Below are 57,671 nucleotides of genomic sequence, written 5' to 3'. Positions count from 1 at the left end.
TCATAGCTGACCCCACCAGAAAAGAATACTGGCGTCTAGTAAACGACATAAAGGGTAGGGAGTGGTGGAGGCCTCTAGCACCCTCTTTGCTAGATGAAGAGAAGGGGAACTACTTCTATGACCCCACGTCCCACGAGTTTATGATCTTGATGCATAGGTATAAGGACGAGGAGACGTGCAAGAGGGTCCCAGTGACTTGCCACGTCGACATGACAGCTAGGCCCCAGACTGTAACTAGGGATGCGAACAAGACCTGGTATGATTTAATTAAAGCCTTCATGGACTTGAAGGGTGAGGGGGTGGTCATGAACACCTCTTTCAACTTAGCTGGTGAACCACTAGTTGAGACCCCTCAAGATGCGATTAGGAGTTTTGCATTAGGAGGTTTTGATGCAATGTACATGCAGGGCTGGGTGATATATAAGAGGTAACAGGAGAAAAGAGTTTTAATTAATTATCAATCCTATCTCACCTTAAATGCGTAAATCAGTTTATACTCCTCGTGAGATACTGAAGGGATAGATGCTCTTCTCCCTTTTAAGAAAACTCTAGTAGCATGAAAGTTAGTTTTTATCTCCGCGTCAAGAAGGCTGGGGAGGTGGAGTATGGAGTTCTTTACCGCGTTCTTCAGAAGGTCTCTGTAAGTTATCTCCCTCACTTCAAAGCCTATCTCCCTTAAGTAACGTGGAATGAACTCAACGTTCTCCATTCCGTGGAGCTCCATAACTATCTCCCTGGCGTTTTTAACAACGTCGCTCTTTATAGCATATTTTTCAGCTCCCTCTATATCCATCTTTATTACGTCAGCGTGAGAGGCTAGAGAGTCTAAAGGTTTAACCTCGACTTCTATGCCTTCTCCAGATAAAGACGATGCGACACCGTTTAACCTAAATTTCATCCTTCCTTCAATGTCGCCAACTGCAAAGGGCAATACTTCAATGTTACTTACGTTGTTCAGTTCTAAGTTCCTCTTCAGGAATTCTAAGTAGCTAGGGTTTGGCTCTATCGCTATAACCCTTTTAGCCTTTCTTGAAGCTAGAATTGTGAAGTCCCCTATTGAGGCACCAATGTCTAAAACTACATCATCCCTTCTTATCTTTAAAAATGAGTACTCTCCCACAATAAATGTCGCATAATAAATAAACGCTTCCTCTCTGTGGACAAGTAACTTTAAGTCGCCATACTTGAGTAAGATTTCCATATGTGAATCATACATTTAAGATCTTTAATTTTATGATCCGTATCACTCATCATAACATTCCAACGTTCTCCAGCTCCTCCCTTATCTTCCTAGCGTGGTTATCCCATGAGAGCTCGTGTGCTAAGGTCTTCAGCTCCTCCCTCATCCCGTCCAGCGTGTCTGGGCTCTTAAACAGATAGTTTATCTTTTCCGCTGCCTCCTCGTAGCCTTTTACGTTAACGTGGATTGAAATGAGCTCTACTTGTGACATAAGTTACCTCACGCTCAATACAGCGACACCAAAAAAGTCCCCACCAGTATGGGCTCTTGGCTTGTTTCCGATATAAATGAAGTAATGTCAGACGGGAAGAAATGGTCTACTTTGACGCTACTGGAGGGTCGACAAAAGTACCCCACTGTGAATATCCAGCTTGGGCGAAGACACTAGATAAGGTGAAAGAGCTCATTTAGCTAAACTGGCCTGCGTCACTCTCTCCACGCGTGTAAAAACCCCAGTGTATTGTAGAGGGCGTATTCGTTCATGACTTTATACCCATTTCTCCTCAGTTGGTAGACTAAGTCATTGTATGTGTAATCCCACTCTATTAGTAGTTCCGGTATTTCCTTGACGTACTTGATTAACGCCCTCTCGCACCCGTCACAATCAATTTTAGCGACATCAAATGGCCCGTAATCCTTAACTAGCGTGAAATAACTTACCTGGTTTTCGGTGTCCGACGTCCCTACTCCTTTATCGATGACCATTACGTTGTTTATGCCGTTTATCCTCAAGTTCTCTCTCATCAGCTCCACCCGCTTCTTGTCAACCTCTACAGCAACTATCTCCTTTGCCCCAGCCAATGAAAAATAAATGGGAGAGTCACCTATTGATGCTCCAACGTCTAAGACCCTCTTATCGTTAACGTTCAGTCTTACGTAATCACTAAATGAGTCCCCAGGGTAGCCATATTTCCACCCTTTTATAATCATTCTCCTACCCTTATAGTTAAAGATGAGAGTATCGATGTCTAGGCTTATTACGTTAAGTCCTGCCAGAAGCACCGCCTCTTTAGGATCTAATGTTATACGTTGTCCATTGTTTAAAACACAACTGATTTGTGCTCTATTAATAAAGATTGAGAACATTACATCATACCAGTTTCTATAGGTTATTCTATACTGCCTAATTAGCTCTAGAAATCTTTTGGGCGGTGGTATATTCATTCTCACAGTATAAAACGTGTATTAAGACTTAAAAATCCTAGGGGTATAGCGGATTTTAAGACCTCTTAACCATGATACTATGGGAAAAATTAAGCGATCCGTGGAATTTGATAGAATTCTTAGATTTTATTTGTTAAATCCAAAACAAGATATTATAAACACCCTCTATAGGGTTCAGTCTCTGCTCTAAAAGGCTTATATTAATTATAGTTTCTCGTTACTTCTAATCTCCTCATAAGCAGTCCAAGATTAAGTCAAGATTGACGTTATAAATTACTTACTTTATACTACTCCTAAGTCTACGTATAGAAGGATTCAAGAGATATGCATATACATCAGACGTATTTATATAATCCTTATGAAGTATAATAAGATTAAGGATCCAATAGAGGAATTTTACGCTAGCCAGAACGCTAAGCTCTCAGAACTCACTGAGCACTATAAGAGAAGATTAGACTTAACATATTAGACCTTAAGGAGATACGTATCGGAACCGGTTTCAGTGTTAGAAATAGACTGTAGTACTGGGAAAAATTTACTTTTTATTAAGGAGAACTTTAAGCTATCTGAGTTAATATCTACAGAAATTTCTGAAGAAACCATTCGGAAAGCAAACTCAAGTGGGATAAGAGGAATTAAAGCAGACGTTAACAAGGATAAAATTCCAATATAATCTGATAGCGCCGACATAGTTATCATGGAAGAGGTAATAGAGCACCTTTATGACTTTGACTCCGTTTTAAGCGAGATATGTAGGGTTCTGAAAAGGGACAGGGTGCTGATCCTTAGTACGCAAATTTAGCGTCATTGGGTAAACAGATTAGTGTTGCTTTTAGGTTATCAGCCGTTTTCCCACGATTTGTCTTTCACAAGAGGTTTCGGGAGGTTTAAGTTTCAGGACCAGACAAACGGACACATTAAGTCGTTCACTCTTAAGGCAATGTTAGAATACCTTGATTACTTCGGGTTTAGGATCATCGAAGTTAAAGGGATTGAAGGTGATGGTACTGTAGGTGCCATCAAAAGGATAGATAGACTAATTTCTAATGTTTTCCCTAGCCTTGCTTCTCATATGTTCATTATTGCTAGAAAAGCTCTTCACTGACTCTTTATAATAAACCAGCCCTCTCCAACTCTTGCTTTATTTTCTTGGCATGGTTGTCCCAAGACAGCTCCCTCGATAAGCTGGCTAACTCATCTCTCATTCTGATTAGCTTATCTGGGCTCTCAAATAAGTAGTTTATCTTCTCTGCAGCCTCCTCATAGTCCTTAACTACGTAACCGTTGACGTCGTTCACGATAAGCTCTTTAGAGCCTAAGCCCTCATTTACGATAGGGATCAAACCATTACATATCCCCTCTATGATCCCCATTCCTTGACCTAACTCGTCGAAGCCGAAACGTAAGACAATAGAGGCCATGTCGTAAAGTTCCTGGAGCTTTTCCTCGCTTAACCTCCATGTCACTACCACCTCAGGGTACTCCTTTTTGAACTTCTCCATCTCCTCCTTTACAGCCCAAGAGCCTGTCATGACGACTTCCCACTCTTCAACCTTTTGTCTATCTCGTCGTACCACTCTGGAAACCTTCCCTTATCTCACATTGACACTGTTCAGCCAACACCAGCGTCTGTCAAGGTTACCTTGTCTTCCATGCCGGCTAGCTTAACATTCTGCAATGAGACGTTATACAAAGGGGGCAAGGGCTCAGATCCTACAACTTTCTTCGCTCGTTTCACTGCAAAGTACATTGTGAATCTTCTATGTTACTACTTACATTTATAATTTCCCTACCCATAACACCTGCTTTGTACTACTGTATGACCGTTTCAAATAAAGGTAACTCGTCTGTTTTCAAGAACTTTATGTTGAACTTTGGATAAATATCAATAGTCGTCTTTCCTAATCTACCCACCAACGGTGAGTATCATATATTCGTATAAGTTTATGTCTATTTTGTAAAATATCTATTTTATCAGATTAATAATAAACTTAGCTATTTTGAATGTGAAATTTATGTGAAATAAAACGATCTGGATCTAACCACACTAAATTGACCAATGACATGATGCAATCGATGCTACAAATCCCAGAGCTACTGATCCTAAGTTTGACATGAATTTCCTGCTAACTTTTCTCACTCGCCGAATCATGCCAAACTAGTTTTTGTATACTCCCTGATAAACGCGAACTCTGGTAAGAGTGAGCATTGCTTGATGAAATAATCCCAATAATAATTAACTCATGTGCTCAGCTAAAACTTTCATCAAATACTTTAGTTAAGACTTCGAAGTTTATGCGACATAGGCATGAAATTTTAGGGAAGAGAACGCTTAAAGTTCTAACTGAATTTAGTATAAGCTATGCCTTGCCGACTTGCGCTAAACTTACGCTGGACGATACTTTTTCTCAACTAATAGTTTACGCGATTAAATAGTAAATCTAGTGCTTAGAATTAGCTTGTACTAACCCATATCGTATCTGTAAAATCATTAATCTAATACATTACAAAAATTTTAAGACATTTTAAAGATGAATTGATGAATATATTTATCTTACGAATTTTCTACTAAAACTCATTATAACAAATAATTAAAATTAAATGTAGATAAAGTCGTTTCAAATAAGCTTATATTAGATAGAGACTTAAATTTGATTCGATGAAAATACTGATATTACTGAGGATCCTTTGGACAGCCGGTGCTCAGCGTATAGCCATTAACGAATATAAAACGCTTAAGGAGTTGGGTCATGAAGTTAAAATCGTATTTCTAAGAAACTCTAAGACGAAAGGTTATGAAGAGCTCTTAAAGGGTGTTGATTATACTGTTATTCGCAACGGTTCTGGTTTACTGACACCTTTCTTTTTCCTTGCTACGAAGTTATTTGCTCCTGATAGAGGTTCAGAGAGTGTAGTAGACTTAGATCTTATTAGAATGGTTCCAAAGATTGTAAAAAAGGAAGGAGCAGACTATCTTATATGTCATGATCAATGGGCTGGTCTCGGTTGTTACTACGCGAAACGGGAATTAGGGATCCCATACTCTGTTTTCATTCACGAAAAGCTTTCTAATTATAATATACCGATCCTAGGAAAATTAGCAAATAATTTAGAAAAAGACGCCTTGTACAATGCTGATAAAGTTCTAGCTGTAACAGAGAAAGTCGCTAATTCAGTTAAAGAAAAATATAGTTTAAATGTGGAAGTGAATTATCCAGGTATGGAACTCCTAGATTGTGAGCCTCTTTCGAGAAGGGAGAATATAATTTTGTCCGTGAGCTTTTGGGATAGTGGAAGGAAGCCTGAACTTTACCTGAATATTGCAGAGAGATTTGAGAAATACAAGTTAGTATTAGCGGGTAATTGGAGGATTTCAAGTTTAAAGCAGGATATTATTAACGAAATAAAACGGCGTGGCCTCACAGATAGAGTATTCTTGAGAGATAATTTAAAAGAAAGTGAACTCGCCGAGCTTTATCGTAAGAGTAAGTTTTTCTTAAGATTTGGATTCGGAGAATATGGTCTTGCAACGGGCGTAATTGAGGCATTAGGGCACTGCTTACCTGTGATAATTAATGACCAACTAGGCACCGCTTATATGGTTAGGGAGAATAATATTGGTAAAGTATTATCTAATATTGATGCAGATGAGATCAAGGCTTTTGTGGAAAATATGAAAGAGAATGAATACACCGAACTTCAGAGCAACATTAGAGAAGTAATTCTTAAATATAGCTGGGAGTCCCATGTTAAGAAACTTCTTCCCTAAATATGGACTATACGAAAACTCTTGTACTTCTTGTATGCAAGGAAGACCTAGCCACTTATTTAATACCTAGTTTCATGAACCACGTGCAAAAATAGTTTACCATTCTATTTAGTCACCATTAACCAGCTAGTAAAATGATTTGCCTTAGTGTTGGTAATTATAGCATTTTTCTTCTTTAATGAACGGGAGGAAGTTAAAAATAGATCTTTCAAGAGTTTTAGATGAGAGACATCAAGTACCTTAAATCAGTTTCTCTCAGTTTTCATCTCAACAGTTAACTCTAAGGTTAAGATATTGGTCATCTAAAAAATTCAAATCAAAATAATATATATTACTCTTGGGTAAAATGACAAGTAGTCTCAATAATGTATTCCATAGAGATTCCGGTAATTCACGGTAAGTATTTAAGGGAGGTCTTTGAGAGCTTAAGACAGCAGACGTTTCAAGACTATGAAGTTATAGTAGTGAACTCCGGAAGCGACGAAATTTCCGACGTTATTAAGGAGTACGGGTTTAAGGAAATCAAGGAGAGGGTAAAGCTCTTAAAGGCTAGGCACTTGGCTCACGTAAATTCAAGGGGCGATAGAGCTCTTCTGTTAGACGAGACTAGAGTTTTGAGGAGAGACGCCCTAGAGATGACAGATAAGGATAGAAGCGATATGATAATAGTTGGAGAAAGGGAAGTTGGCGACTCCTTCTGGATAAAATTGGCTCAGCTAGACAAGGACAACATAATGTATTGTAACGAACCTAACTCTATAAAGGGATTCGCTCTGCCTAGATTAATTTCTTCACCCCTTCTCTCAAAGACCTTTGAAATCCTAAGGAGAGATCTAGGGGAGAAGTTCGACCAATTGATTTTTCCTGACCACGAACTGATATACTATGTGGCATCTTCACTGTCAAATAGCGTAAACGTAATTAGGGAAGAGTTGATCTATCATTATGGTGATAGGACGCTTTTAGAGATAGTTAAAAAGTACTACAGATACGGGAAGAGCACCAAAGTATTAAAGAGTACCAAGTACGAGTATTTTCTGAACATCTCAAGAAAAAAGAGAAAGATATGCAAGGAAAGTAAGCTATTGATTTATTTACTTTATATAGTAAGGGGGAGCTCATTCTTAATAGGAAGAATGTTATGGGATTTGAGTATATTCACTGACTGATACAATAAATTTTATATAGTCATTATTAAATGAGAATTTTTTAATTTCCTAATTATTATCTGGATTTTTGCATAAGCTTTATGTTAACACTAGAGAATAACTTACGCGATAGTGCTTAAATATCCCGATAATTGTTAATAACGTAATGATTAGGAGTCTGCAGGAGAGATCAATGCTTTTAACCAGAAAAAGCATTCCCTATGAATATTTTGTCCTACTAGGGTATATCATTCTTCAGACCGTTATTTGGTTAAAATTAAATGCATGGTACTGGGGGGATCAAAACTTCGCTCTGGCTCCAGATTTCTCGACGACAATATACCGCAACTACATTTTTTATGGTCTTGATAATTATCCTTTTCTTGCAGGGCCCACACTAGCTATACCGCAACTATGGTATTATGGCCTTATATTGCTAACTTATCAACTACCCTTTCCCTTTTCTCAATACGTACTAGTAATTTTTATCTTCTACATAGGGGCATCATATATTTTAAAAATAATAAAAAATATTATAGTAGGATCTAGCAATTTTGAAGAGAATGCATTCCGTAGAGTAATATTTACTCTCGTGATTGGAGTAGCCTATATGACTAACTGGGACGTGTATTACAGTAATGGACCTGGATTGTATGAGCAATTATTCGTATACTGCTTAATGCCTCCACTTATGTATTATATTATAAAACTACTAAAGAACGAGGAAGTCTTAAGGAAATTATCATATCTCGGAGTTATAATTTTATTATCCAGTGTAATTGGAGGAATCGCGACCACTTATTTAATAGGTGAGACATTTGGTCTTATAATTCTGTTAACCATAGGCTACTATTTTTTGTATAGAAATAAAATTAATATAATATTTACAGTAGCCGTACCTATCCTCTTTTTACTTAGCAACGTGTATTGGATCAACATATCCTTACCTGTCATAATCTCTACGGTTAATCAACAATCTTTTTTAAAGGTATCTTATCAATTTTTCGTAGGGAATGCTAGACCTTGGGTTTACGTATTTTTAGGACTTTATAGCTATTCTAGTAAATATATCATAAATATGATTATCCTCGTTATCTTGATCTCGATACCTTTTCTCCTAATGAATATTAAAGGCCAAGATGGAAAAAGACACTTAATCCCATGGGCTATCCTATATTTTATAGTTTCTACATTTTACGCAGGCATTGATTCACCATTTGGCAGTGTTTACAATTATCTTTTCTTAAATGTTCCTTATTTTGTAGAATTTAGAACATTGACTGTGGCCTTTGGTTGGATTCAAGGGTTAATATTCTCAGTATTGATACCAGTTAGTATAATAACTCTGTCAAGTTATATAAAAAGAGCTCATCTCAAAGAAGTATTACTACTCGTATTTTTGTCATTGATATTATTATCGAGCTATCAAATTGTGGAGGGAACCGTATGGTCTACGATAACTGTTCCTCATTATTTTACGAAGACTATTACTTATCTCAATTCTATAGAAGGAAACTTTAACGTTTTAGCAATTCCTGAGACTCACTTATGGATGTATACTAAATGGTATACTGGTGTAAATCTCTTGGTCTGGGGCTCAAATAAGCCAGTCTTTGAAGGAGGCGGATATGATTATGCAAATCCTGAACTTAATGAAATATACCATGAATTGTCTAACTATCTTTATAGTTATAATAGATCAGCTGAACTACCCTTATACAACCTTCTATACTTGACCAATATAAGATATATTGTTTTGCAGGGAGATGCACTAAATTATAATATAACAAACTATATTCACACTCTTCAGCAGTATCAAAAAGATGGTCTTTTAAGACTAGTTGCAAATTTCTCTCCATATTACATATATGAAGTGAACAATATGAATTCCTCGCTATTTCTAGGGACTAACTATAACCTTTCTAACCTAAATGTATATACACAAAACGTATCTGAACTCCTTAAACCTATCTCCTACAAGGAAATAAATCCTTCGATTTATGAGTTAGCTAACGTAAAATATAGATATATAGTTCTCACTTACGCATATAACCCTAGTTGGATAGCGGATAATATGACGTCTCACCTCCAATTTCTCTATGCTAACGCTTTTGAAACAAAATCTAATTACATTAAAATCACTAACTCAGCCTACTACTACCAGCTTGAGGGGTATGTGTTATTGGCAACAACATTGCTTATAGCCGTGATCATGATACTAATCCCAATACTTGCAAGAGCAATAAAAAGACTCCTCACCATATAAATATTTGAAGCCTAGGTCAGAGAAGGATATCTCTCCATATATTTATCATATATACTTTAGCTCATTACCGTCTAAAATTCCATCAATATAACCTTGAAGAACTGCTTTTATACACTTCTCACACTTAAGTTTTGTAGCAATGTAGAGATAATAACCAAGATACGCTGACGTGGATAAGTAAAAGGTTAACTTTTGTAAGTCCTCATCTAGATCTTTGTGAAAAACTATCTTAGACCTTATCGCATAGTAGAGTCTCATTCTATTATATCTCTTAATACCTTCTGATATCGGAACGTCATGATATACTCTCGCAGATCCTAGTGTTACATTTCTATAACCTAGCTTCTTGATTTTGTAGTGTAGATATCCGTCCTCACCGTTCCAGGGGATTCTTTTCCAGGGGATCAGACCAGCTTTGTTTATCGCTTCTCTCCTTATAGCATAACTGTTAGCGAAAATATCTGCCTCTATGACTTTTACCTCAAGTTCTTTACAAGGTCTCCCCGAAAACAGTGGTATTGTTCTCCTTGTAAACTTAGATAGTATGGCACCTGCATACATAATTTTGTCAGGGTAGGTGTACCAACATGTAACTGGCGCCACAACACCTACATCTTCGTGGTTATCTAAGAATTCAACTAGCTTTTCAATTGTTGTCCCTTCAACAACGTTATCATCATCAATGAAGAAGATATATTCTCCTTTACTAGCTTCTATTGCGTCATTTCTAGATTTAGCAACTAAAGTAGGCTTTTCATGCCTAATGTACCTTACATCGGGGAATTCCTCTCTTATCATCTTATCAGTTCCATCGCTTGACGCATCATCTACAATTATAACCTCAAAATCCCTAAAATTAGATTCTTCCAGAGAGAGAAGTAGCTTTTTCAACTTTTCTTTTCTATTATATGTCGGTATTGCAACTGTAACTTTCATCTCAATCCTAACCCTGATTACGTTGCAAGTGATAATAAAGGTTTAATATTTCCTTTTCTTAGTAACGGTAAAGAATACGAAGGACAGATTGACTATTATAATAACTGCCCATCAAAGAAAAAAGTTCATCTTAGACGCTATAGATTCACTTCTAAGATCCTCGGAGCCACCGGACGAGATAACAGTGGTTAAGGATTATTAAGATGATCGAATAGATAAGAAGATTAAAGAAATTGGAGGTACTGGAATAGTAGAATCCTCTCCCTCCTTAGGTTTTAAGCACCTCAAGGGAATTATACATGCAAACGATGATGTAATTTCCTTTCTAGAAGATGACGATCTATTTCTACGAGAGAAGCCGGAAATCCCTAGAGAAGTTTTTTCTAGGAACGACATGGATTTCTTCCATAACGGATTTTCACTTATAGACGAAGAAGGAAGAGATATAACGCCGAGGAAGAGAGTAACCCGTAGTATAAACTATTTCAGTAGAGATAAATATTTAAAATACAAATATTTAAAATACATTTTAAAAAATTTCCACCCTGACATGTATAATAGCTGTACAGCAATATCTAAGAGACTAGCCCTTGATTGTATCAGCGTTTTGGAGTGCGCGGGCATCAACGTAGAAATATATTGGTTTCCCTGCGCCTTGGAGAAGGCTAGAGTTATAACCGTGACTAACGATTTACTAGTGCTTTATAGAATCCATAACGATTCTGCTTTAAAAACCATGATTACTCACAGTGATAAGGGTACTGAATTAATGTTAGCGTATATAAATTCGTATAGGGAGCTGATGACGTATTTTACAAAAACAAGTTTTAAATTTGCTTAAGTAATATAAATCGCTTCATGTTGCTTACCTCAATCTTTTCCATAGATATAGAGGTGAAAAGTGGTGGCGAACACTAGTAGATCTTCTCATTAACACGTTTAAGCCATACAGTACGCATAGGAGATACTTGTTACTTCTTTTCCTCTCTATAATGACTGATTATCTTAGAGAAGGATATGGTAGAGATCTATACCATAACCTAATGAAAACACCCATATTTTAATCCACTAATTATAACCATAAACAATTTGAGTATACTAATGAATCTATAGCCCTAACCTTAACTTCAAAATTAGTAAAGTGTTATAAATCGATATATAATTCCATCCAAAAGGACAACTCGGCTTTCAATGTCTTGTTCCATAGAGTTAGACATTTTATTCATTATACTTCACTGTTTATATGACTTTAACATTATTCAGACGGAAATTCATCTTATATTGGCTGGATAGACTACTAAACGTGCACTTAAAGAAGGATTTGAAATTATAATTCATTTAGCAGAGCTAAAAATTTTACAGAGATGGATGAGATTGTTGTTCACACATGTTACAGCTATACTGACTATAAGTGAGATCAGAATAGACACAAGTAAACTTTTTATACATAACTATTTTTGATCTCAAACTCTGACCATAACATATTATTTCCTTCATCCAGTTCACCACTTAATCCATACTTAAAAGATCTCATAACCAAAATTAGATTCTTCCTAAAACGTAATACTTCACAAAGCAAAAGTATATTCCCTATGACTATTCTAGGATTTGATAACAAAAAGCGAAATTTATATTCCATATAAAATAAATATCGTTTCTAAGCACAAGGGAATAACGTAGAAAATTTGAGTAATATAGATAATATTAGTATTTTTCTTTATCTGGTTCAGAACGGTGTAGTAAGCGCAAGGCTAAGTATAATGTTTTACCACATTTCGAAGAGAGCTCTTTTCTCCTTTCTCCCGGAGAATGATCTATATTTCCATCTTTATACACTAAGATCTTATGCCCTAAAATAGAAGCCCTATGACAAAACTCAGTGTCGAACCAATCTAAAAATAGAGGCTCAAGGAAGGGCCGAGATAGCCCATGGCTTGTCTCTACGATCATTCCGCCGTTAACTACAGCCTTAGTTATGAAAAAAATTGGTGGAGTCTAGTTTACCTTTAATTGAAGTGTTAGACAAATTGACGCTTAGAATTGGTGCCCTAATTCCTAGGATTTTTTCCGGCCTCTTTATATTCCTTGATCACCTTAGATGGCCTAAAGTTGTCTAAGATCTTACTATTTTAATCTAGGAGCATGACGTACTCAATCCCCATCTCTTTAGCCATCTTTACGGCGTAATTATACGCTCCACCTAGTGCGTAGTTCTTATCGAACTGTGTAAAATAATCAGCTAGCTTACGTAATAGGGTTAGTTGTATCTTTAAAAGCTTTGATGGTATTTACAATATCTTGAGTGTCCTATGAGGCTTGAGTAATCTAATAGTCTGAAGAAAGCGTTGCCAGTAGATAAAGCAATGAGTCTAACATAGATGAGAGAGTTTCTGATTCGCTCCATTAACTCGTCTTGCATAGATAGGGATTAGCTTAGCTCCAGTTCCATGATTAAAGAGAGAAAGTGAAGAAGAAATCCACTTAGCTAAAATTTCATTTTGCCAAGAAAGATGAAACGTTTTAGATGAAGCATTAGGGACTACCTCTCTCCCTAACATCTACAACCCATTTTGGTATTTTCCATTGTATTCTGATCTTAGGTTAATTAAGTAATTCTTCACGAAGTCATGAAGGAATAAATTCAAGAGAGATGCAGATACATATTTGTTTGACTTACTAGGCAAGACAGGGTTTCTCAGCATCCTCAAACCTTCCGCTAAAACCTCAAACCTTTTATCCCGACAAAGAATATCGTAATTCCATTTGTGTCAATAAAATAAAGGTAATAAAACGCGTAAGGGAATTCCTTATTGTCCTTGCTCCGCTCATAAATTTTAGACAAATTATCTACTTCTCTCTTTCTATATTTACATTCTGTGGATAAGTCCTTAAAACCAAAGGAAGCGTTACTACCGTGTACTCTTTAGTAAGTGAGTGGAGTGTGGTCTGAAAGGATAAGTTTACGGTTAATCATACGCTAGAGAGTAGATAAAGGTCAACCAATAGGTTCATTTGCCCTAATTGACTTAATACAATGTCGTCCTTTCTGACACAAATGAAGCCATTGTTAGACCAAGTAATTCTCTTTATCAAGCTAGCATAGGCTTTCTCGTTATAGCTAGAGGTGTACTCTTCCTCTCAAACCTCTGGAGTGAGCAAGACCTTTCCCTCATCATATATCACAACCCTGTTGTTGTGGTAGAAAGTTAAGTCCTTATACCTAGTGAAGGAGTGGCACACATTCCTTAACTTCTCCTCGTGGAACTTATCGTCGTCATCAAGGAGGCAGACTATGCTTCCTTTTGATTCCTCAGCTCCTACCTTTTGCACGCCTCCTGACTTTTCCTCCTCAGTATATAAGGACTTGACGTTTTTCTCCTCTATGAAACTGTCTATTTCTTGGTCCTCAAAGTTCTTCACCACGATTACCTCGTGCTTACTCCTGTCAAATTCCTGATTTAGTGCAGAAGTTATTGCTTCCTTCAAGAATTTCCTCCTGTTATGAGCAGTGATTATAACTGAAATTACAACATCATCTTTTTTTATTTCCACATTAAAAGTAGAAGATATAAGTTTTTAAGTTTTCTAGTAAACTTTATTAGACTCAAGTCCGTCTAATTATGGATAGTTTTTTAACTTACAAATGTAAACTTTGAATTGGCAAGAACTTTAAGCTTTCTCTCGTTTAAGATTTTATACTGATGTCATATGAATTTTAAACTTCGTATTAAAGTATTTGAGGAAACATTTTAACTAGTTACATCAGTTAATAGCAATGGGGCAATTTCAGCAAGCACTAGGTCTTCTCAACCGCGTTAGAACCTATCAAATGGTATGTAAAAACTGGCTCAGCGTGCTTCAGCAAGTGAGAAAAGGTAGTAAGCAAATTTACGTAGAGCTTAAGGACGGTAGCTCAGGAATTTGTAGTTTAGAGTACGTCAAAAGATTAGTTAATTTAGTGCAGGTCGATCCAGTTCGTTTTAATTCATACATGTTTTACATTCAAGGTGATGAAGTATATTACGGATCTGATAATATAGATACTAGCTCAATCGGTAATACACTACTCATCACTAGTGGTTAGATTGAGAAGAACAACTGTTGGTACTACCCAAAATACGACGTAAAGTTCCTGAAAGGACATGAAGTTGCTTTATTTGCGATATTAGTACAAGAACAATCCAACGTGGACGTTAAAGGCATGGAAGTAGTGGACGTAGGTGCTTACATAGGTGATACAGCTGTATTTTTTGCGGTGAAGGATGCAAAGAGGGTTATAGGGTTTGAGCTTCTCCCCTCTGTGTATAAGGTAGCACTAGAGAACGTTGAGCTGAACGGGCTAGAGGACAGGGTCGCACTAATTAATGCAGACGTAGGGTCAAAAGACGGTACAATAAAAGTACCTTCAGTCATTGATTTAGACAAAAGCGGAGTTTTTCATGTTACTGATGAGGGTGACATAGAGGAACCATTATACCCCCTAAAGAGGGTGAGGGAGCTTGTTAAAGACCCCTATTTGCTGAAGATGGACTGCGAGGGGTGGAGGTTGACGTCATAATGAACAGCGATGAAATAGGGTTTGAGAAAATAATCTTTGAACACCACGCCTTCATGACGGGAGTTTCGTACAAGAAGTTGATTAAAAGGCTAAGGGAGGAAGGTTATAAGTGTACGGTTAGGGAGACTGAAAGAACGGCTGGCGTAAGTTATTTAGGAATTTTTACACATAAGAAAAGCAATAGCCTCATCGTTTTATCTCTCATTCTATCTCTTTAAGCATTTCCACCCAGTTATCAACTATTATCTCCTAGTCGTGCATTTTAGCGGTCTCAAAGCCGTTCCTTACAAGTCCTTCTCTTAGATTCTCGTTCTTTATTACCTTCTGTATCAGTTCTGCCAGCCTCCAGGAGACTGTGTATCATCTATTAAAGCATTGTATCCATTGACTGCGTAAGCCCTGCTGCCCGCGTTATCTGTTATCGCTACTGGAGTTCCACAAGCCATAGCTTCAAGTGGAGTTAGAGTATAGTCCTCTAACTTAGAGGTGAACAGAAATACTGAGGCACTATTGTATAGTTAGACCAATTTCTCCTGGCTTACAAGTTTATACGCTTCGTACTTAAAGCGGATCACGCTTCTGAACTTCTCTAACGCTTCGTAATCTATTAAGATCGGAGTAAAATCTAGATACTTAGACAAAAGGTTTAGTGTGCTTATTGCCACTTCAGCTCTTTAGTGGGATCTAGTCTCAGGATTGCCATGACCTTCACGTCGTCATTATCCCTTCTTCTTGGTTTGAAAAGCTGAGTATCTATACCTGCCCTGACTATGAATAACTTCATTTTCCTTTTTACGGTCTACTTAACTAGGTTTGCCTCTATTTCCGATAGCGCAATGTAGTAATCATAAGGCGTAAAAAAGATAAAGATACCACCTTATGTTTTTACTATACAAGTAAGTGTACTCTGGCCAGTATGAGGATGGCATACTTCTTGTACTTCTTTGACGTAAAACTCCAGATGTAAGCCTTGGGAGTACCAGTTATTGTTAAATCTGACTCCGGGATTATCTTGCTCATGTCTTCGTCTGCGTTAATTTCTACTCTTTTGCCAACTACTTTACTAAAAAATGTCGAAGGTATAAGATAGTAGTCAAACCCTTTATCATGTTTTATTTGCTTATATTTTAACTGCAGAAACTTTGAAACAATCTTAAGGAATTTAGGTTCACTAGACTATAATATCTCTACTTTTTTTGGATAGAACCAGACTTCTTGACCTGACGTTACAATCTTTACGTTATATCCTTTTCTTGCTAACTTATTTGAGATCTCTAGAATGCAATAGTTCCCACCCGTAAGAGGAATACCGCCCATCCAAACGTTATTTCCATCTTCAAGTAAAGACGAAAATTTAGTATTTATGTCTTCCTTCTTATTATCAATGACACAACAGTTAACACTACGGATGAGAGCAACAACGTCATGGGCAAAATAGGATAGCTTACTTTAACGTTTCCTTGACTAGAGCTAATCGTAATAATCTTATACTCATGAGCCATAGGAAATGTTATGTTGATAACTTCATGAAGTGAGGAGACCTTCAATGATATACTGCCTTGACTTAAATTATTTGTATAGCCTGAATTGTATTCTTTACCGTTAACGTAAACTACGTAGGGCTGATGTGACAAGGGAGAAGATAGAGTAAATCCTAAAGGCATTATCAAGGTGTTAGGCGTGTCCGTCCTTATTCCTACATAAGAGAAGCTCCAAGGTACAGTGGTCAAGTAGTTTATTACAAATTCCTTACCATTTATAAACATATCTTTTACAAATGTGTAGCCATTATGTTCCTCAGAAATTACTGTATAGTTTACTAGGGTACTAACGTTAAGCCAATTGTCTATAAGTGTACCGTAATAAGGCAAAGAAGATAAAGGGTAATACCAGCTCCCATTAATATGATAAGATAACTTCCCAGCAAAGGTAATAAGTACTGAACTAAAGTTACTTTGATCTCCATCAGGTAAGGGTGGTTTAAAATTACCTCCATAAAGTACAATCCCTGGATCATTCCCATAGTTAGTATGGTACTCACCAACAAACGTTACGATTAGTTCTGTTGTATTCCTAGATATGTTAGCTGGAAACAACAAATAGCCACCATAGGGAGAAGCCCCAGTGTAAGCATCTTCACTACCGTTGTGAATGACCTCTACGCCAGAGGAAATTATTGGAAAGTCCGTGGAGTTGATGCGATTGTTCAAGAGCTGGAAGTGTATGGTGATCTCTTGCCCTAAATATGCGCTACTGGGGTAATTAACTACTACAGTAGAGGACAGCGTAGTTATACTGCCAACAACAAGCAGTAAGAGGAGAAAGGGTAAGATAAGCCTCATTTTAGATAAACTGACTAATGAGATTATTAAAGTTTTACTATAAAAAGGACAACAAATTTAACGAGAAGATAGCTTTAGTCAAAATCCCCGTTTTGCGTAAGCTAAAACAAATGACAAAGGAAGGACAAACCTCGCAGGACTGGGAGGAGGTCAGATAGCACTTTAGAGGGTGAGGAATAGCTATGTGTGAAACACAGCTTTAGTAATGGAAAGCCTTAAAATCACTGAAATAGAATACGGCGAGCGAATGAACCCGGTAAAGAACTGGCTTAAGTCCTTGAGCGTGACCACGGTCAACGTGATAGTGGCACTGGTCTTCTTCGTCATTACAGCCAGGATTACTAACCCACAGTTCTTTGGTAAAGTGGCAATCATACAGCTACTGGAGGTCATCGTCTTCACGGTCTTCTTCTTCATCCCTAATGCCATGGTCACTAGGGAAGTGGCGTACGCTTACGCTAAAAATGAACATAAGGCCTACGTTGCGAAGTTCCTAGCTATACCCTTCCTAGCTATACCCTTCCTCCTCGTCTTACTCCTGTTCCCGACTTACGTGGGGTTGGCCATCCCTTACCTTTTCCTTTACTTGTTTGGAGCTGTCCAGTCATCAATAATGCTGGGTATGGACATGTTCACTGAGAACGCCATAACGGGAATCACATTCCTCATCATTAGGTGGGGAGTAGCAATAATAGCAGTACTACTACACGATATCTACATGTTTATAGGTATATGGACTGTAGGCGGAGTGGTCTCAGTCTCCCTCAACTACATCTTCTTGACGAGGAGGTTAGGGGGGCCTATCGCCCCTCACTTCGACTTCTACTTCTTGGGGAGAGCGTTTAGGGGGGGGCTACCCTTGTTCCTCTCCAGTTCCGCTTCATTCTTGTCCTCACAGGGGGACAGGGTTACTACTGCTTACCTCTTGGGCTCTTATTACTTAGGGGTCTATCAGTTCTCTGCTTTGGTCGCCTCAGTGCCCTTAACGTTCTTAAGCTCCCTGTCTAACGTCATTTTGCCCGCTGCGTCCTTCTACAAGGCCCTAGGTAAGGACGAGAGGAGGATGAGCTCTATATCATTTAGGGTTATATCTTTCCTTACTTTGCTTGTAATTGTGTTGTCTGTACCTTTAGGTGAGATAATGATTTCACATCTCTTTCCGGAATACGCTCCTGGTATCCCAGCCTTCGTCCTATTGTTCGTAGCCTCTGTTTTGGCTTTCCCAATTGGCTCTTTAACTAACTTCATTATAGCCTTCAAGAGGGACTTACGACCGTTCCTCGTCCTCATCCTTTTAAATGCCTCAACGGTCTTGTTCACTTCATTTTTGCTCATTCCTAGGATTGGGATAATTGGTGGGGCTATCTCTCAAGTTATTGTGGCGATAGTGAGCTCTCTCTTTACTATTTTTTACGCTTTAAGGACTAAGGTCTTCTTTCCGACTCTCAAGGACTACGTGGTCCTATCTCTCTTACCTTTAGTCGGGGTTTACGAGGTCTTTATAGACCCTAAGTGGTTAGATGTAGTGCTCTTCTTGGCCTTGCCTGTCATTTTCAAGTTTTTGGGAATAATCGAGAGGAGCGACGTAGAGTTAATAAGGGGTTTCCTACCTAGAAGGTTAATGTTTATATATCAAGTTTTGAGAATTTTGAGCTAGAGTAGGACTAGGTGGTCTCGTCCGGGACGTCCGTGGTTCCACCCTGCTAACTGTGGCACTACAGTACGGAGCTTAAATTGTTAAAGATTTTATCTAAAGATGAAAATAATAGTCCTTTGTTTTTTCTTTTCCCTTTTCATCTTTATTTTCTTATTTAATTCAAAGTTCTCTTCATGACGGCTCTGGTATTGAGCAGTTCCATTGGCATCTAGGTCCAGTGTTATGTTTAAAGTTACAAAGTAGGGAAAGCCTCACAGGGCGGGGATGAGAAAGGGTATAAATCTTTTTATACTCTATTTATTGAAGAAGGGCTAAAAAGAGTGGGAACGCCAGAGCTACAGTCAATGAGATCTAACACCGCCCCTTTGCTCAGCATAATTGAAAGGAATGAAAAACGCTTACGTTTCGTTCTCTCTTGGTTGAGAGATACGCGAAAGATGTTCTTGAAAGACACACAAAGGTACTTACGAAACACCAAGGTGGTCTGGTCTACCGTCTAAAGTCGCTCAAGACTGCTATAGGGATGCGATCGCAAAGTATAAGTCCTGGTTAAACAGCCCATGTGGTAGGTACTCGAGTGACGCAACGTCTCTGTTTCGTTGACCCCAACCCTATCGTTTTCAAATGAATTCGACAAGATGAGCGTAAGGGTAGCAGGAGTTGGCGAACTGTCAATAGAAGGCTACCCGAGAAACCTGTCAGGATACAATGACTGGGAAGTGAGGGAGGCTAGGTTGTCGCTGAGGGATGGAAAATGGTACTTGAAGGTCCCCTTCCTCAAGGACTGGAAAGGACCAGGAGTTAAGGACGGCGTCGTAGACAACATCATAGCTGAACTCGTACTAGATAAAGGGGGCGAAAAGTACGTCAGGGTACCGACCAGACTAGAGGACGCCCACTACTATAAATGATTAGTTGAGTCGCTACAGAAGTACGAGAAGAGGTGGAAAGAGGACAGAATCCTTAACAAGATAAGGTAGTGCCACAGGAAGGTTAGGGACACCTTAGAGGATCCCTTAAGAAAAGTTGGGGAGCGGTCGAAGTTCCTAACTCATAGGACGTCTCGTATCTTCCTTGAGACCTCAACGACCTCATCAGAAATGTGAAAGATACACCCTGGGTCCAGGGACAAGCTTTACCCTATGCAGTACCGTAGACTGTAGTAGGATTGAACGGTAGTTTAAAGACACGGGTTCAAGGTAGTCTACGTTGACCCCAGCTACCCCTTACATCTTGTCCTAAGTGCGGTCACAAAATGGAAGAAGCCTCCTTCATGGCGGGGAGGAAGTCAGGAAATAAAAAAAGAAGGATATAGGTACTTCCGCTGTCCATGTGGTTATGAGGACCATGACGTCATCCCAATAGTGAGCTTTGGGTTCCCTTCCCTCATCACGCCCCACACAAGAGATGTATACCCTAACTGATGGGGGATCACGTATAGTAGGGAGCTAGAAAAAGAATGACAAGTCTAGTTCTCTTTATAAAGGAGAGCAGTCGTTACTGTCCATGGTTTTCGCCTTTCTTATTATCGCTCTGCTGTAAGCTAAAATTTTATTAGTTAAACTGTTAGCATGATGCCGTGAGAGAAAAACATGGTCTGATAGAGCTTTTGGCTGTTTCGTTGTTCGGTATCTCCTTACTGCACTTTGAATATTTTCTCCCTCTCTCTTTAATACTTGGGGGCTTCCTCGTACTAAAGAAAGAATGGAAGGTTCTTCCTGTCGTGTCGGGATTAGCTTTTCTCGTCTCTTTCCTGTTCCCCTTCGTAAGGGAAAACGCTGTGTTTTTAACTTTTCTCTTCCCTTTGACGCTTTTGTCAAAATATGACAAGGCTATAGCTTCGGCCCTGTTTTCTCTGAGCGTGGCCTTCCTCCCTTTTGGACAGTTTGATTACTATGTCCTTTCCTTGGTCTCAATACTCCTCATAGGGTTGGACTATAGGGGGACCATAGTCTCTGGGGTCTTGCTTCTCCTCATCTCAGCCCTTGGGGTGGACTACGGGGACCTTGCGTATTTCTACTTGTTGTTTGGTGTAGTCAGTGCCCTCCTTGAGCCCAGGGTTAAGATAAGGAGGGAGCACTACCTCTCCTTGGGCTCCGTAGTTTTCCCCTTGGTACACTTAACCCTACCTTCAGTCTTGCTCTCTATAGGTCTCGGTATGTTCTTCCCGTTCTCAATAGTGGTCTCAGGGTTGATGTTCTACACTGAGGGGGTAAAGTACGGCCTGTACTTAATCCCAGTGGCCGTTGTCCCGTACCTGTTGAGGAGGAAGGGGGTCCTGTCATCCACGAGGGTTCTGACATCTTCTTTGTTAGCTATGGGGGTAAGTTCGTTCTCTTACTTTTTCCCTCCGGCCTTTGTATTCCTCTTCCCCCTCTACAAGGTGGAGAAGAGGGCGCTTTTAGTCTCTTCAGTGACCTTTCTGTTCCTATCAATTTACTTGTTCGTGAACGGTATTTATGATGTTTTATTTGTTTCAGTAATATCTTCAATAGTGTCTTCAATAGTTTTTCTTTCCTCTAGGTACGTCTTCAGAGTTATCCCGTTCATTACGAGGGACTATATGCGGTTAGCGACCTACGCCGTAGTGGGGGTCACTGTAGTGTCTACAGTGTTGGTACTGTTTTATTATTACTACACCTTAGCCTACATAGCCTTTGCGCTGTCCTTGGCCCTGTTCACCCTCTTGAACTACAGGGAGGATTACCTCCGTTTCCTTTTCCTTGTCCTGCTCTCCCTCCTCCTGAGGTACCCCTACATACCCATCAGTGGGTACAAGTTAGTCAGTAGGCTAAACATCCTGGTCGTCTTAGTACCTATTCTGGTCGCCGCACTCCACCCGACCCTAGAGCTTTCCGTGACCTCCCTCTCCTCTGCAATAGCCTACTTTCTCCAGAGGTTCAAGGTACCGACCATATTCTCCTACGTGCCCCCAGCGACTGTCCTGTACCCTTACGCCCTTCTAGGTGTGGAGGTATACGGTGTCCACGTCCCCTTAGGGGTGCTCTTGCCGATATCCGTCTTTGTTGTCGGGTACCTGCTGGGGAGGAGGCAAGAGTTCCTGGGACTGATGTATGAAATTAGTCTAGCCCTGTCCATAGCCTTCGTCCTAGGTTTAGCAAAAACTTGATAAAAGACAAGGAAAACCCCGCATGGTGGGGAGGCCAGTCATGGTCTTAAGGTCCTTGACCTGATGGCAAAGCGACGGGGAACGCGACGGGAAACCGAAAAGCATTTTTATTTTCTACAGATATCAAACGACATGAAGACCCTGATACTGGGCGCCTCTGGGCAGCTGGGCATCGAGCTCTCCAGCCTCTTCCCAGAAGCCATAAGGACTTACTCTTCCTCCGAAGTCCCAGGCGGGGTCAAACTAGACGTCACTGACTTCCAGGTACTTGAGGACTTTATACTCAAGGTGAGGCCGGACGTAGTGGTGAACGCCACAGCCTACACGGACGTGGACGGCTGCGAGAGGGACAGGGAGAGGGCTATGAAGGTCAACTCTGAGGCGGTGAGGCACGTGGTCAGGGCCTCCAGGGTCGTGGAGGCTTACCTCCTTCACGTGAGTACGGACTACGTCTTTGACGGTGGGAAGGGGATGTATGCCGAGACCGACCTCCCCGACCCGGTGAACTACTACGGCCTCTCCAAACTGGTGGGGGAGGCCTACGCCCTCTCCTACGACGACTCGCTCGTCGTGAGGACCTCTGGGGTGTTCAGGCACAAGGGCTTCCCCGTGTACGCCTACAACACACTTAGGAAAGGTGGCGAAGTCCTGGCCTTCAAGGGGTACTACTCCCCAATCTCAGGCAAGTTGCTGGCTGAGGCCATAAAGGAACTGGTGGAGACCAGGAGGACGGGCGTCATACACGTCGCTGGAGAGAGGGTCTCGCGTTACGAGCTCGCCCTAAGGGTAGCTGAGGCTTACGACCTGCCTAAGAACGTGAAGGAGGTGGACGAGGTGAGGGGTTGGGTGGCGAAGAGGCCCTTCGACTCCTCCCTGGACGTGAGTAGGGCGAGGAAGTTGGTATCAGTGGACTTCTACTCCCTAGAGGAGAACCTGAAGCACATGGTGGTAGCATGAAGGCTGTTATCCTACACGGGGGGCAGGGTACTAGGCTCAGGCCCTTGACCCACACGGGCCCTAAGCAGTTGATAAAGGTAGCTGGGAAGCCTATCTCCCAGTGGGCCCTGGAGCAGGTAAGGGACGCTGGGGTAAAGGACGTCATCCTCATCCTGGGCGACAACGTGCCCAACAAGGTCGTGGAGTACTACGGCGACGGTAGCCGCTTCGGGGTCAGGATAACCTACGTCTACCAAGGGAAGGCCAGGGGGCTAGCCGACGCGGTCTACAGGGTCAGGGGACTGGTGAAGGGGGAGAGGTTCCTGGTCTACCTAGGGGACAACGTGGTGAACTACGACTTGGGGAAGTTCGCCTCCTCCGGGTCTAACGCGTCCATCCTCTTGGCGAAGGTCCAGGACCCCTCCCGCTTTGGGGTCGCTGTGATAAGGGAGGGTAAGCTCGTCAAGTTGGTGGAGAAGCCAAAGGAGAGGATATCCGACCTAGCCCTAGTGGGGGTCTACAGCTTCGATGACAACGTGTTCGACGTGATAGAGGGGCTGAGGCCGAGCTGGAGGGGGGAACTGGAGATAACCGACGCGATCCAGGGCCTGGTCGACAGGGGGCTCGAGGTGAGCTACGACGTAGCCGACGGGTGGTGGAAAGACACGGGGACGCCCAAGGACATACTGGAGGCCAACGCGTTCCTGCTCGACGCCAAGGTCTCGAGGAGGGTGGAGGAAAACGTGAGACTAGTCAACTCCAGCGTGGAGGGGAGGGTCTACCTAGGTAGGAACGCCCTCGTCCAGAACTCGGTGGTCAGGGGACCAGCGTACGTGGGCGAGAACACCGTGGTCAAGGACTCATATGTGGGGCCCTACACCTCAATAGGGGACAACTGCGTGGTGGAGGGGAGCGAAGTGGAGCACAGCGTGATCCTAGACAACGTGAAGGTGGAAGGAGGGGTCTTCTTGATGGACTCGCTGATCGGTAACAACGCGGTGATAAGGAAGGGGAACAGGTGGCACAAGCTGGTCGTAGGTGAGAACTCATGGATAACCTTGTAGTCCTTGGAGGGGCTGGCTTCATAGGCTCAGCCTTCGTGAGGGAGGTGAACAGGAGGGGGGTCACCCCGACAGTGTTTGACGCGTTGACCTATGCGGGTAGGACGGAGAACTTGGTGGGGACTGGACACGCGTTAGTGAGGGGGGACGTGAGGGACCCCCAGGCGCTGGACAAGGTGCTCTCCGGGAACGTGGACGTGGTGGTGAACTTCGCCGCTGAGACGCACGTGGACAGGTCGATCTACTCCCCCAGGGGGTTCGTGGAGACCAACGTCTTAGGCGTGTTGAACGTGCTGGAGGCCTCAAGGAAGTACGACTTCAAGTACGTCCACGTGTCCACGGACGAGGTCTACGGGGATGGAAGGTGCGCAGACGAGGACGCGGCACTGAACCCCTCCTCGCCCTACAGCGCCTCAAAGGCGTCAGCGGACCTCTTTGTCAAGGCCTACGTAAGGACTTACGGGGTGAAGGCGATTGTGGTGAGGCCCTCCAACAACTACGGCCCCAGGCAGTACCCTGAGAAGATGATTCCGAAGGTGATAATCAGGACGCTTTCGGGGCTCCCGGTCCCAATTTACGGCGACGGGAGGCAGGAGAGGGACTGGATCTACGTCGAGGACACGGTCAGGACCATGGCTGACGTGATGGAGGGGTCAGCCAGATGGGGAGGTGAGGTGTACAACTTACCCGGGGGACAGCCCGTCACGAACCTGGAGCTGGTGAGGACCATAGGGGAGGTGATGGGTAGAGAGGTGAAGGTGAAGTTCGTGGAGGACAGGCCCGGCCACGACAGGAGGTACTGCATGGAGCCTTCCTTGGAGTACAAGGTCATGCCCTTGAGGGAGGGGCTCTCAAGGACTGTGGAGTGGTACCTACAGAACAGGTGGTGGTGGGAGCCACTGCTGGACGACAAGTTCTTCAGGGATGAGGCACCCTGGAGATGAGGGAGGGGTGAGGTCATGCCGTTCACGTTCAAGCGCTTGGAGGTCCCGGAGGTCGTCCTGGTAGAGGCGAGGCAGTTTTCGGATGAGAGGGGGCACTTCGAGGAGCTCTACAAGAGGAGCGACTTCAGGGGGTACGTCCCCTGCGACTTCGTCCAGGTGAACCACTCCTTCTCTAGGAGAGGGGTACTGAGGGGGCTCCACTTCCAGCTGAAACCAGTACCACAGGGGAAGCTGGTCTCTGTAGTCTCTGGGAGGATATATGACGTGGCTGTTGACCTTAGGAGGGGGTCGCCTAGTTACAAGAGGTGGGTCTCCGCTGAGCTGACCCCTGGAAAGCTCTTGTGGGTACCCGCTGGTTTCGCCCACGGCTTCCTGGCCTTGGAGGACTCGCACGTGGTCTACTTCGTCACAAGGGAGTTCTCCAAGGAGCACGACTCGGGCATACGCTACGACGACCCAGAAGTAGGGGTGGAGTGGCCTAGGGTCGAGGGGCTGGTCCTCTCGGAGAAGGACAGGGGACTGCCACTCTTGAGGGACTCCAAGGCGAACTTCGAGTACGGAGACGGGCTCTGTTGAGGGATCACGTCCTTCCCGAAATGTGACCCTTTCCCCATAGCTGAGTGCATGTGATTTCCTAGTCCGCGCACGAAGGTGAAAGATATACGATATTGGGATCTGGGCATCCTTGACCGGTAGATACCCTGCCCCTCTCGACCTCAGACTTCTGTATGGTAAAGGGACGGCAAACCTTGCAGGAAGGGGAGGAGGCCAGATTCATGCATTGGAAGTTGGTTGTAGAACGACTACTTTGACCAAAAGAAGTTCCTTATACCTAGGAAAGACTATAGGGCTCTGCTGGGGCTGATTTGGGGTGAGGTAAGGGTAGTCAAGACTTAGGACGGTGCCCACATGACACCCTACACGAGGTAGGAACGGTCGTGAAAGTAGGGAAACTGACGAAGTTAGGGCAGCAGCTTACCTTCGGTCTACGTCATCATAACAATTGAGAGACAGAACCAGGCCCGGTACTTAGCAACCTGCCTAGCCAAGAGTATACGGCTGAGCTAAGAGACGTGTCGAGCGGTCTAGATTGATGAAGGGGTTAGTCTACTTTCGGTAAAGTCTCTGTATAGTGTAATACGAAATTAAGCGCATAAAAGCATTCTGTGCCCAATATTTATTTCATGATAACGTTCGAGAGGTTTAGGATCACGAGCCTGATAAATTGTTTAAAAAAGGAGTATCCTGAAGAGGTGGCCCACGCTTTAGCTTTTATAATTACGGCACAGAGAGGAGAAGACATAAGTGGTTTTGAGCCGACTAATGACGGTGTACACTACGTGGACTACATAAGAAATTTTGACCATTCCAGTCGAGATCAATGTGTTAACGTTAATGCGGATCCAACATTTATCGAGAATACAGCTAGGAGTACAGCTAGGAAACTTTGGTATAAATTAGCAGGTGATAAAGTTGATTTTAATCGTGATGAGGAAGATCTTATAAAGATCTTAGAAAAATATAAGTGAAAAATGATGAGTATTATAGTATGTCAGTAGGCAAGCACATAAGAGACCCCATTTATGGGTATGTAAAAGTCGAAGCCAGCGATTTAAACTTAGTAGATAGTCCCCTTTTTCAGAGGCTGAGATACATTAGACAAAACGGTCTTGCATATTTAGTCTTCCCATCAGCGACTCACTCAAGATTTGAGCATAGTTTAGGTGCACATCACGTTGCTAAACTCATGTTGGAGAAATTGAGAAAGAACGGTTTCGTAAACGATGATCAACTGAATGAAATTAGCAGGTTAGCTTTAGTTCACGATATAGGTCATTTGCCCTTCTCTCATACCTTTGAGCACTCTCTAAAATTCCTTCAATATATTGATGAAAGAATGTATAGAGACTTTATTGGAAATCAAGTTAATGCTAAATTTCACGAATTAATAGGAGTTAATGTCCTTAGAAATTGCGTTGGGGAGGAAGGACTGGCTAAGCTAATGGAGGAGATTTACGTTAAAAAAGAAGCATCTAAACAGTTGGTAAAGGCTGTAATCAGCTCTACCTTGGACGCGGACAGGCTGGATTATTTGCAAAGGGACTCTTATTATTTTGGCGTCAAATACGGAGAGATCTCTCTAGATAGAATTATTGAAGTTATGGAAATCGATAGAAATGGGAATTACGTGTTCCGGACAAAGGGGAGAGACGACCTGGAGCACCTCTTAATGGCGAGGTATCACATGTACAGCGCTGTATATAACCATCCGGTCAAGGGCATTTTTGACACAGCTCTTGCCTATACTTTAGCGAATATGATTGAAGATCAGACAATACCTGTTGAAGGCGTGAAGGACTGTGAAAAATTTTTTAATTTAACTGACGATTACGTCCTAAGTAAGCTGAGAGAGAAAAAAGACCAAGATGGAATTTATAAGAATTTTTATGATATATTACTGAAGAGGAAAAAATATAAGAAATTCATCCTTGAAGACACCCATGCCGATACATTTGCTAGTACTATGGAGAATAAAGAGGAGGAAGAGAAGTTGTACAATTTTATAATCACTTTAAAAGGCAACTTATTGGTCTACATAGCGGACGTTGATATGCCCATAGATAAAGTTAAACTTTCGATCGGTAACGGAGAGATCAATTTAAGTAATACCAATGCCAGTAAATACGTTAACGTGCCATCACTGAGACGTAGGATAATTATCGGTTATACAAAGGATGACTATTTCAATGATTTTGAAAAAAAGTTTTTGAAAAAATAAAGTGTTACTCAGATAAACGGGCTCTATATTTCAAAATCTCTACTCCATATATGAAATATCTTTATTAACTCTAACCAGTCCTATAGGTCTGGGGTATCGGTCGAGGACTTATCAGACGAGATAACTAAAATAACTCCGAAGATGGTATGTTAAAAACCACTCCTACGATCAATACTTTTCCACTTGAGCAAAAGCGGTCCACACTAACGCCCTCCCATACCCGTTATAGCCTCGACATCATCAGGGTGATTGTACGACAGTACCTTCTCCTTTTTTCGTGATGATTATAAATGGAAAAGGAAAAACCCGCGTTTTAAGGCTTGGTAAGGTTTTTAACTCCTTTTTCCGTGGCACTGACTTATGGTCAACCCCAAGAATATGAGGAGCTGGAGCCGATCTCTTCCGCGATACTTGAAGGGAGTCTCCACGCTGTAACTGTCTGGTCTTCCCCTAGATGGGCACAGCTGAGGAAACTGAGGAATTTAGGAGACGCCTCATCTAGACTATACAACGGGGTAAACTACGAGAGGGGACAACAGTCCTTCCAACAGATGGGAGTAGAATTGAAGGGTACATGGGAGAAATACACGGGGATACAATAGTGTCTCGGGCTCTGCCAACACACAAGCCGTACTGCAGGAGTACAATGAGGCTCGGTCTTCCCTCCTCTTGTCGTCGAAGAATAAAGACAGTCTACTGCCCTTCATCGATCACGTATCGCTACCGGGTCACTGGGAAGACAGGGGAAGAGGAAGTTAATCTCGTAGCTAGCCAGGACCGCCACGGAGTAGACTAGGAAAGACACTTGCCCGTTCTGAAGGACTGGAAGATGGAGACGCCTTTTACAGGGAGGTTAAGGTCTGCCACTCAAGGTAGGCTAGAGGTACACATGGACCACAAGCCCTACTCACATATACCAGTCGACCTAGGGTCAAAACAAAGAAGTCTGGTAAGCCCACGACGGAGTCCCTCATAGTCCACGGTGAGAGGGACGGATAAAATAGCCTCGCCTAAAGGTAACAACGTAGCCTCAATTGAGCTAGGTGTAAACATGTTGGGTACAGTTACCTTGAATGACGGTACCGTGGTGCCCTACCTGGCTCTACCGTAAAGGCGGACTTCTACTTCCAAAAGGAGGTTGCTGAGTTAGATTGGTTAAGGGCTGAAGCAGAGAAAGTCAAGAAACGGAGCTAGGGAAGTGCCAGGAAGAAGGGAAAGAGGCTATAAGGGACTAAAGGCCCCTTCACTACTACAGGACTTTGGCCTCAGCTCGCTAAATCGTTATCCCGCACAGGACTTAGTCATGAAGGAGGAAACTGACTCAACTTCACTCGTCCAGGGTCTGACGGAAGGTGTTCCGATGAGGCGAGAATAAGTAGGATATAGGACTTTAGAGGTCTAAGGTAGCCTACACTGACTCCACCACGTCACCATCATGGGCAGGGAAAAAGTCCTCCGCGGACACTGTTAGTGAAGTACGGAACTCCAGAGTGAAGGGCGTTACTCTTCTTTTGTGAATGTTCAACCCATCTCTAAACATTTGACGTGACTTCTCCAGACCGCATACCCTCGGCCTGTGCTGCGCGAGTAGAGTATGACCACCCAGTCCACATGACAAGGGGAGGCATGCCCTACCTTCCCCCGCTTTCTACACCCTACGGTTGCGCTTTACTCCTTTTACGTCCACGTTAACATGACGTCCCCAGCCCGTAGTCAACTCTCGTTTTGCAGCTCTATTGTCCAACTGTGGAGGACGTACCCTAAGCTCACATCACCGTCGACGTCATTGAACTCCATACCGACCTGGACCGCGTCCAAGTAGTAGTCGCTAGCGTTGACCTTCTGGAAGACCTTATGGATGAAGGGGAAGGACCCCACTATCATGGAGGACAGGGGTACCGTGACGTTACCCTCCAACTGGTCCTGGCTCAGGAAGTATACCCCTATCCATCCGTTTGCAGAACCTGTGTGGGGGAGGACGTACACTGAGAAGTTTTCCTCTAAGACCGTGTCGTTCACCACTAGCCTCTCCGTCACGTTTCCGACGTAGAGGAAGTATTTGGACGGAGTCTCGTTATGGTAGAGCCAGACCATGACCTCCACGTCAGGGTACTGCAAGTAGGTCGCGTTGGGGTCAGTCGTTAACCACACGTCATACGAGAAGTCGTCCACCACTCCCCAACGGTCTAGGACGGAGTAGGAGAGGGTCGAGGAAAAGTTTGGCAGTTCACCCAAGGCCATGGGCAGGGGGAGTGAGCTGGAGGTCAAGGACTTTCCAGCGAAGGGGAACCAGAGCTCCTGACCGTACATGACGCCAGGGTATCCGTCCACTGGTATCGAGGGAGACACCTTTTTGAAATCAGTGAAGTTTACCCAGACCTCGAGGGAGCTCCCCACGTAGGTCAGGTTAGCGTCACCCTTTGCTACCTTGAGGTTCCATAGGAAAGGAGAGAGGAAGAGGGACCCATTCGGAGTGTAGACCTCGGCCAAGGCGTACTTGCTGTCGCTTTGGTACCTCCCAATGACGGTGAACGTGCCCCCTAGGTTAGAGAGGTTCAACACGTCCTTGCTCCCAGTACCTGAAGTCGTCCCAGTACCCTGGGAGGTCACTTGGGGGTACCTGTCCGTCACATTACTGCTCCTAGGGTTAGTCAGGTGGACTAGGTAACTGTGGAGGAAAAGCACTCCCAGGAGAAAGGCCACTGCGAAGCCAAGTCCCAGAGACTTCTTGAGGTCCACGATATACTGTTACCCCCAGGTGTAATAAGTCTGACCTCCTTCCCACCCTAAGGGGCGAGGGTTCCACCGAGGTCTAAGGTGTTACTCCCCTTTATGGCAATTACTCCGTTCGGCGTTACAAGAAAAGAGAGAGATTTTTTCAGTATGTTAATGACTTTCTTTATCCCCAGTTTCATCATGTTTAAAGCTCCGTTAACGTCACTGTGGAGCTTGTGACCTAAAGGACAATTAACTGCTCCCCTAAGGCTTCCTCTCAACGACAACGTTATAAAAGGCATAGACCCTTGAAGTATTATACCCAATGTTTGAAGTGAGCTAGTTTCTTAAATAGTCCTTCCCTTTCTCTCAACACTTCCTCCCTAGCTTCAGTCTGGACTTTCTCTGCCTCAGCCTCTAGTCTGTCTAGCCCTGCAACCTCCTTTTGGAAGTAGAAATAGTCCGCCTTTACGGTAGGACCACGGTAAAACAGAACAACACCCTCGTCTACGGTAACAGTTGCTAACATGTTTATACCTAAGTCAATTGAAGCTACTCTGTTATCTTTAGGTGTCTCTATCTGTATCTTATCCCTCTCACCGTGGAATATGAGGGACTCCGTCGTGGGCTTACCAGACTTCTTTGTAGTAACCCTACCTACGTCGACCGGTATATGTGCGTAGGACTTGTCGTCTATGTGTACCCTCTAGCCTACCTTGTACAGACCACCTTAACCTCCCCGCAAACGGTATCTCCATCTTCCAGTCCTTAAGGACGAGCACACGTTTCTCTTCGTCAATTTCATAGCGGTCTTGCCTAACTTACCGGTAAAAGCACTTCCTTTAGTCACAGAGACGGTGAGATTTTAGAGAGCTTGATGAAGGAGGCTGAAGAAAAGAACTTTCAAATATTAGTAAATGAAAAAAGTTGCTAGAAATCAAGCGAAAGGCATATCTTACATCGATTTAGTATGTTATCAATATAGTACGGGCCTGAGTTCAAGTAACTTGATATATTGACATTGGTTTTAATGTCTCTTCGCTACAAGCCTCGACAATGCTATTATCTTTAAACCTTTCTAGGATATCCCTTACACTATCAACTCTCTCACATTTAACTTTCACAATTGAGCCATCAACTCGGACGTAGAGATTAACGATCATGTATTCTATAGGACAAAAGTTAAGGAGCCAGTTAAACGAATCTATTTTTCCCCACTTATTAGATTAATGAGAAAATTATCATAGAATTCCTACGACAATAAATTATCTAAAATATGATTTAGAGATTGGCGGACTGACCTCCATTCAGCCTTGAAAGGTTAGGCTTTCCTCACTCTGTTTTTTATGATAATGCACTCGTTACAAAACTCTAGACAATGATTACTTGTAGCCTCTTACAAGTGAGAAAACTCTAAAATTCAGAGGGATTGATCTCTCCTCTACACTCGAGTGATCTGAACCGACTTATTATTACGATATAAACAAAGTAATTGTATATTTAAAACATTTTTAAAAACTGTTATCTAGTAATTCGCACCAAGTTGATCGAAAGATTTTTATATTCTAAACAAAATATTGTAAATATGTGTGCTGACCTAGTTGACATAGACTATGCCTCGCCCGAAACTTGGGATCGATATATAAGAGAGGACATAATGAGGGTTTATAACGTCACGTCAAAGGTCCTCAACTTATTTCAGCAGGCTGAGAGGTATGCTAACTCAACTTATGATAAGCTAGACGGTAATCTGAAGAGGATACTTCTAGGGGGAGTTATAAGAGAAGAAGATGGGTCCTTTGCCTACACAAGAAACAGTAGTGCAGAGTTTTATGCTGATATTTTTGGCTTAAGAATGGATTATAATGCTTATCTACAATCCCTTCAGCTAAATACTCCAATTTCCATTAGGCTAATGGTAACGGAACCAATTAAGGTGGGATCTTCTCATAAATCAATAAGAGATTACGTTAAAGATATGAACGATTTGGCTAGGAGAACCATAATCTCTAGTGGCTTCACTCCATCTAGGGAAGTAGAAAACGTTTCCCTAGGTGATTTAGATAGAGTTTTAAATACATTTAAAGAGCTATTTGAGTCTTTGGTTAACTTTTCGTCGGTCTATAATCCAAGGACATTCTTTATAACTTCCCTAACTGGCGACACGTTTAAGGCGTTTTTAGAGGCTTACGGTAAGCTTAATAACGAGAACGTCAGGGATAGGGTTTTCAGGAGGTTCGGGGTAGTTCGTCTAGCGGACTTCTTAAGAGATGAAAAATATGCAATTTTTGGGTACGCAAATAACTCTTTAGGTCGCTACATTACTGAGCTTGAAAAAATGGTGTACGACTTTTTACACAAATTTAAACCAGAATTTATAAGGATGGATCGAGATATAGCGAGCGACTACAAGTCTTTACTCAGTAGCTACCTTACGTCAACGACTTTGGGCGAAGTACTAGATTTCTCTTGGTGGGGCTCAATTAAATGTGTAATACCAATATCAAATCTCCCATCAACAGTAACGTGTGATAACACCTATAGCCCTGGCTATTATAAATATAGAAGTAGGGAATACGCCCTTATAGAAATGTTTGAAGAGTTTTCAATCCCCCTCTTACTCTATTATGATCTAGAAATCGAAAAATACAGTGACTATGTAGTATGGTTAAGGCCAAAACGTGAAGTCAATACGTAAGGTGATGATATAGTGGAAAAGAAAGAGGAGAAGAAAAACTTAACCGCTGAGGAAAGTAGAAGCTATTACACTGAGGCTAAGGGGGACGTCGAGGATATAGTGGAGACTCCCCCTCAAATTAAGGTTGAAAACAGAAGCGTTATGTCTCCTCCGCCATCTATAATGAAAGCCCCAGCTAACGTTGAGGAGCCCAAATCCCGGTTGAGGAAGACTGTGATCAAAACCCTGTTGTTCCCTGGCCCTCCAGTAGTAGGCGTCTCAAGCCAACACACTGATAACTACTTGACAGCCTCAGTTACCTCGCAGGGGCATACTACAGCTATAACACCCCTTTACTTCCCCTCTCCACTCTCTGTAACAGTCTTACAGCTTGACTTAAAAGACTACTTAACAGCTAAAGTTAGCAAGAACGTAGAAATGATACAGCCTTTACAGTTCCCAACAACGTCACAAGTTATACTCAACCCCCTCGATGCTGAGGTCTACCTCGAAGTTAGGGAAAAGTACACTTTGGAGTTTACGCCCTCGGAAGAAATTGCTACTCAATCCAACCTTCAAGTAAGTGTTTCCTCTCCCCAGCCAAAGACGAACATTTACATCAAGAGCTCTGTCTACGATGACTTCCTTAGTCAGTTCTCAAGCCTGTTAAAAGCCTCTGGAGTGAACATTGTTGTGTATGACGAAATGAAGCCTAAAATAGAGGACTCCCTGGTAAGTTTAGGAACGGAAATAGCACTCATCAACGGATTTAAGGTAGAACCGCAAGAGATATCTACGAAAAACCCGAGTAGCATACCGTTATTGGGGAGTGCAGGAGTGTTCAAAGTAGACAAGTCTCTCTGCGATGTAAAGGACCGTAAAGAACTGATTAATCAGATTGAGAACTTACTCACGAAGATTATGGGTTATCAATTCTCAATACAAATAGTTCCATCTTGTTTCTACAGTCAGTATCTAATAAACATAGGTGGAAAACCAAACAGAATATTTGTTGACGAGGACGTACTGAAGCACCTTTCAAACATGATCAGACATAAGTTAGTTTCCACTTATAAGGTTAACAAAGACGTGATACAGAAGCTAGCTTTTGGTGCTTCAGGGTTACAGCTTGACTTCCCGTCATATGATGCTCCAGCAAACTTTAAGAGTCCTTTTACGACAATACTTGACGATGCGCAAAACTGGCTCACATTAAATTACCCTAACTTAGATAAGTCATCACCATCAGGTGGACAGGAGGGCGAGTACCACAGAAAGATGAAGCCAGTGGTGATAAAGCACTTATTAGAAAACCTAAAGATAGACCCTAATTCTATACACATGGAACAAAAGGTCCATGACTGTGGAGTGCCTGATATCTACTTTAACGACAAAAACGGCAAGGTAATTGGAGTAGACGTTAAGGCGAGCATGGGTAAAATGCCTAGAGACGAGATAGATGAGGCATATAATAAGTATGAGCAATGTTCAAATGAGGTGTGGGTAGTCTTAAGACCTTTACCAGCCCTGTTGGATTTGAATGGTATAATAGGGAAGTATAAAATATATAATAAGCTCAGAATATTTATACCTGCAGTGTGTGAAGGCAACAAAATATCATTGCTACCTCTAGAGGAGTTCGTAGACAAGATGGAAAAATTACAGACTTGTTGAAAGAAATACTTTCTGCCTTTTTGCCTTTACAGCAAGAAATTAACACTATATTTTGATTAATATGCATTAATTATCACTATGATTCAATTTTCAACTTGTAGACACTGACTTCCTCCCTGCCATGGCGAGGGTTCCCCTCATCGGCTCGGGGCTATATCTCTCATGTGGGGGCAGTCGAGAGGGAAGAGGACTCCATATAAGTTCATGACTGAGATGACGTCGCAGTCGTCCTCATAACCACACTGACAGCGGAAGTACCTATGTCCTACTTCCTCCATCTCTTTACCGCATTTAGGACATGAAGTAGAGGAGTAGTGGGGGTCTACGTAGACTACCTTTAGTCCGTGTTTTTTTAGCTTGCGACTCAACCCAGTACTGGAGCCTACGGTAATGCATGAGGTAGAGTTTATCCCTGAACTTAGATGGTAGGTCCTTCACCTTGATGAGGTCGTTAAAGTCGTCTAAGAAGATGACAGAAGTGTTAAGCGAGTTGGCGACCTTTACGACCCACTTCCCGACCTTCCTTGCTGAGTCCTCCAAGATTTTCCCAGCCTTTTTATGGTACGACCTTATCCTGCTAAGGATCCTATTCTCCCTCCACCTCCTCTCATACTTCCTCTGTGGTCACTCAACTGGCGACTTGTAGTGATGGGCGTCACCTAAACGGGTCGGGACACCGACGTGCTTATCGTTATCTTTGCTAACAACTACCTCAGCTATGTTTACGTCTACAGCTACTTGATCCTTAGCTCATGGTTCTTTCCACTCGTTAAGAAGGGAGACCTTCAGAAACGCTTTTCCGTCCCTCGGCAACAGCTTAACCTCCCTCACTTTCCAATCCTTGTACCTAGACAGGTCCCTCGGTTAGCCTAGTATTAGTAACTTACCGACTCCTGCTATCCTCGCGACCATCTCGTCGAAGTCAATAGAATATGACCGTACTGGCGTTAACCAGACAGAGGCCTTGCATACACTAGGCCTACCACGTTTAGGGTTCTTCAACCAGACTTGTACTCCGCTATGCCATCTCTAAACCTGTCCATAGTTAACTTGGAGGTAGGTTCAACTCCTCTCTCAGAGTCTCGTAAGCACCTTTGTATGTCTTTTAACAACTTTTTGGCCTGTTCTCCCTTGACCAACCTAAAACGAAACGTAGACCTCTCTCATAGTTTGAGACAAGGGAAAGCAGAGGAGCGGTGGGGGAAATCTTCATAGAGAGGGTGGCTCTGATTTCTTTCCCACTCCTTTTACCCCCTTCTGTTCATAATGAAGAGGGAGAGAAAAGCGGTTTATATACTTTTCACATCACCGCCCTAAAGGGCGAGGCTTTCCCTACTTTTGTATTTACTAGTATTGGTATCGATTTAAAGATAACCTTAGTGTAGATCGGGACCAGCGTTAAAGTCCCAAGCCTTAATAAGTGTAGTATCTTATTGAAGAACTTGTCTAGGACGTCTTTCATTACCTTTTCATCGACTCTCCATGAATTTTTAAGCCTTTCAACTACTCCGACCACTTCTCCTACATTATAAGTAGAGAAGGAGACCTTTATCTTGCCCAGCCACGCCCCCTCAAAAATTTCATTCAATTTATCGCTATTTTCCTCAGCGAAATATCTTTTAATTATTGCACTAGTGTCCAGATAGACGCTCATCTCTCATTTCCCTGACTAGACTATTAGCTTTCAGGTCTAGTTTATTTTTCGAAATTTCCTCAAATGATATTAACCTTGGCGTCAGGCCCAGACCTTTCATCAGTGAATTAATAGCTGATAACGCATCAAGTTCCGATATGGCCTGTTCGAACATGTCGCTTAACGTTGTATTCCTCTCTACAGCTATCTCTTTAGCCCTCTTTAAGATCTCACTGTCTATTGATAACGTTACTTTAACCTTCATATACGTATCTACGTATGTATGTATAAAAATTTTCGATCTAACAGAAGAGGGCCTCGTCTTTTCGGGGGTTTTCTTTTCTGACTTCCTCCCCGCCCTAAAGGACGAGGTTTGCCGTTCTTTTATCACATTCCACTCTAGAGTAGATTTCTCCACCATTGAAAGGACCTCTAAGCCCTCGCGTGTGAAAACGCTGTCCACACCAAGAATCACCGCTTCCTCATCAGGAAGTACACTGCAATAACGGCGGCTACTACTAAAGCCGACCATATCCACACGCTCACGTCAATTGGGGAAGTTGTACCTGAGTGTGGCACCGCGCCCCCAACCCCGCTGTTGGTGGTGTTGCCAACTCCAGTGGAGTTCCCCAGAGCCCTGCTGGAGTTCACGTAGAGCGCGACGCATCTGTCTCCCTCCCTTACGTACACAGTCTCAGGGGAGGGCAAGTAGAACGCGTTACCCTTAACCCCGTCCATTACACAGGAGCACTCCACCTGGTACTTCTTCTCCAAGGTAAAGGAGTAGTTGGTACCCACGGGCCTAAGGACCTCCCCCTCTACGTAGTCCGTTGAGTTGACGAAGTATTTCCCCCCAGCCTCCCACAGGCTATCCTTGGGGAAAGTGTACACCTGGTTACCTACCACCACGACGCTGACGTTGTAGAGCAACTGGGGGGAGGTGGAGTTCCCGAACACTACCCACACCTTACCGTCGTAGTAGTAAGCTGAGCCACCAACGGCCTTTTCACCAGTGTTGACCCAACCGCTCCACGCTATGGGAGGTACGTACCAAGTGCCGTTGAACAGGTAGAAGGACTCCATGGAGACGTTGAAGCCCTCGCCCAAGTAGGCTGTGATGCCGTTACCGAAGCCGCCTACCACTGTGCCCGTGGTGTAACCTGAAAAGACCACGTCTAAGAGCTTACCCGGGAGGAGGTAGGTCCTCTCCCCCTTAAAGGTCCCGTTGGACAGGTAGAACTTGATTACGGTGAAATTGCCCTGTTGGTACCAAGTGGTGGTGAGGTTGAAGACGTGGCCCTGGAGGTTGGAGTTGGTCTCGTTGTATGCCCCGTTGAAGTAAACGCTTGTTTGCCATCCGGACTCGGTCAAGCTCAGTGGCTCGAGTACGTTCTGCACAAACACTTCCTGCCCTCCGACGTTAAGGCAAACGTTCTGCTGGACGGACATGTCCGGGGAACCAAGGGCTAAGGAGATGTTGTAAAGGACCACGACCGTCTGGATGCCCCCCATGGGGACGTAGCCGAACTCGTAGCCGTAGTTTGTGGGCGAAAATGAGGAAGAGGGCAGGGGGAGGAGTAGGAAAAGCAAGAGCAGGGGGAGGAGAGACCTCATAGGGTCTGCTCGGCCCGAGGATTTAAAAACTTTCATTGGGGGAGTCGATGTGTCTGATTGGTTGGTGGTCAGGAAGGAGAGACCTAAAAGGTAAACGTGAGCTACTCAAGGACTTGGTCGTCTTTCAAGGGTTGAAAATAGGAAATTAAAAGTGAGTAAGGGAGGACAAGCCTCGCCATGGCGGGGAAGTCTGACATCAATCTGTGCTGGAATAGCAACGTTTGCGTTAGTGGAGTGGAAGGGTCTCTCCTAAGCCTTCCCAGTACTTAGCCTTGGGATGGATATCCACTAGTCTCGATTTGGTCCACTCGGTCGTGATGCCTTTCCTCCGAAGTTAAAGGCCCTTTAACCACCTGTTATCGCTATGGAGGCCTCAACTAGGTCGGGTCTATCCTCAGTATCATTACGTCGCGCTATAAGGGCTTGGCTAGCATTGGGAACAGTGAAGGAAATCTATGATGCCTCGCGTCAACCTCCAGGAGGCCCAAAACCCCTCCATTGGGGTCTTCACGTCAGTCTGAAACAGACTCGGTATGACAAGGTCGAGCGCTTAAGCTCGTAGGTGTGATATTAAGAGATCCGCGTTAGGACTTCTGGTCCTTTTAGGCATGTAAAGACACTCCCGTCCACCTCTATAAAATTCAATTTTATTCTAAATCGTGCTCACTTCCCCACTCTAGTAGGGCTGTGTGGTCCTAAAGCGTCCCTTTATTTCACTATCCTCTTTCTTTAAAGCGCCTCGCAGCGGGGCAGTCAGTAACAATCGTGACCTCCTCCCCACAATGGAGAGTTCTCCTCATCGATTCGGAGTTAGATCTCCCATATGAAGGCAGTAGAGAGGAAGAGAACCCCTCTGATGTAAATTCATAGTTATTACCGCATTTAGGTCAATGAGTAGAGAAGTAATGAGGGTCAACGTAGACTACCTTGAGTCCGAGGTCCTTTGCTTGCGATTCAATCCAGTACTGCGGTCTACGGTACTGCATGAGGTAAAGTCCATCCTTAAACCCAGAGGGCAACTTCTTCACTCTCTCAATGGGGTTGTTGATGTGGTCAAGGAAGATGGCGGAGACGTTTAATGAGTAAGCTACCTCAACCCACTTACCTACCTTTTTTTGCGGAATCCTCTAGGACGTCCCCAGCTCTCTTGTAGTACGACCTTATCCTGCGTAGTATTCTGTTCTATTTCCATCTCTTCTCATTCTCCTTCTGTAGGGACTCAACTTGTGACCGGTAGTAGTGGGCGTCCTCTAAACGAGTTGATGCTCTAACGTACTTTTCGTCGTCTTTACCGACAACGGGTCCAGCCATGTTGATGGTAGCATCAATACGTTTGCTATTATTACCGTGGAAGACGATACTATTCTCTTTTACCGTGGTCCTACAGTAGAGAGCGACTAACCTCTATTTCCAGAAGACAGCAGAGTTGAATAAGTTGAAGGAGCATTTACTCGTCGACGAGAGTTAATGTTGAGTATTTTTATTCTAGGCATTATGAGTTTAGCATTATTCTTCATGCCTTACGAGCGGTCTTTATGTTTACGTAACATTAAATGGTTGAAAAATTGGAGGGAAAAAGATGTACGATAAGGCATAAGTCTAGGTTGAATTTGAAGGTCTTTGCAAGAGGTTAAGAGTTTAAAACTAGCGAGCATGGAGTTCAAGAAGACGAAAATTTTCTTGCACAATACACTCGAAATCTATAAGTTAAAATGAAATACAGATTTAGTTAAGTACTTGACGAGGGTTGACCCTAAGACGTTCGAGAGATCACAGCAGAAGAGCTATTTATTACCCTTTAGTAATTCGGTGCAGTCCATGAAATAGCCTGCCCTTAAAGGACTTAATTTATCCAATCCCTGAATCAACTTCATACAATATTCTGTTTTTTCCTAACCATTAATTATAATATTTCGTCGTATAATTAAATGTTTCTCTATGCGCTTTAACCGTTTGCCATACAATGTCGTTTTACTGAAATTCAATATCAAGTACTGGGACTTAGGCCTAAAGAACTAGGTTCTCAATGGGACTCCTTGAAGCTTAAAAACAACGGACCTACGTATCCAGTTTAATAGATAAGGACATTACTTTAACCCTTATCACGAACACCCGAGCAGAGATCTCATCAGATAAGCAATCGCCAACATTTTCTACCATTAGAGCAGGTACAAAAAGGCTTATTATATTGTTGGGAGGTACCCCTTTGGACGGGAGGACCTAGAATCCAATATAGACCTATTACAAGTCAGGATAACTGGTCTCAGCAAACTATACCTATCACCAGCTATGAAGGTAGAAGAGTAAGGACAATAAAATTAATGAAATAGTTTCTTAATAGAAATTTAACTATGAAGGCTAGATTTTTTATTATATGAAAGAAGTTGATTCTTCACCTCTTCGTAATGTGAGTTACCTCTCACATAATCAGCCCCAATAGTCCAAAGCTTACCATACCTACTATAATATATTCCAATATTTTCTATATAAGGAAAATCGCTATACCTTGACCTAACCTCGTCAGCTAACATTAAATAACCTACTAGTTGAGACCAGGTGTATTTGTCTAATTCCATTCCCTTAGTTGTCTTTATGTCTATCATTGTATTCCCCATTATTAAGTCCACGTCTGCTCCCCTAACTAGATCAGATACGTCCCTAAAGTGTGGATTTAACAAGTATTTTCCACTAAAGTTCTTTAATTCATCTGGGACTATACTGTACAGATTTATAAGGTCGTCCACATCACCTTCTTCTACTGGCGCATCTACGTCTTCATATATACCTGCCCTATATATTGAGTCAAGTCTAGCGAACTTCATGGTTAGCTCCGCGTACCGCTTAGTTAATTTACCTTGAGCCAAGTATTCCTTTTTTTCCTTAAGATATTCTTTCACTACTCTTTTTATTGATCTCAGATCATCTTTGTCCAGCATTTTATTTTCTAATTTTATTTTTCCAAATTGATCTATTCTGTTTTCTACAAACTTTAGGCTAGTTAATCCTATTATTGAGACCTCCTCAGCGTCAGGGTGAAGATATTTAAGGTAGGACCTTAAGAGGTAATCAAAAGCTGTACCCACTGTAGAGTAATTTTTAGTCTTAGGTTTGGCTATGCAATTCTTAGAGCCTTGAAAGTAGTCTTTCGGGATCGGAATAACTTCAACTATGACATTTGCAAAACCAGCTTTAATGATAGAAGTAAGACTCAAAGTTACCCATTCTGTTATAGGAAAAGTAAAATTTAAGCACAAATGACATAAATGATCTATGGCTATGGATTGATATAGAGAAGTATAGACATAAAAAAGAAGGAAGTTTTGTAAATAAAAAATCGCTGTTTGCGAAGTAAGGAAGGCTTCGCGGTGTGAAAGTCAGATATTAACTTACGTCCTACCCACGTAAAGGGAGAAGCTTATCGTTATCCTATTACAATAGAGATCCAAGCTTATTATACACTTACTCTGTATTTCATGGGACCTCAAGGACGAAAACATGCTCGGTAGTTTACTACATCTCTTACATGTGCTTATAATGACGCCGGATTAGTAGGAAGCTTTGGGCAATCAAGGATCTCCCGTTGCCAACACTTTGAGTAGGAATATAGTTTACATAACTACATATCAATATCTTATACGATGCTGAGACCAAAGGAGGTATCGATAGGCTGGGAATGTCCTACACAACACTATGGACCTTCGTCAAACAGGTAAGGCGAAGCCAGTAGTCCTAGAGAGTTGTAGATCGAGGTCCGAGGAAGAGAACGTTGAGAGGTTAATGGCATAGTAAAAAGGAAGTGATACTCTATGCTAGAGTGACCTTGACTGTAAAAAGCTCCGAGTTTTAAACTATCTTTCTGGAGGACCAGGGGGAAAAAGTCCGTTTAAACGTGCTAAGTCCATAAGGGCAAAAGACCTTTCGTCAGGTGTTGCCTGACTTACCTGGCTTCTTCTTGGTCAAAAGTACCCCTGCTACAGCTACTACTACAACTACAGCACCTACAGAGCCTAAGAACCCGTAGTTGGGGGACTCCACGAGCGTTTCCTCTATTGGTCCGTTCACTACCAGGGTCGATCCTGGGGATACGTTGTCAGTACCCACGAACTTACCCACTTCGTAGATTGGGACAGCAGCGTTTAATGTCACTGTAGAGCCCTGGTCGTACCAGGACGAGATTCCGTTTATAGTCACTAGGTACTGCTTGACTGCTGAGACGCTCACGGAGGATGGAGATCCCACGGTAAAGCTGGTTGGAGATATGGAGGTTGGCAAGTACCTCTCCTGGGAGCTCACGTAGTAGCTCAAGTTCTCCACCTCTATCCTCGTCCCCGAGTTGTACCATCCTGAGGTGAGCGTTACGTTACTACCGTTGACCAGGGCGTACACAGGTATTGACGAGTCCACGGTGAGGAAGTACTGCTTCAGGGTGTTTACAAACACGTTTGAGGGGCCGTTTAGCGTCATTGACTCAGATGGCAACACCGACACCATAACGTACCTAGTATCCGCGGTGGGATAGTAGGTGATGTTCTCCACTTGGATGGAGGTACCCTTGTTGTACCATCCCGGCTTCAGCGTGGTGTTACTGCCGTTTACAAGAGCGTACACTGGGACGTCTGAGGTCAAGTTGACGTAATACTGGGTAATCGCCTTGACTTTCACGACGTCTGGGGAGGTGAGGGTCAGGGAAGATGGGGACAACTGCACTATGACCTCCCTTTCCCCTTGGGAGGGGTAGTAGCTCAAGTTCTCCACCTCTATCCTCGTCCCCGAGTTGTACCATCCTGAGGACAGCGTCACGTTACTACCGTTGACCAGGGCGTACACAGGTATTGACGAGTCCACGGTGAGGAAGTACTGCTTCAAGGTATTCACGGTTAGGGAGAGCGGTGAGTTAACGGTTGTTTCCCCTGAAGGGGACACTGACGCAATGACGTACCTCTCCACGTTGTTAACGTAGTACACCAAGTTCTCCACGTTAATGGAGGTCCCTTCTACGTACCATCCTGAGGACAGCGTCACGTTACTACCGTTGACCAGGGCGTACACAGGTATTGGGGAGATGACGTTAACGTATAACTCGTAGTTGTAGAGCACAGTGACCGGCTTTGGGGAGGAGACTACCCCGCTGTAGTTGTATGATATCCACCTCTCCTGGGAGTTGGAGTTAGGCAAGGTCTGACTGTAAGAGTAGGGAGAGTTATAGTCGACCCACACTGTAGCAGGTGCCGTGACATGGTTCTCCCCACCAAAATAGTTGTAACCAACAGTGGGGTTGCCGTAGCCCTGGCCCCCTTGCACCTCGAAGTTGAACGTCGTCAAGAACTGCTCGTAATACGTCGCTTCAATCGAACTGTCACCGTTTATAGAACCCTGAACCATCGACGGCAGCGCCCACCTAATTCCCTGAGATGTCCCAATTATCTGCTGTATGGAGTAGGTGGTACCTACGGGGACAGTAAGTGAAATGGGCATTACAAAATTCATGATAGTCCCGTTGGGGAACTCGAGAGTGACAGTGGGAGAGGTAGGAGGAGACAGGCCCATAACTTGATAAGAGAACTTCACGAGAGCTGTAGGCGGACCAGTCACAACTTCCACGGTCCTCTCGACAGAGAACCCTGGGAAGAGAGAAGCGATTATCGTGAGGTTGTAAGTCCCAGTGCCAGGTACCGTCACATCCAGGTACTCCGTGGACACTCCGTTTATTGATGTCTGGGTAGGGGATGTATAAGAGACCCCAGGGGGTGCTACTACGGACAGGCTTACGCTACCGTAGGCGTATATGGTCAAGGGTATAGAGAAGGAGAAGCTGTTCTCAGTGAGGACCACTGGGGCGCTCAGGGAGAACTGAGTCACTGGGGTTGAGGTTACCTCACCTTGGTAAAGGACATCGTTAGCTTCTCCTATCAGCTGTCCCAGGGAGTTGTAGACTAGGATTGCGTAGTTCGTGGGGAATAGAGTCAAGGTGGCCGAACCGTTGACGAAGGGGATGGCATCGCCCTCGTAACTAGGTGAGTAGGGGTAGGTATCGTTGTACACTAGTACGTAACCGTCCTGGACTCCTGTCGTCACTGTCAACGTCGAGACCGTGTTGGACTCCCACAGGTTACCTAGAGTACCATTCCCTGCAGTGACCCCTGCGAGCAACTCACCTGAGAACAGGTAGTAGTAATTATTGTCGATTACGTGAGATACGGTCTCCGCAGTGTCCGAGCCGAAGTTGTAGGCGTTCGCTACCCCCTGGAAATTGTGTCCGTTCCAGTAGAAGAGGGACAAATACGTGGAGGAGGAGAAGATATAGGCAGAGGAGCCACTCCCTGGGCCGCCCATCACTAGTTCCGCGTCATAATAATGTCCGTCCCCCGTGTACTGGAAACCGTTAACCATGAAGTAGACGTTTGACGCCAAGCGCACGTTTGCAACAGTTACCGCGTCGTACTCCACCCAGTTAAAACCATCGTTGTACCAGAAGTATATGACCGGCTGACCCAAGGAGTTGACGCTAACGTTGACTAGGAGGTAGAAGGTACCAGGTAGAGGTAGTTGGTAATAGCTCCCCGGGAGGTTGTTCGCCCCATAGGCGTAGTAGGTAGAGGAGTTGGAGTTATAGATTCCCCCATTCCCCACGACCCCCGTAACGTTGGCAAGAGGGGCGGTCATGTTCCAGACGTTATCCTCAAAAGTCACGGTGTGATTAAACGTATTATACCAGGCGACGTCTTGTGCCCAAAGCGCGTAGGTGTTTCCGTTATACTGGTAGTTGAGTACTACGTTGAGCTGGAAGGTTACCCATGGCGTGTTGAAGCTGGAAACTGCGGAGAGGTTGTAAATCGTTACCTTTCCCTCGAACTGGGTAGTAGTCCTAATGAAGGGGCCGTTGGGGCCAATACCGTAGTCAGCTATCCCCATTGGGGCAGGCTCACTACTGTAGTAGTTATACACGCTAACTCCTCCAGGGAAGTACTTTCCAGCCAAGGTTGCGTTAGGTCTGGAGGGCGGAAAGAAGTTGTTAAAGCCGTGGACGTTTAAAGGGTGGTGAACGGATCCCGTCGGAATAAAGTTGGTTATTGATAAAAAGGTGAAGAATAGTAGGAGTAAAGTTATAGCATTTCTACTCATGTTAAAGAGAACAGAAGTCCCTCTATATATACTTTCTTCGCAAATTGAGAAAAGCTTCGCCCTTCAAGGCAGGGTCACGTTTTCTAAACACGTCTTTGATATTCATATTGTGAACAGAGGGGTTAAGAACGGTGGCGGGATCGAAATCAGAGAAAAGGTTAATTAAAATCCCACACCGCCCATCTAGTCTCTTGTCTCAAAGTATAAAAAGGGTATACGATATGTCCCCTCACGGTTGAGGGGGAGCATGCCCAAATAACCTGCTGAAGGAGACAAGGGAACTTGTGAGACTCTAGAAAATAGTATGTTTAAGAACGCTAGCGGTAAGCTGTCTAGGAAGATCTCTAGGACCGTGTGGAGGAGTATACACAAGGTACTCAAGTACAAGGCTATTCTACACGGTTCTAGCGTCCTTGAGGTCAACCCACACTTAACCTCAAGGTCTTGCCCCAGAAGTGGGTCCATATCCCGAAAGGTTGGTAAGACCTTCGTCTGTGAGAGGTGTGGTCTCAAGCTAGACAGGCAGTTGAACGCGTCATTGAACATCTACCTGAGAATGTGAGGGTTCCCATTTAGACGGTACCCAATCTAGGTGGGTCGGGGTCACCCCTTGGGGCAGAGGAGGATGAAGGAAGACCCGCTAGACCCTCCTGACAAGAGTTTATTGATATCAAGCTATATGAGACCCGATGAAACCTAAACCTCATTTTCTCGTCAGCAAACACGTACAGACAACTCCCTTCACGCGAACGTCGGTGCGGCGTGGTACGGTACGTTAAACCCTGACCTCACCAGGAGCCTACTGTAGATTATTTTCAGTTTAGTGAAGATAGGACTCACCACGAAGTTCACCCTAGGTCTCTCGTCTACGTCAAACCTAAGCATACCGGCTATCCCCCCTCCGTGAAAAACACATAGGACTCCCTGTCTGTATAGAGGCCTCTGGATTCCCTTCAGTTCCTTCCCCAGCGTGGAAGCTACGTTTTCACCTGCAATCATAGCACCCCTCGCAGTCCTAGCTTGTACCATCCCTTGAGCCAGATCCCCCACCGCGAAGACGTTTTGAAGGCCCTTGACCCTGAACGAAGGTAGTTCCACGTCCACGTATCCGTCCTTGTTAACGGGTAGGGCATCTCTGACTACTTTAGGGGCTGAGAGTTTCGGGAGAATTGACGTTAAGTTGCTCTCCACCTCTCTACCATTCTTTGTGATGACCTTATCTCTTCTAGCCTCCACCAGGGAGTCCCCCATTACGAGGTTTATCCCCTGTTCCATGAAGAGTCTGTTCGCAGCCTCAGAGACTCCTGGTGAAGGTATCATGCCGAAGACCCCCTTTGGACTTTGGGTCACTAACGTGACGCTCCCCTTGATCCCCCTCGACCTTATCTGGTGCATGATAATCAGCGCCAACTGGTACGATGGCCCTTCTATGGGGCTCCCCGTAGAGTTACCGATAACGGCGTTGACCTCGTCCATGGAGAGTAACCTTTCCTTTATCCTCAGGAAATGCGTGAGGGGATGGTGCATGAACGCGTGCTCGCTCCCAGGGATACTAGAGAAGTTCTCCTCGTACGCCCCTCCGAGTGCAACTACCAGATAGTCGTAGTCGAAAGTCCCCTTACTAGTACGGACCTCATTTGACTCAGTTAGGATTTCCTCCACTTCAGCTTCCACGAAGTGGTTACCCCTTCGTCCCATGGTCTCCATTGCGTCAAACCTAGTCTCATCCTCCCTCACGTCGTCAGTGAGGAGTGCTGGGAATATCGTGTTCTCATAGACTGTCCTTTCCCTGGATATTACTGTCACGTCCATCTCCTCAGGTCTGAAGTAGTCCCTCAGCCTGTGGGCTACAGTTAGACCACCGTATCCAGCTCCCAATATAACGACTTTCTTCAAGCAGAGCACCTCCAAGAGTATAGAGCTTGAAACCAGAGAGAGTGAGCGGTTCAGTTATTAAGGTTTTACTCGAGGTCTCACGTCCCCTTACTCCCCTACATTGAGAAAGGTGTTCCCGACCTTCCTGGATCTATACCTTTACAAATCGTCTCCACTTTACCCTGTTTTGGGACGAGGAGGAAAAGGGCACTTAAGGTAACTTTTCAAGAGGGGAGAGGGCCTCAACTTTCCATATGGTGACTGGAGGAACCCTTAGGGGTTAAACGGATCAGCAAGGTAAATGAAAGGACTAACTCGCCCCTTAAGTTAACGGAGAGCAGTTTCTTCTCCTACTCCTCCGAAGTTGGTGTCGTCATGAACTTGGGCGACCAGCCCTTAGGCATCTCGGAGGGGAGTTCCATCCCTCCCCTCTCCTTCAGGGCCTTACCTATCTCCTCATATATGCCGTTCCTCTCCTCTATCGCGTTGTGGACCTTCAATAAGGAGCTCAGGAGGTAGACCGACTTCTTGACTTCTTCTAATTCACCCCTCCTGAATGAGCTCTCAATCTTTTCCACCAAGTTCCATAAAGCGACGTGCTGGTTCATGAGCTCAAAGTTCCACCTAAATATGTACTCTCCCGCAATCATGGGGAAAAGGTACTCCTCCTCGAGGAAGATGTGGTACTTCAAGTTCCTAGAGAACCTGTCCATGAGCTCCATCACCTGTCCATCTCCCCGTCCTTCCTCAACGATGGCCTTGACCTTCTCCAGTAGAACGTCCTCCTCTGCGTGGTCCTGGACCAGCCTGTCAATCAACGACATCTCAGTCACCTACGGAAGCCCATATCCCTTGGGATATTTGGACCCTTCTCTGGGCAGGGGGCTCTTTATCAGTTATGAGTACCCCTCTCCCCTCCCCAGGTTTTCCTCCAAGGAGGTCTGTCACCTCGTATTTCTCAGTAACTTTTCCGTATAACTTCTGGACTAAGCTCACGTACCTCCTATGGACGTCCGTACCTATCTCCTCCTCGACCTCCTCTAGGATCTCGCTGTAGTCCCCGTCCACCTTACTCAGCCACCTCTTCCTCTCCTCCTTCACGTGGAGTAGCATGGCCTCTACTAGGTCCCCCAGGAGTTCCTCCCTCTTGAAAGCGTCCTCAGCCAGTTTGGAGAGGGCGGGGTGTTGGTCAACGACCTCACCGAACTTGGCCTCCTCTGCAATTAGGTCTTCCTTCTTGTGGTGACATCTCACCACGAAGTTCCTATAGAAGTCTACGTAAAAAGGTAAAACCTCTTGAAACAAAGAGGGGTCCCCTAACAACCTCTTTATCGCCATGGAGTACAACAAGGCCTTTGTGGCCTTCTCAATTATCTCATGCTCCTCCTCTATCTCACCTTTCCAACCCATGAGATCACAACATCTAATCGTCCTACATGATAATAATCAATACCCTTACAGTTTAGGGTATTCACGAAGTCCTCAGATCTGTGGGCCAGTTTCCAAGAGGTTGAAGACTCCCAAGGGACTGGGGTAGACGAAGGCGACGTCCTAGTGATCCCTGATAAAAGGACCGGACATCCGAGGGAGGAGGTCGGAGTCTGGTTAAACGGGGTCCTGGTCCGGATCTCGCTCAACAGTTCCCTAAAAATACGTTCCCAAGTAACGAAGAGTTAAGGGTATCACATTATTTCGTGTGCAGGAGACTGAAAGATTGGTGAGAATCTGGGTATAGATCCAAACTATAGGAGTAAACCCGTGATTGGTGACCATTCAGGGCATAAGATATACTCGCCACAGGATCAGCCACCAGTTCCCAAGGAAAAAGCTCTAGGAGTCCACGGCACCATTGTCGGCGTCGACTTCGACGTCTGCATCGCTGACGGGTCTTGCATAACAGCCTGCCCGGTGAACGTGTTCCAGTGGTTCGACACGCCGGGGCATCCAGCCAGCGAGAAGAAGGCAGACCCAATAAACGAGCAGGCCTGCATATTCTGCATGGCTTGCGTAAACGTTTGTCCCGTAGCTGCCATAGACGTAAAACCGCCCTGATGAAAAGAACAGCAAACCTCGCCTTTCAAGGCGGGGTGAAGGTCCTTAAACTCTTTTTCTCACCATTTCTTATGGAACTCCCTTCTGGTCAACTCCTCGATGAGAAGGGAGAACTGACCTATCCCTAATAACTGAGGGGAGCGTACGCACTGTCGCTCTCAGGTAGTTCTTAACGGAGCACAACAGAGGAAAATAAGAAAGCTAGCAGACGCATCAGCGAGGCTATACAACGAGGTAAACTGCGAGAGGAGGCAAAAGTGTCTCTGGCATAAGAGAGTAAACTTCAAGGTACCTGGACAAGTACTATGAGAAGTATAAGGTGAGCTGGGGGTTTGGGTTTCATCGGATCTCATATAACTTGATATCAACCCTCAACCCTTGTCACGGGAGTCAAGCGGATCTTCCTTCACCCTCCTCCGCCCCATTAGCGGGGTAACCCCGACCCACATAGATGGGATACCGTCTAACTGGGGGAACCCGCACATCTTGGGCTATCCATATGCAAGCCTTTCGGGATACATACCCACATCTGGCATTATGTAAAAACATTAGATGGAGTTATATAAACTTAATACTCTCACTGAAACTGCTTACTACGGCTCCACAACAACGTCAACAATGCTCTCAACGTAATGAAGGGAGCAACAAGGAAAACCGTGAGCGCGCCAAAGTAGTTCCCCTTCCTTCTGGTCTCTTCAAGCGGAGCGACTCCTGAAAAGGGGAGTAACACCCATGACCTTGACGGAACCCTTGTCACGGCGGGGAAGAGGTCAGACACGGGATTATTAACCATTGACCGGAACCAAGTCCGCTTCAGGAAACTCTATAAACTTTCTTATGGAATTAAATAAACATGGACTCCACTGAAGATCTGATTAAGGAGCTGGAAAGTAAGGACAGGGAAATTAAGCATGAAGCTTGGTTGAAGGTTGAGAGACTGGTGGAGTCCGGAGACCTGAAGCTGCTTCTTTCCTTACTTTGCTTCAGGGACCACGGGACGAGGTATAGGGCCTGGAACCTACTAGCTAAGTACCTCCATTCCATTTCCAACGACGAACTTAGAGATAAGGTGAACTGTTTATTAGAGATGTTGAAGGACGATGACGTCAACGTCAGGAGACTGGTCTGGTACTCGACTTTACCGCAGCTCCATCACCTATTGGACCCTGCCAAGGTCAGGGAACTGAAGAGGTACTGCTTGGAAGTCATGGAAGGAGACTGGAAGGAACTACTTGAGGAGACGTGTAGGGACGTGTGAATACTCCGTTGGGACGGACGCGATCTTCCCCTTAAAAGACCAGGTTTGCCGTCCCTTTTATCAAGACTGGATAGGCCTCAAAAAGAATATTATAATTTACCACATATTTACTATTATGATATATAGGGCTAAAGTAGAGGGCGAGGGACTAGCAATAATTGACTTTGATGCTAAAGGTTATGGTGTATATGATGACCACTATAATTTAGTTAGGGCTTTAGCACATAATGGAAAGGTTTACGTAAATGTAGATAAAGGCACAGCGTACATTTATCTTGTTAAAGATAAACCTGACACTCTCCCTGACGACAAAGATTTTCTAGTCCATGACTTTAAAGTAGTGAAATATGAGGAGTGTAAGGACGCAAAGGAGTTACAAGGTTTTGACGGAACGCTAATTAACAGGGAAACCAATACTGCAACCTATTTGTTCACACATAAGGAAATAGGACCGTCATTTTACTTAGAAGTTGATTACACCTATGAAGGAGAGGGAGATAACCTAATAGTAGGCTTTTTAGCGGAAAGTGAGCCCGACTCTAAAACTAACTGTAATGGTCAACTCTTAGGCGGTTGCGAGAAATATTACGCAAAGGGTAGCTACGCTGTGGGTTTTAACCCTATATACTCTCGAAAATTACAAACCCCTAATAGCCCTATAAAAGATATCGTTTTAGTAAATCCTGATGGGAACTGCGAGCTGTTACCTGTTCACGTCAGTGAGGTTAAAGGGAGACATACCTTAAAGGTGGTCTACGACTACGGCTCACTTACTGTCTCTCTTGATATGGCTGGAACGCCTCCTATCTATCTTGGGCCAAACGGTAAGCCTGGCCACATATACGTGGTGGGTAATAGCGGTGCCGCGGGCTCCAGAATAAGAATAAATTCTTTAATCTTATACGACGGTAAATATTTAGGGGTAAAGGAAGTCCAGCAGGTAGGGTTTGAGGAAGTCAGAATCAAAAACTTCAAGGGAATTTCGGAGGGAAGCGTGGATTTAGGGAAAGTTAACGTCATTATAGGAGCTAATAATGCAGGGAAAACTAGCCTCCTCGAAGCCCTTTACTTGTTAGCCTCTGCGGAGCAAAGACCAGCAGGTTTCAACGATTCTATCGAGCTCCTAGCTTATCTTCACGGTATCGAAAATAACGCACAAAAGAGTAGGTCCCTTTTCCACTTCTATAACACTCAACTTCCAGTAGAGATAGAGGGAGGAAAAAGGAGGGTTAAGATAACGTATGAGAACAACGTAATTAAAAAGGTTTTAGAAGGAGATAAGGAGGTCACGGAAGGTGAGCAAAGAGCACTATTCGTAAATTCCTTGTTGCTAAGGAAGTACATTTCATATATCGAAAATAACTGGGAGACAATATCGAACATGACAGACGTAATAAAGGAAGTGATCTCAGATATTAACGAAGTGAACAACGAGGAGTACATACCAACAATAACTTTCGAGCCCTTTGCAGGACAAAACACCTTCTACTTAATGAGATCGGACGGTAAGAGAGTGAGGCTCTTTGACCTGGGGGAAGGACTGCAGATATTCTTGACAGTAAGGCTACTCTATGAGTACTTGAAACCTGGGCTAATACTATGGGACGATATAGAGAGCCATCTAAATCCAAAGCTGTTGGGGCACATAATAGCTTGGTTTGAAAACATACCTGGACAGGTTGTAATCACTACACATAACCTAGCTGTGGCTGAGGACATTATAGAAAATTTTGGTGCAAGGTGTTTGGCAATCGATGTGAAAAATGATGGTAAACTTGTCAAGAAAGAAATAGACAACCTTTCAAAATACCTAAAGTTAAACGTAGACCCTAGAGTGATTGTCAGAGGAGAGACGGTTGGCTAAGGTTAACTTTTTATCTGGAACAGATTATGCGCACCTTTCACGCATATTAAAGGAGCTGAGTCGCCACAAACTTAGGTTGCAGGGGACGAGCGAAATTGGGGAACATACGATAGTTGTTATGGACGGAAGCCTTGACATCAAGATAACATTAGCGCTAATCGCTATTGTTTATACTAAATGTGAAAGGATCATAAACATCATAAAGTCAGCGATAAAAGGTATAGATAATTGGCAAAACGTAATAAGAGGACTGCAAGAGGGAGTGGGAAAAAGGAGCTTGAAGAACGTAATGTTCATAGGAGATATAGATAACCAAGATAAGTATCAAAGGCTGAGGAGCTCACTAGAGCATTATAATGTAACGGAAATAAAACGAGATGAAGTCTTTTACCTTAATTTTGAACTTGAGACGCGCATCATTATAACCTTCAACGGCAATAAAGGAAATAGTCAGTTTACCCAGCACGAGATTGAAGAAGACGTATTTGACTTCCTTAGGGACAAACAAATAATGAACTCATTGGGAAAATTAGGTTTACAGCTACAGAACTTATCTAACGATCCTAAAGAGGCTTACGGATCTATCAAAAAACAGTATGAAAATTTAAGTAGCAAGGATGCATGCAATAGAAAGAAGATAGAAGATTTTGACATGTTAGCAATCCATTATATGCTTACGAATAAAGACATCACCGAGAAAGTGTTTAATAAGCAGATAGCCGCACTTAAGGTATTACTAGGAGATTGAAAGAGACGTCAATACCCATTATGCATCTTTATTATAGTGAAAAAGAACCGCAAGCCTAGCCTTTCAAGGTGGGGTGAAGGTCCTTAAGCTCTTTTTTTCCTAAATTTCTTATGGAGCTCCCTTCTGGTCAACTTCAATACCATGAGTAGCGGGAGCCAACCGTTACTCACGCAATACCAGAGGGGAGTGTGCGCACTTAACTGTTAGAGATAATAGAAATGTTAAACGAATCGACGAGGAAGAATGTTAAAATGGTTAAGCCAGAGTTGCTTATGAACAAGAGACCTTTACAGCAATATTTACCCTCAGTCTTACCTATCACCTTACTCAAGTGTGCAAGGAGAAATATGTCTTCCTTACTAGCTGTAGTAGAAACTTAGTAGAGTTTTAGGACTCCTTGCGTCTAATTGTTACGCTTTCTATTTCTAGGTAATATCCATTCCCATTTTCTAGGAGTAAGATAATAGAAAGAACTACAATACCTTTCAAGGTGGGGTGGAGGTAAGCTGAAGTAGTCCGCAAAATTTTTAAAGCTTCTATTAAGTACATTATAACATGTATATTTCAAGAAAACTCCTTCAAGTCCTTGTCATTCCCGCGCTACTCCTCCAGGCAGGAGTTGTGGATCTGACGCACTCAAATAGTTACCAAGGGGGTCTACCGCTCACCAACGGAAGTGCTATTTCAAGCCTCTAAATCTGGGGTATACATGTCTTCCCTACTATTCCAGGGGTTTTCCTGTGTTGATAATATTAACAAGCCAGGAAATACCTACTCCACTCCTACCGACAAGTTTCCGTCATTAGAGGGCAACTTCGTAAACGGTAGCCTCGCATTAGTTCTCGCTCCAGTTCCAAACAATTATCTGACATTAGCACATGTAGGGCTTGTAATGGCCTATGGCCTTGAATACAACGGGAATGAGACTTATGTGAACGTGATAGGCACTTACAACAATGAAGGAAATTTTGGCCCTACTCAAGGTTGGTCTATTTACCTCTTCCTGACGGAGTCCAGCCAATACCCTTATGGCAACCACTCAATCCCCTATTGGGTTACTCAGGTTATTCCAACAACAAGCAATGAAACAAGCAAGAATTTCCAACTAGGGGAGTTTTTCTTAAGTGGTGAATACACAATTACGCCTACGCCTTTCCCCTACTCCACAACGCCATACATAGTGGTCTACTTCCTACCTGGTTTTTCAGGAAGCGTTTACCTATATATAGTGAACTTAACTTCACCCAAAACCCCACCTAACGTGACCAAGATAGGTCTAGGCTACGGGTTTGAACCGAAACCAGGCGACGCCGTGTTGATGTCCGTGACGTTCTCCCACAACGGAGCACTCAAAGTTTTTACCGAGGACCTGACCACTGGGGAGAACAAAACTTTCGTCTACGATTTGAAGTTCGACCCCTCCCCTGGCGAGTACTGGACTGCCGTTGGAGGGAACACTTCAAATAATGCAGTTAATGGCTAAGGCGCTAACTGGGCAATACTATACTGGGAGATAGAGTTTTTGGGCACACAGTCTACAAGCGTTTCATCGGTGTCCTCTACTGTAACTTTTAACATGAGAACACGTCCACTACGACAAGCGTGGAAACTTCGCCCTCCAGCTCTAAGACTTCACGCTCCCTCTCCATTAACTTTACAACAATGGCAGTAATAGTAGCTGTGTTGGTGATCATTGTAGTGGCGGCTGTAGTCTTCGCAAAGGCGAGAAAGAGGTAGTAAGATCAAGAAGGTGTTTTTTCCTCAACTGAGTAATTGACGTCCTAAATGCTATAGAGGACGAAGTTTTCTTCTCTACAAGCAAAGAGTTTTTCTTCTTCTGGGCCTTGAGCTACCGGTTCTGCGATAGGTTCTATCGCATTAGAGAGTTAGTTCAAGCGCGGTTAGGAAGTTTAGTGGCATTCTAGGGTATTTATACTTGATGTTAGGTCGCTAAACTTTTTACATTTTTTTATAATTTCTCTATCTTTTAAACAGATTTCATAGTCATTTCCATTACTTTGTACTATAACCCCTTTCTCTTCTGCACCTTTAACATTGGTACCACTAACTTTCACTTTCATAAGGATACTATCAAAGTCGTTAGGAGGAATTGGTAAGAATAATATTAACCTCGCCAAATATGGATCCGGGCCATACTCAGCGAATATTCTTAAGATATAGAAATAATTTGGGTTCGAGTTGTTTTGGTTCGGCTTCTGCTGAGTTTTTTGACATACTAAAGAGATAGAGTTGCTAGAAGGATTATTAGGAACTACTTTATATATGTCCATTAGCTCTATCTTATTTGAAGATTTCTTGCTAATTGAGGTAGAATATCTGTACGTGATATCGTTAAATCCTTTTCCTATATCGCTCCATACTTGCCACGGTAACGGCTCGTCCTTTATTTCGTCTTGAAACTTACCTTGTTTACAGACTATTGCCTGCCAATTGTCCCTGTTCTCTTTAAATTCACAGATAGCATAGTTTTTTATCACCTTTTCCGCCTTTTCTAAAGTAAGCAAGCCTACTACGCTTTGTGCTACTAAATTACCCTTCTTATAGCTGACTCTAAGCCTTATCCTTATGGATTGTGAAAAAACCTGACGTTCAATATCATCTTCTATTTTTAACTTAACCATGTCACGGAATAAGAGTATTCTTTGAAGAAATGTCCCTAATACTACTCCTGATAATGTTCCTGCTACCCCTACTATTGATGTTATAATAAGACACATACTTAATGCATATCGTTTGAGTATATTATAAAAGTTTGTGGATGAGGAACTTATTCAATTTAGTGTTGCTGTTTAAACATAACTGACTTTCACCCCGCCTTAAAGAGCGAGGTTTGCCGTTCTTTTTAATCTATCTTCTCTATATCCAGAGCTTTCTTTGCGCTGGTCTGATCAACCGAGTTTAACTTAATATTACGTGGGTAGTCCGTTATTCTAGGATATATTTACGTGGTTTGGCTACTGTTTAAACGTTTATTTCATTAGGGACAGTTTTAAAATATATTTAAGTAAAATAATATCCAGTTAGTTAGGTCTATCTTTCAAAAAAGTCTCAAATCATTCGTATCTATAGAAATTGTCTAAAGTTTACTATGGACACCCATAGAATATATTTAATAAAATGGATCTTCACCGGCAAGTCCAGAAAGTGTAGAAAGTATTTATCTTTACCTAAGAGGTAATTAAAAATCTTTTATCCAGCCATTCAAGGACTAGACGTTTAGAGGTTAATCTCACAGCCTGATCCACGGTTCTAGGCAATACACTGGCTTTGGGACTGTTCATAAATAAATATGGATTCAGCAATAACTTAAAATATGGATTCAACCATTATGGACTACCAGCTTAATTTTAAGTCCATATTTTGGAGAGTAGAAAAACTTTACCCGGACAGGACCATCGTGTCCAGGGTTCTTGACGAGACCAAGACCTTTACTTACGCTACGTTTGCGAACCGCGTTAGGAGACTAGCCTCCCTCCTGTACAGCGAGGAATTGGCTGGTAAACCGGTAGCGTCCATAGCGTGGAATACCTATAGGCACCTGGAGCTCTACTTCGCAGTGCCCCTCACTGGAGGGGTTCTGCACACTGTAAACGTCAGGTTCCACCCAAACGAAGTTGATTACGTAATAGACCAACTACACGACTCCTCAGCCTTCGTGGACCAGGATGTGTACGAGACGGTGAAGCCCAAGGTGAGGACTTTCCTCCTTAACCCCGAGTACGATAAGTTGGTGGACTCTATGAGACCCGTTAAGGGCTTTCCCGACGTAGACGAGAGGAAGGGAGCGGTAAGCTGCTTCACCTCAGGGACTACTGGGAAGCCAAAAGGGGTAGTATATAGTCACAGGAGCGTCTTTATCCATTCCCTTGCCCTCCTCTCCAATGACGTGTTGGGGATATCCGGCAAGGACGTTGTCCTGGACGTGGTACCCATGTTCCACATATCCGGTTGGGATATACCCTTCGCCTCGCTTATGACTGGGGCAAAACTTGTCCTACCTGGGGTGAGACCTAGAGCGAAGGAACTTGTCGACCTCATAAAGGGCGAGGGGGTTACTGTTGCAGCTGGTGCACCCACAGTCTGGATTGACGTCATGAACTACGTCCAAAAGGAGAAGGAGGACTTAGGGAGGCTCAGGACAGCGGTGATGGGGGGAGCAGAACCGCCTAGAGGACTGATGCGTGAAATGAGGAAGCTGGGCATCAGGATCCTCCACGCATGGGGGATGACAGAGACGGAGGCCATAGCCACAGTTAATGGTAAGGATGACCTAGACCAGCTCTCAAAACAGGGGTACCCAATACCAGCCTTCGAGATAGCCCTCCTAGATACCGAGGGGAGGGAGCTACCTTGGGACGGGAGGACCGTAGGTGAACTTGCGGTTAGAGGAGCATTCGTCACTGGGAAGTACTACGGAAGGGAAGAGTCTTTCACATGGTTTAGGACCGGGGACGTGGCCACAATAGATCAAGACGGGAACGTGAAGAT

Annotated in this window: 56 protein-coding genes and 2 pseudogenes (2 of these 58 only partly in view); 33 read left to right on the top strand and 25 right to left on the bottom strand. The window is 43.6% G+C overall.

Annotated features, from left to right (window positions below; translation table 11 throughout):
- A protein-coding gene (locus tag GWK48_RS11095) for a carbamoyltransferase family protein (protein WP_174632274.1) crosses the window boundary here: on the top strand, positions 1 to 431 show its 3' end. It extends 1,363 nt beyond the left edge of the window; only the last 431 of its 1,794 coding nucleotides appear in the window; its start codon lies beyond the left edge, outside the window; its stop codon occupies positions 429 to 431.
- Positions 432 to 463: 32 nt separating this feature from the next.
- Here GWK48_RS11095 and GWK48_RS11090 read toward each other — a convergent pair whose 3' ends face one another.
- The 3 genes from GWK48_RS11090 to GWK48_RS11080 form a co-directional block, all read right to left on the bottom strand.
- A complete protein-coding gene (locus tag GWK48_RS11090) occupies positions 464 to 1,201 on the bottom strand; it encodes an FkbM family methyltransferase (protein ID WP_174632273.1) in 738 nt (245 codons plus the stop codon).
- Positions 1,202 to 1,250: 49 nt separating this feature from the next.
- Complete coding sequence (locus GWK48_RS11085; protein ID WP_174632271.1) at positions 1,251 to 1,451, bottom strand: hypothetical protein; 201 nt, start codon at positions 1,449 to 1,451, stop codon at positions 1,251 to 1,253.
- A 215-nt stretch (positions 1,452 to 1,666) separates the two neighbouring features.
- Positions 1,667 to 2,404: an FkbM family methyltransferase gene (locus GWK48_RS11080; protein ID WP_174632784.1), complete on the bottom strand. Its 738-nt coding sequence runs from the start codon at positions 2,402 to 2,404 to the stop codon at positions 1,667 to 1,669.
- A 502-nt stretch (positions 2,405 to 2,906) separates the two neighbouring features.
- Here GWK48_RS11080 and GWK48_RS11570 point away from each other — a divergent pair.
- The 3 genes from GWK48_RS11570 to GWK48_RS11565 are packed head-to-tail and all read left to right on the top strand — an operon-like array spanning position 2,907 to position 3,509.
- Positions 2,907 to 3,077: a hypothetical protein gene (locus tag GWK48_RS11570; protein WP_246263825.1), complete on the top strand. Its 171-nt coding sequence runs from the start codon at positions 2,907 to 2,909 to the stop codon at positions 3,075 to 3,077.
- Positions 3,078 to 3,092: 15 nt separating this feature from the next.
- Complete coding sequence (locus GWK48_RS11740; protein ID WP_281360026.1) at positions 3,093 to 3,206, top strand: methyltransferase domain-containing protein; 114 nt, start codon at positions 3,093 to 3,095, stop codon at positions 3,204 to 3,206.
- 57 nt (positions 3,207 to 3,263) lie between these two features.
- Positions 3,264 to 3,509, top strand: coding sequence for a hypothetical protein (locus tag GWK48_RS11565; RefSeq protein ID WP_246263824.1), 246 nt, complete (start codon positions 3,264 to 3,266; stop codon positions 3,507 to 3,509).
- A gap of 4 nt (positions 3,510 to 3,513) precedes the next feature.
- Here GWK48_RS11565 and GWK48_RS11070 read toward each other — a convergent pair whose 3' ends face one another.
- A complete protein-coding gene (locus GWK48_RS11070) occupies positions 3,514 to 3,981 on the bottom strand; it encodes a glycosyltransferase (protein ID WP_174632269.1) in 468 nt (155 codons plus the stop codon).
- Between the two features lie 1,082 nt (positions 3,982 to 5,063).
- On the opposite strand from GWK48_RS11070, the gene GWK48_RS11065 reads away from it, so the two are divergent.
- From GWK48_RS11065 to GWK48_RS11055, 3 genes are all read left to right on the top strand, one after another.
- The gene (locus GWK48_RS11065) at positions 5,064 to 6,173 is read left to right on the top strand and encodes a glycosyltransferase family 4 protein (RefSeq protein ID WP_174632267.1); all 1,110 of its coding nucleotides are present in this window, start codon (positions 5,064 to 5,066) and stop codon (positions 6,171 to 6,173) included.
- Positions 6,174 to 6,538: 365 nt separating this feature from the next.
- The gene (locus GWK48_RS11060; protein WP_174632265.1) at positions 6,539 to 7,342 is read left to right on the top strand and encodes a glycosyltransferase family A protein; all 804 of its coding nucleotides are present in this window, start codon (positions 6,539 to 6,541) and stop codon (positions 7,340 to 7,342) included.
- 145 nt (positions 7,343 to 7,487) lie between these two features.
- Positions 7,488 to 9,587 carry a hypothetical protein gene (locus tag GWK48_RS11055; RefSeq protein WP_174632263.1) on the top strand — a complete coding sequence of 700 codons (2,100 nt, stop codon included), beginning with the start codon at positions 7,488 to 7,490 and terminating at the stop codon, positions 9,585 to 9,587.
- 45 nt (positions 9,588 to 9,632) lie between these two features.
- Here GWK48_RS11055 and GWK48_RS11050 read toward each other — a convergent pair whose 3' ends face one another.
- Entirely contained in the window at positions 9,633 to 10,523 is an 891-nt protein-coding gene (locus tag GWK48_RS11050; protein ID WP_174632261.1) for a glycosyltransferase family 2 protein, read from the bottom strand.
- A gap of 394 nt (positions 10,524 to 10,917) precedes the next feature.
- Here GWK48_RS11050 and GWK48_RS11045 point away from each other — a divergent pair, with 394 nt between their 5' ends.
- A complete protein-coding gene (locus GWK48_RS11045; protein WP_174632259.1) occupies positions 10,918 to 11,364 on the top strand; it encodes a hypothetical protein in 447 nt (148 codons plus the stop codon).
- A gap of 2,297 nt (positions 11,365 to 13,661) precedes the next feature.
- Here GWK48_RS11045 and GWK48_RS11040 read toward each other — a convergent pair.
- Complete coding sequence (locus GWK48_RS11040) at positions 13,662 to 14,075, bottom strand: glycosyltransferase family 2 protein (RefSeq protein WP_174632258.1); 414 nt, start codon at positions 14,073 to 14,075, stop codon at positions 13,662 to 13,664.
- A 223-nt stretch (positions 14,076 to 14,298) separates the two neighbouring features.
- Here GWK48_RS11040 and GWK48_RS11035 point away from each other — a divergent pair, with 223 nt between their 5' ends.
- The 3 genes from GWK48_RS11035 (at position 14,299) to GWK48_RS11025 (ending at position 15,299) form a co-directional block, all read left to right on the top strand.
- Entirely contained in the window at positions 14,299 to 14,607 is a 309-nt protein-coding gene (locus GWK48_RS11035) for a hypothetical protein (protein ID WP_174632256.1), read from the top strand.
- 117 nt (positions 14,608 to 14,724) lie between these two features.
- Positions 14,725 to 15,081, top strand: a complete 357-nt coding sequence (locus GWK48_RS11030; protein WP_174632254.1) for an FkbM family methyltransferase — start codon at positions 14,725 to 14,727, stop codon at positions 15,079 to 15,081.
- A complete protein-coding gene (locus GWK48_RS11025; RefSeq protein WP_174632252.1) occupies positions 15,081 to 15,299 on the top strand; it encodes a hypothetical protein in 219 nt (72 codons plus the stop codon). Before GWK48_RS11030 ends, GWK48_RS11025 begins: the two co-directional genes overlap by 1 nt.
- 111 nt (positions 15,300 to 15,410) lie before the next feature.
- Here GWK48_RS11025 and GWK48_RS11020 read toward each other — a convergent pair whose 3' ends face one another.
- From GWK48_RS11020 to GWK48_RS11010, 5 genes are all read right to left on the bottom strand, one after another.
- A complete protein-coding gene (locus tag GWK48_RS11020) occupies positions 15,411 to 15,575 on the bottom strand; it encodes a glycosyltransferase (RefSeq protein ID WP_246263954.1) in 165 nt (54 codons plus the stop codon).
- A gap of 24 nt (positions 15,576 to 15,599) precedes the next feature.
- Positions 15,600 to 15,746, bottom strand: coding sequence for a hypothetical protein (locus tag GWK48_RS11015; RefSeq protein WP_174632250.1), 147 nt, complete (start codon positions 15,744 to 15,746; stop codon positions 15,600 to 15,602).
- The gene (locus GWK48_RS11735) at positions 15,737 to 15,865 is read right to left on the bottom strand and encodes a hypothetical protein (RefSeq protein ID WP_281359974.1); all 129 of its coding nucleotides are present in this window, start codon (positions 15,863 to 15,865) and stop codon (positions 15,737 to 15,739) included. Before GWK48_RS11735 ends, GWK48_RS11015 begins: the two co-directional genes overlap by 10 nt.
- Positions 15,866 to 15,969: 104 nt before the next feature.
- Positions 15,970 to 16,101, bottom strand: coding sequence for a hypothetical protein (locus GWK48_RS11730; RefSeq protein ID WP_281359972.1), 132 nt, complete (start codon positions 16,099 to 16,101; stop codon positions 15,970 to 15,972).
- 341 nt (positions 16,102 to 16,442) lie between these two features.
- On the bottom strand, positions 16,443 to 17,423 hold the full coding sequence (locus GWK48_RS11010; protein ID WP_174632248.1) for a hypothetical protein: 981 nt from the start codon (positions 17,421 to 17,423) through the stop codon (positions 16,443 to 16,445).
- 247 nt (positions 17,424 to 17,670) lie between these two features.
- Here GWK48_RS11010 and GWK48_RS11005 point away from each other — a divergent pair, with 247 nt between their 5' ends.
- The 11 genes from GWK48_RS11005 to GWK48_RS11725 all read left to right on the top strand — a co-directional run bounded on the left by GWK48_RS11005 (position 17,671) and on the right by GWK48_RS11725 (position 29,041).
- Positions 17,671 to 19,080: an oligosaccharide flippase family protein gene (locus tag GWK48_RS11005; RefSeq protein ID WP_174632246.1), complete on the top strand. Its 1,410-nt coding sequence runs from the start codon at positions 17,671 to 17,673 to the stop codon at positions 19,078 to 19,080.
- A 638-nt stretch (positions 19,081 to 19,718) separates the two neighbouring features.
- Positions 19,719 to 19,991 carry a hypothetical protein gene (locus GWK48_RS11000; protein WP_174632244.1) on the top strand — a complete coding sequence of 91 codons (273 nt, stop codon included), beginning with the start codon at positions 19,719 to 19,721 and terminating at the stop codon, positions 19,989 to 19,991.
- Between the two features lie 668 nt (positions 19,992 to 20,659).
- Positions 20,660 to 22,210, top strand: a complete 1,551-nt coding sequence (locus GWK48_RS10995; RefSeq protein WP_174632242.1) for a hypothetical protein — start codon at positions 20,660 to 20,662, stop codon at positions 22,208 to 22,210.
- A gap of 132 nt (positions 22,211 to 22,342) precedes the next feature.
- Positions 22,343 to 23,167, top strand: coding sequence for an SDR family oxidoreductase (locus GWK48_RS10990; RefSeq protein ID WP_174632240.1), 825 nt, complete (start codon positions 22,343 to 22,345; stop codon positions 23,165 to 23,167).
- Positions 23,164 to 24,210, top strand: a complete 1,047-nt coding sequence (locus tag GWK48_RS10985; RefSeq protein ID WP_174632238.1) for a glucose-1-phosphate thymidylyltransferase — start codon at positions 23,164 to 23,166, stop codon at positions 24,208 to 24,210. The genes GWK48_RS10990 and GWK48_RS10985 overlap by 4 nt, the downstream gene beginning before the upstream one ends.
- Positions 24,195 to 25,151: a dTDP-glucose 4,6-dehydratase gene (locus GWK48_RS10980; RefSeq protein ID WP_174632236.1), complete on the top strand. Its 957-nt coding sequence runs from the start codon at positions 24,195 to 24,197 to the stop codon at positions 25,149 to 25,151. The genes GWK48_RS10985 and GWK48_RS10980 overlap by 16 nt, the downstream gene beginning before the upstream one ends.
- Positions 25,152 to 25,166: 15 nt before the next feature.
- Entirely contained in the window at positions 25,167 to 25,727 is a 561-nt protein-coding gene (gene rfbC, locus GWK48_RS10975) for a dTDP-4-dehydrorhamnose 3,5-epimerase (RefSeq protein WP_174632234.1), read from the top strand.
- A 608-nt stretch (positions 25,728 to 26,335) separates the two neighbouring features.
- Positions 26,336 to 26,680, top strand: a complete 345-nt coding sequence (locus GWK48_RS10970; RefSeq protein ID WP_174632232.1) for a hypothetical protein — start codon at positions 26,336 to 26,338, stop codon at positions 26,678 to 26,680.
- A 20-nt stretch (positions 26,681 to 26,700) separates the two neighbouring features.
- On the top strand, positions 26,701 to 27,930 hold the full coding sequence (locus GWK48_RS10965) for an HD domain-containing protein (protein WP_174632230.1): 1,230 nt from the start codon (positions 26,701 to 26,703) through the stop codon (positions 27,928 to 27,930).
- 320 nt (positions 27,931 to 28,250) lie between these two features.
- A complete protein-coding gene (locus GWK48_RS10960; RefSeq protein WP_217451756.1) occupies positions 28,251 to 28,532 on the top strand; it encodes a hypothetical protein in 282 nt (93 codons plus the stop codon).
- Positions 28,533 to 28,912: 380 nt separating this feature from the next.
- On the top strand, positions 28,913 to 29,041 hold the full coding sequence (locus GWK48_RS11725; RefSeq protein WP_281359971.1) for a hypothetical protein: 129 nt from the start codon (positions 28,913 to 28,915) through the stop codon (positions 29,039 to 29,041).
- Positions 29,042 to 29,643: 602 nt separating this feature from the next.
- Here GWK48_RS11725 and GWK48_RS10955 read toward each other — a convergent pair.
- Genes GWK48_RS10955 through GWK48_RS11795 form a run of 3 tightly spaced genes read right to left on the bottom strand, consistent with a single transcriptional unit; the run spans position 29,644 to position 31,174 of the window.
- A complete protein-coding gene (locus tag GWK48_RS10955; protein ID WP_174632226.1) occupies positions 29,644 to 30,669 on the bottom strand; it encodes a GH12 family glycosyl hydrolase domain-containing protein in 1,026 nt (341 codons plus the stop codon).
- A gap of 47 nt (positions 30,670 to 30,716) precedes the next feature.
- The gene (locus GWK48_RS10950) at positions 30,717 to 30,971 is read right to left on the bottom strand and encodes a hypothetical protein (RefSeq protein WP_174632225.1); all 255 of its coding nucleotides are present in this window, start codon (positions 30,969 to 30,971) and stop codon (positions 30,717 to 30,719) included.
- Positions 30,962 to 31,174, bottom strand: a complete 213-nt coding sequence (locus GWK48_RS11795) for a hypothetical protein (RefSeq protein ID WP_343043989.1) — start codon at positions 31,172 to 31,174, stop codon at positions 30,962 to 30,964. Before GWK48_RS11795 ends, GWK48_RS10950 begins: the two co-directional genes overlap by 10 nt.
- 1,056 nt (positions 31,175 to 32,230) lie before the next feature.
- On the opposite strand from GWK48_RS11795, the gene GWK48_RS10940 reads away from it, so the two are divergent.
- Positions 32,231 to 33,343: a hypothetical protein gene (locus GWK48_RS10940; RefSeq protein ID WP_174632223.1), complete on the top strand. Its 1,113-nt coding sequence runs from the start codon at positions 32,231 to 32,233 to the stop codon at positions 33,341 to 33,343.
- A gap of 12 nt (positions 33,344 to 33,355) precedes the next feature.
- Complete coding sequence (locus tag GWK48_RS10935) at positions 33,356 to 34,996, top strand: hypothetical protein (protein ID WP_174632221.1); 1,641 nt, start codon at positions 33,356 to 33,358, stop codon at positions 34,994 to 34,996.
- Positions 34,997 to 35,133: 137 nt separating this feature from the next.
- Here the strand turns inward: GWK48_RS10935 and GWK48_RS11850 are convergent.
- The 7 genes and pseudogenes from GWK48_RS11850 to GWK48_RS10900 all read right to left on the bottom strand — a co-directional run bounded on the left by GWK48_RS11850 (position 35,134) and on the right by GWK48_RS10900 (position 45,365).
- Positions 35,134 to 36,209: pseudogene (locus GWK48_RS11850) on the bottom strand (zinc ribbon domain-containing protein).
- An 87-nt stretch (positions 36,210 to 36,296) separates the two neighbouring features.
- Complete coding sequence (locus GWK48_RS10925) at positions 36,297 to 36,650, bottom strand: PIN domain-containing protein (RefSeq protein WP_174632219.1); 354 nt, start codon at positions 36,648 to 36,650, stop codon at positions 36,297 to 36,299.
- On the bottom strand, positions 36,628 to 36,894 hold the full coding sequence (locus GWK48_RS10920) for a DUF6364 family protein (RefSeq protein WP_174632217.1): 267 nt from the start codon (positions 36,892 to 36,894) through the stop codon (positions 36,628 to 36,630). The genes GWK48_RS10925 and GWK48_RS10920 overlap by 23 nt, the downstream gene beginning before the upstream one ends.
- Positions 36,895 to 37,100: 206 nt before the next feature.
- The gene (locus tag GWK48_RS10915) at positions 37,101 to 38,243 is read right to left on the bottom strand and encodes a hypothetical protein (protein WP_174632215.1); all 1,143 of its coding nucleotides are present in this window, start codon (positions 38,241 to 38,243) and stop codon (positions 37,101 to 37,103) included.
- A gap of 887 nt (positions 38,244 to 39,130) precedes the next feature.
- A complete protein-coding gene (locus tag GWK48_RS11845; protein WP_425487504.1) occupies positions 39,131 to 39,307 on the bottom strand; it encodes an IS200/IS605 family accessory protein TnpB-related protein in 177 nt (58 codons plus the stop codon).
- Positions 39,308 to 40,588: 1,281 nt separating this feature from the next.
- Positions 40,589 to 41,455, bottom strand: a complete 867-nt coding sequence (locus tag GWK48_RS10905; RefSeq protein WP_174632213.1) for a hypothetical protein — start codon at positions 41,453 to 41,455, stop codon at positions 40,589 to 40,591.
- A gap of 709 nt (positions 41,456 to 42,164) precedes the next feature.
- Positions 42,165 to 45,365, bottom strand: coding sequence for a thermopsin (locus GWK48_RS10900; RefSeq protein WP_174632211.1), 3,201 nt, complete (start codon positions 45,363 to 45,365; stop codon positions 42,165 to 42,167).
- A gap of 295 nt (positions 45,366 to 45,660) precedes the next feature.
- On the opposite strand from GWK48_RS10900, the pseudogene GWK48_RS10895 reads away from it, so the two are divergent.
- Positions 45,661 to 45,991, top strand: a pseudogene (locus GWK48_RS10895) (transposase); the annotation flags it as partial.
- A gap of 115 nt (positions 45,992 to 46,106) precedes the next feature.
- On the opposite strand, the gene GWK48_RS10890 reads toward GWK48_RS10895, so the two are convergent.
- The 3 genes from GWK48_RS10890 to GWK48_RS10880 form a co-directional block, all read right to left on the bottom strand.
- Positions 46,107 to 47,261 carry an NAD(P)/FAD-dependent oxidoreductase gene (locus GWK48_RS10890; protein ID WP_174632209.1) on the bottom strand — a complete coding sequence of 385 codons (1,155 nt, stop codon included), beginning with the start codon at positions 47,259 to 47,261 and terminating at the stop codon, positions 46,107 to 46,109.
- Between the two features lie 329 nt (positions 47,262 to 47,590).
- Positions 47,591 to 48,064: a hemerythrin domain-containing protein gene (locus GWK48_RS10885; protein WP_174632208.1), complete on the bottom strand. Its 474-nt coding sequence runs from the start codon at positions 48,062 to 48,064 to the stop codon at positions 47,591 to 47,593.
- A 1-nt stretch (position 48,065) separates the two neighbouring features.
- A complete protein-coding gene (locus GWK48_RS10880; protein ID WP_174632206.1) occupies positions 48,066 to 48,650 on the bottom strand; it encodes a hypothetical protein in 585 nt (194 codons plus the stop codon).
- 315 nt (positions 48,651 to 48,965) lie between these two features.
- On the opposite strand from GWK48_RS10880, the gene GWK48_RS10875 reads away from it, so the two are divergent.
- From GWK48_RS10875 to GWK48_RS11720, 7 genes are all read left to right on the top strand, one after another.
- On the top strand, positions 48,966 to 49,292 hold the full coding sequence (locus GWK48_RS10875) for a 4Fe-4S dicluster domain-containing protein (protein ID WP_174632778.1): 327 nt from the start codon (positions 48,966 to 48,968) through the stop codon (positions 49,290 to 49,292).
- Positions 49,293 to 50,145: 853 nt separating this feature from the next.
- Complete coding sequence (locus GWK48_RS10870) at positions 50,146 to 50,550, top strand: hypothetical protein (protein ID WP_174632204.1); 405 nt, start codon at positions 50,146 to 50,148, stop codon at positions 50,548 to 50,550.
- Between the two features lie 115 nt (positions 50,551 to 50,665).
- Positions 50,666 to 52,414 carry an AAA family ATPase gene (locus tag GWK48_RS10865; protein WP_174632202.1) on the top strand — a complete coding sequence of 583 codons (1,749 nt, stop codon included), beginning with the start codon at positions 50,666 to 50,668 and terminating at the stop codon, positions 52,412 to 52,414.
- Entirely contained in the window at positions 52,407 to 53,162 is a 756-nt protein-coding gene (locus GWK48_RS10860; RefSeq protein WP_174632200.1) for a hypothetical protein, read from the top strand. Before GWK48_RS10865 ends, GWK48_RS10860 begins: the two co-directional genes overlap by 8 nt.
- Before the next feature lie 555 nt (positions 53,163 to 53,717).
- The gene (locus GWK48_RS10855; RefSeq protein WP_174632198.1) at positions 53,718 to 53,858 is read left to right on the top strand and encodes a hypothetical protein; all 141 of its coding nucleotides are present in this window, start codon (positions 53,718 to 53,720) and stop codon (positions 53,856 to 53,858) included.
- Between the two features lie 13 nt (positions 53,859 to 53,871).
- On the top strand, positions 53,872 to 54,645 hold the full coding sequence (locus GWK48_RS10850; protein WP_174632196.1) for a hypothetical protein: 774 nt from the start codon (positions 53,872 to 53,874) through the stop codon (positions 54,643 to 54,645).
- 119 nt (positions 54,646 to 54,764) lie between these two features.
- Positions 54,765 to 54,899, top strand: coding sequence for a hypothetical protein (locus GWK48_RS11720; protein WP_281359970.1), 135 nt, complete (start codon positions 54,765 to 54,767; stop codon positions 54,897 to 54,899).
- A 173-nt stretch (positions 54,900 to 55,072) separates the two neighbouring features.
- Here the strand turns inward: GWK48_RS11720 and GWK48_RS10845 are convergent, their stop codons facing one another.
- Positions 55,073 to 55,900 (bottom strand): hypothetical protein, encoded by an 828-nt coding sequence (locus GWK48_RS10845; RefSeq protein ID WP_174632195.1) that lies wholly within the window; start codon positions 55,898 to 55,900, stop codon positions 55,073 to 55,075.
- A gap of 596 nt (positions 55,901 to 56,496) precedes the next feature.
- Between GWK48_RS10845 and GWK48_RS10840 the strand changes: the two genes are divergently transcribed.
- Positions 56,497 to 57,671, top strand: partial view of an AMP-binding protein gene (locus GWK48_RS10840; protein ID WP_174632193.1) — the 5' portion only. It continues 337 nt past the right edge of the window; 1,175 of the gene's 1,512 nt are visible here — the first part of the coding sequence; its start codon is at positions 56,497 to 56,499; its stop codon lies beyond the right edge, outside the window.

The organism is Metallosphaera tengchongensis, from assembly GCF_013343295.1.
GTDB classification, from domain to species: Archaea; Thermoproteota; Thermoprotei_A; order Sulfolobales; family Sulfolobaceae; genus Metallosphaera; species Metallosphaera tengchongensis.
This window is presented reverse-complemented; position numbering and strand designations above follow the sequence as displayed.

Coding starts and splice junctions, on each gene's coding strand:
- GWK48_RS11080 (WP_174632784.1), bottom strand. CDS start 2,404: ATGAATATACCACCGCCCAAAAGATTTCTAGAGCTAATTAGGCAGTAT.
- GWK48_RS10855 (WP_174632198.1), top strand. CDS start 53,718: ATGTATATTTCAAGAAAACTCCTTCAAGTCCTTGTCATTCCCGCGCTA.
- GWK48_RS10900 (WP_174632211.1), bottom strand. CDS start 45,365: ATGAGTAGAAATGCTATAACTTTACTCCTACTATTCTTCACCTTTTTA.
- GWK48_RS10915 (WP_174632215.1), bottom strand. CDS start 38,243: ATGAGGTCTCTCCTCCCCCTGCTCTTGCTTTTCCTACTCCTCCCCCTG.
- GWK48_RS10850 (WP_174632196.1), top strand. CDS start 53,872: ATGTCTTCCCTACTATTCCAGGGGTTTTCCTGTGTTGATAATATTAAC.
- GWK48_RS10870 (WP_174632204.1), top strand. CDS start 50,146: ATGGACTCCACTGAAGATCTGATTAAGGAGCTGGAAAGTAAGGACAGG.
- GWK48_RS10865 (WP_174632202.1), top strand. CDS start 50,666: ATGATATATAGGGCTAAAGTAGAGGGCGAGGGACTAGCAATAATTGAC.
- GWK48_RS10880 (WP_174632206.1), bottom strand. CDS start 48,650: ATGGGTTGGAAAGGTGAGATAGAGGAGGAGCATGAGATAATTGAGAAG.
- GWK48_RS10885 (WP_174632208.1), bottom strand. CDS start 48,064: ATGTCGTTGATTGACAGGCTGGTCCAGGACCACGCAGAGGAGGACGTT.
- GWK48_RS11045 (WP_174632259.1), top strand. CDS start 10,918: ATGGATTTCTTCCATAACGGATTTTCACTTATAGACGAAGAAGGAAGA.
- GWK48_RS11030 (WP_174632254.1), top strand. CDS start 14,725: ATGGAAGTAGTGGACGTAGGTGCTTACATAGGTGATACAGCTGTATTT.
- GWK48_RS10920 (WP_174632217.1), bottom strand. CDS start 36,894: ATGAAGGTTAAAGTAACGTTATCAATAGACAGTGAGATCTTAAAGAGG.
- GWK48_RS11795 (WP_343043989.1), bottom strand. CDS start 31,174: ATGTTAGCAACTGTTACCGTAGACGAGGGTGTTGTTCTGTTTTACCGT.
- GWK48_RS11005 (WP_174632246.1), top strand. CDS start 17,671: ATGAACCCGGTAAAGAACTGGCTTAAGTCCTTGAGCGTGACCACGGTC.
- GWK48_RS10990 (WP_174632240.1), top strand. CDS start 22,343: ATGAAGACCCTGATACTGGGCGCCTCTGGGCAGCTGGGCATCGAGCTC.
- GWK48_RS11735 (WP_281359974.1), bottom strand. CDS start 15,865: ATGAAGTTATTCATAGTCAGGGCAGGTATAGATACTCAGCTTTTCAAA.
- GWK48_RS10965 (WP_174632230.1), top strand. CDS start 26,701: ATGTCAGTAGGCAAGCACATAAGAGACCCCATTTATGGGTATGTAAAA.
- GWK48_RS11035 (WP_174632256.1), top strand. CDS start 14,299: ATGGGGCAATTTCAGCAAGCACTAGGTCTTCTCAACCGCGTTAGAACC.
- GWK48_RS10845 (WP_174632195.1), bottom strand. CDS start 55,900: ATGTGTCTTATTATAACATCAATAGTAGGGGTAGCAGGAACATTATCA.
- GWK48_RS10940 (WP_174632223.1), top strand. CDS start 32,231: ATGTGTGCTGACCTAGTTGACATAGACTATGCCTCGCCCGAAACTTGG.
- GWK48_RS10970 (WP_174632232.1), top strand. CDS start 26,336: ATGATAACGTTCGAGAGGTTTAGGATCACGAGCCTGATAAATTGTTTA.
- GWK48_RS11730 (WP_281359972.1), bottom strand. CDS start 16,101: ATGAGCAAGATAATCCCGGAGTCAGATTTAACAATAACTGGTACTCCC.
- GWK48_RS11090 (WP_174632273.1), bottom strand. CDS start 1,201: ATGGAAATCTTACTCAAGTATGGCGACTTAAAGTTACTTGTCCACAGA.
- GWK48_RS11010 (WP_174632248.1), bottom strand. CDS start 17,423: ATGAGGCTTATCTTACCCTTTCTCCTCTTACTGCTTGTTGTTGGCAGT.
- GWK48_RS10925 (WP_174632219.1), bottom strand. CDS start 36,650: ATGAGCGTCTATCTGGACACTAGTGCAATAATTAAAAGATATTTCGCT.
- GWK48_RS11000 (WP_174632244.1), top strand. CDS start 19,719: ATGAGCGTAAGGGTAGCAGGAGTTGGCGAACTGTCAATAGAAGGCTAC.
- GWK48_RS11025 (WP_174632252.1), top strand. CDS start 15,081: ATGAACAGCGATGAAATAGGGTTTGAGAAAATAATCTTTGAACACCAC.
- GWK48_RS11050 (WP_174632261.1), bottom strand. CDS start 10,523: ATGAAAGTTACAGTTGCAATACCGACATATAATAGAAAAGAAAAGTTG.
- GWK48_RS11055 (WP_174632263.1), top strand. CDS start 7,488: ATGATTAGGAGTCTGCAGGAGAGATCAATGCTTTTAACCAGAAAAAGC.
- GWK48_RS11060 (WP_174632265.1), top strand. CDS start 6,539: ATGTATTCCATAGAGATTCCGGTAATTCACGGTAAGTATTTAAGGGAG.
- GWK48_RS10985 (WP_174632238.1), top strand. CDS start 23,164: ATGAAGGCTGTTATCCTACACGGGGGGCAGGGTACTAGGCTCAGGCCC.
- rfbC (WP_174632234.1), top strand. CDS start 25,167: ATGCCGTTCACGTTCAAGCGCTTGGAGGTCCCGGAGGTCGTCCTGGTA.
- GWK48_RS11065 (WP_174632267.1), top strand. CDS start 5,064: ATGAAAATACTGATATTACTGAGGATCCTTTGGACAGCCGGTGCTCAG.
- GWK48_RS11085 (WP_174632271.1), bottom strand. CDS start 1,451: ATGTCACAAGTAGAGCTCATTTCAATCCACGTTAACGTAAAAGGCTAC.
- GWK48_RS10980 (WP_174632236.1), top strand. CDS start 24,195: ATGGATAACCTTGTAGTCCTTGGAGGGGCTGGCTTCATAGGCTCAGCC.